The organism is Streptomyces sp. NPDC058697, assembly GCF_042715345.1.
In the GTDB taxonomy this organism is placed as follows: Bacteria; Actinomycetota; Actinomycetes; order Streptomycetales; family Streptomycetaceae; genus Streptomyces; species Streptomyces liliifuscus.
This window is the reverse complement of the sequence record NZ_JBHXSU010000042.1, coordinates 1-57671: the sequence shown is the minus strand read 5'-3', so window position 1 is coordinate 57671 and position 57671 is coordinate 1. Positions and strand designations below refer to the sequence as shown.

Below are 57671 nucleotides of genomic sequence, written 5' to 3'. Positions count from 1 at the left end.
TTCGCCGCCGCGTAGTTGCCCTGGCCGGGGCGACCGAGCAGCCCCGAAGCCGAGGAGAACAGCACGAACGCCGACAGGTCCAGATCACGGGTCAGCTCATGAAGGTGCCATGCCGCGTCCGCCTTGGGCCGCAGCACCGCCGCCATCCGCTCCGGCGTGAGCGAGTCGAGTACGCCGTCGTCGAGCACCCCCGCCGCGTGGACCACGGCACTCAACGGAGGCTCGCAGAGCCCGATCACCTCGGCCAGGGCGGAACGGTCGGCCGCGTCGCATGCGACCACGCGCACCTCGGCGCCCAACTTCTCCAATTCCGTACGCAGTTCGGCCGCGCCCGGTGCCTGCGGGCCGCGTCGCCCGGTGAGGAGCAGGTGGCGTACGCCGTGATCGGTGACCAGATGCCGGGCCAGTTCCGCACCGAGCGCGCCCGTGCCGCCGGTGATCAGCACGGTGCCGTGCGGTCCGAAGCCTCCGGTTTCGAGCGGCCCGGCGGCCGAGGCCGCGACAAGCCGTGGTGCCGTCAACTGCCCTGCTCGGATGGATAGTTGAGGTTCGCCTGTGGCCACCGCCGCGGGCAGCATCCGCAGGGACTCCGGCCGTCCGTCCACGTCGACCAGGACGACACGGCCCGGCATCTCCGACTGGGCTGTGCGCACCAGGCCCCATACCGCGGCTCCGGCCAGGTCCGGGACCGGCGCGGAGGCGTCCCGGGTGACGACGAGCAGCCGTGAACCCGCCGCCCGTGGATCGGCCTGCCAGGTCCGCAGTGCTTCCAGGACCCTGCCGGTCAGTTGGTGTGTCGCGGAGACTGGATCGGGGGCCCCGGCGGGGGTGAGGGCCGTGAGCACCGCGATGTCGGGCACGGAAGGCTTGCCGGCCGGCGGGATGTCCGTGTTGCCCGACGGCGGAAGGTACGCGCCGAGGCCCAGCTCGTCCGGACCCAGCAACGTCCAGGTCCCGCTTCCGGAGTCGGCAGGCCGGTTGACAACCGGGGCACGGGGAACGGCGACCGGAGTCCAGCCGGGGCGCAGCAACGCCCGTCGCACCACGTCGTCCGCCGAATCCAGTTGGCCGCCGGGCAGTTCTCGGGTGACCAGCGACTCGACTCCGGCCACCGGCCGCCCCGCCGTGTCGGCGAGTGTCACCGTGACCGCCCCCGTTCCCGTCGGCGTCAGCCGCACCCGGACCTCGGACGCCCCGTCCGCGTACAACTGCACACCACTCCACGCGAACGGCAGCCGCACGGAACCCGAGCCGAAACCGGAGCCGAAACCGGGACTGGAACCCGTGCCGGAGCCAGGACCGGCACCCGAGCCGGGCTCGGAGCCGAACCCAGCCGCTGAGCCGGGCCCGGCGAGCAGCATGCTGTGCACCGCCGCGTCCAGCAGAGCCGGATGGATGCCGAAGCGGGCGGCGTCCAGGGCCTGTCCCTCGGGCAGCCGGACCTCCGCGAAGAGTTCCGCTCCCCGCCGCCACACGGCACGGACGCCCTGGAAGGCGGGCCCGTAGCCGAGGTCACCGTCCGCCAACGTCTCGTACGCGTCGGCCAGTTGTACCGGTACGGCACCTTCAGGAGGCCACACCTTCAGGTCGCTCTCCGACGGGTCCGCCGTCGCCGAGGGTGCCCCGCTCAGCGCCCCTGTGACATGCCGGGTCCAGCCCTCCTTGGCGCCCTCCGGCTCATCCGGCTCACCCGGCTCCTCCGGCTCGTCCCGTCGCGAGTAGACGTCCACCGATCGCCGCCCGGAGTCGTCCACCGGACCGACCACCACCTGGACCTGTACCCCCGCACTGTCGGGCAGCACGAGCGGCGCCACGACCACGAGTTCGTCCAGGCGGGCGCAGCCGACCTCGTCGCCGGCGCGGACGGCCATCTCCACGAAGGCCGTCGCGGGGACGAGGACGCTCCCGGCGATCACGTGGTCGCCGAGCCAGGGCTGCGCGACCGTCGAGAGCCGCCCGGACAGCACCGTCCGGTCCGTGTCCGGCACCGTGAACGCCGGGCCGAGCAGCGGATGCCCCTGCGCGTCGGACCTGGCTCCAACACCCGCACCCGCACCCGCACCGGCACCGGCACCGGCACCGGCACCGGCACCGGGAGCGTCCAGCCAGTACCTCCGGCGCTGGAAGGCGTACGTCGGCAGATCCACCCGCCGCGCCCCCGAACCGGCGAACACCGCGGCCCAGTCGACGCCCGCTCCGCGCACATGCAGCCGGGCCACGGCCGACAACAGCGACTCGGGTTCCCGCAAGCCGGACCCACCCGGCAACTGCCCAACAGCAGCGGCGAATTCGGAACGGCGACCACTGCCGATACCCGGACTCGACAACACTCCCTCGGCCGCCCCCGTGAGCACGGGCCCGGGACCGACCTCCAGAAACGCCCCGACGTCCTCGTTCTCGCCGAGCCACCGCACGGCGTCCGCGAACCGCACGGGCAGACGGGCATGCCGTACCCAGTACTCCGCCGAGCAGAGCTCCCCGGCCTCGGCGTCGGCCGGGCGCCCCGAGACGGTGGAGACCACCGGAATCCGCGGGGACCGATACGTCAACTCCTCGGCCACACGCCGGAATTCGTCGAGCATCGGCTCCACCAGCGGCGAGTGGAAGGCGTGACTCACCCGCAGCCGTACGGTCCTGCACCCACGCTCCGCGAACGTGTCCGCAACAACCAGCACGGCATCACGTACACCGGATATCACCACGGATCGCGGCCCGTTCACGGAGGCGATCGCGACCCGGTCGGTGAGACCGAGGTCGGTCAGTACGGGGACGACCTCGTCCTCTGCCGCGTACAGCGCGACCATCGCCCCGCCGTCCGGCAGCGCCTGCATCAGGCGGCCACGGGCCCCGACGAGGGCGGCGGCGTCGGGCAGGTCCAGCACCCCGGCGACATGCGCCGCGGCCAGTTCCCCGACGGAGTGTCCCACCAGGAAGTCGGGCCGTACGCCCCAGGATTCCAGCAGCCGGAACAGCGCCACCTCGAAGGCGAACAGGGCGGCCTGCGTGAAGTCCGTACGGTCGAGCAGCGAGGCGTCCGCTGAATCGTCCTGCGCGAACACCACTGTGCGCAGCGGGCGTTCGAGCTGTCCGTCGAGCGCCTTGCACACCTCGTCGAAGGCGGTCGCGAACGCGGGGTAGGTCTCGGCCAACTCCCTTCCCATGCCGATGCGTTGGGCACCCTGCCCGGTGAACAGGAATGCCGTGCGGATGCCGGGGTCGGCGACACCCTGGACGGTTCCGGGGGTGCGCTCGCCCTCCGCAAGGGCCCGGAGTCCCGCCAACTCCCCTTCGCCTCCCGGGGTGATGGCTGCGCGATGCGTCAGCGCCGACCTCGACACGGCGAGCGAGAGGGCGATGTCGGCCGAGTCCGCGGGGGTGAGCGCGGGGGTGAGCGCGGCGGGTCTGGCGGTCAACTCGTCGGCCAGCCGCTGTGCTTGGCCGCGCAGGGCGTGCTCGTCGGCTCCGGAGAGCAGCCAGGGCAGCCGGGGCGGTGACGTCGTATCGGCCGTGTCCCCCACGGCGGCCGCGGCGGCCGCGTCCGCCATGCCGATCATGCCGGCCGTGTCCGCCATGTCGGCCGTCTCAGCATGCTCGGCCGTTCGAGCGGGCTGTCGTCGACCCGTGGCCGGTGCGAGCGATTCCTCCCGAACCGCCGACGCCCCTTCCCGAACCGCCGGCGCCTCTTCCAGGATCACGTGGGCGTTGGTCCCGCCGATCCCGAACGCCGACACGCCCGCCCGGCGCGGCCGGTCGGGCGACGACGGCCAGGACCGGGCAGTGGTCAACAGCTCCACCCGGCCCGAGGACCAGTCGACGTGCGGGGACGGCGTCTCCGCGTGCAGGGTCGCGGGCAGCTCCGCGTGCCGCATGGCCTGCACCATCTTGATGACTCCGGCGACCCCGGCGGCCGCCTGGGTGTGCCCGAGGTTGGACTTGACCGAGCCCAGCCAGAGCGGCGGCCGCTCCGGGGCACGCTCCTGTCCGTACGTGGCCAGCAGCGCACTCGCCTCGATCGGATCGCCGAGCTTCGTGCCAGTGCCGTGCCCTTCCACCGCGTCGACGTCGCTCCCGCGGAGCCCGGCGTCGGCGAGCGCGCGGGCGATGAGCTGCCGCTGCGCCTGGCCGTTGGGCGCGGTGAGCCCGTTGGAGGCCCCGTCGGAGTTGACGGCGGAACCCCGCAGCACGGCCAGCACCGGATGTCCGTGGCGCCTCGCGTCGGACAGCCGCTCCAGCAGGACGAGCCCGACGCCCTCGCCCCAGCCGGTGCCGTCCGCCGACGAGGAGAACGACTTGCAGCGGCCGTCGGGCGACAGCCCGCGCTGTCGGCTGAACATGGTGAACGACCTCGGTGTCGCCATCACCGTGACCCCGCCGGCCAGAGCCATCGAGCACTCGCCGGAGCGCAGCGCACGCGCCGCCCAGTGCAGCGACACCAAGGAGGCCGAGCACGCGGTGTCGAGGGTGATCGCCGGGCCGCGCAGCCCGTACGTGTAGGCGATCCGCCCGGAGGCGACGCTGCCGGCCGAGCCCAGGCCCAGGTGCGCCTCCAACTCGTGGGGCTCGGTGCCGAATCGGTCTGCGTAGTCGGCGTACATCACACCGACGAACACACCGGTGTCGCTGTCGCGCAGGGATGCCGGGTCGATTCCGGCGCGCTCCCAGACCTCCCAGGAGGTCTCGAGGAGCAGTCGCTGCTGCGGGTCCATGGCCAGCGCCTCGCGCGGCGAGATCCCGAACAGGCCCGCGTCGAACTCGGCGGCCCGGTGCAGGAATCCGCCGCTGCGCGCGTACGACGTGCCGAGGCGGTCCGGATCGGGGTCGTACAGGGCGGCCAGGTCCCAGCCACGGTCGGCAGGGAAGTCCGAGACGGCGTCCCTGCCTTCGGAGACGAGCCGCCACAGGTCCTCCGGCGACTGGACGTCACCGGGGTAGCGGCAGCCCATGGCGACGACGACCACCGGGTCGTCGGCCTCGTCCGGGCCGGCCGCGGGGCTCTCGGCATCCGCTGTCTCCGGGCTGAAGAGGGCGGTCCGCAGATGGCGCGCCACCTCGGCGGGTGTCGGGTGGTCGTAGACGAGCGTGGTCGGCAGCCGCAGCCCGGTCGCCGCGCCCAGCCCCTCGATCAACGTGACGGCGCCCAGGGAAGTGAGCCCCAGTTCGACGAAGGGGCGCTCCGCGTCCCGCCGTTCGTACGGCTGCTCGCCGCGGACCTCCGCCGTCACGGAGAGCACGGTCTCGCGCAGCACGCGCTCGCGTTCCTCCGCGGAGAGGGGGGCCAGCCGCTCACGCAGTGCCGAGACACTCAACACACCTGACTTTTCAGGTACTTCCGGTACTTCAGGTATTTCCGGTACTTCAGATACTCCGGGTGTATCCGGCTGGAAACGGAGGTCGGGTGCGGGCCGCGCCAGACCCGGTACGACCGCGCGGCGCGCGATCTTGCCGGACGCCGTACGCGGCACGGCGGCGATCTCGTGGATCTCCGCGGGCACCTTGTGGTCGGACAGCAGGGTGCGGCACGTCCTCAGCACGCGCTGCGGGTCGAGCCCACCGGGACCGGGCACGACGAAGGCCACCGGGACCTCGCCGAGGATGTCGTGCGGGGCGCCCACGACGACGGCGTCGGCCACTCCGGGGCAGCTCAGCAGGGCCTGTTCGATCTCGGTGGGGTGGATGTTCTCGCCGCCGGTGATGATCAGTTCGCTGACCCGTCCCGTGAGGACGAGATGGCCGTGCTCGACCCGGCGGGCCAGGTCCCCGGTGCGGTACCAGCCGTCCTTGAGCGCGGCCGCGGTCGCCTCGGGCTGGTTGTGGTAGCCGGCCATGAGCCCGGGTCCGCGCACCCATACCTCGCCCTCGTCGCCGTCCGCGACGTCCCGCCCGGAGCGGGGATCGACGAGCCGTACGTCCATGCCGGGCGCCGGAAGCCCGCACGAGCCGTCGACCCTGGGCCCGTCAGGCCGGTTCACGGCGATCATCCCGCATGTCTCGGTGCTGCCGTAGGCGTCCAACAGGCGTGCCCCGAGCACCTCCTCGACGGCCCGGGCGAGCGACGGCGGAGTCGGCGCGCCCGCGACGACGCAGTGCCGCAGCCCGGTGCGCGGACGCCTGTCGGTCTCCCCGGCCGCCGACACCAGCCGGTGGTAGGTCGCGGGTACACCGGCCATCAACGTGAACGGCCCTTCAGCCCCCTGGCGCGCCTCGGACCTCTCGGAGGACCCCTCGTGCGCCTCGTCGAGTACGCCCAACAGACCGCCAGGCGGCAGGAGTTCCCCCGTGATGTGCGCACTCGCGCCGGTGGCGACGACGCCCAGCACGGCGAGCGAGTGCCCGAAGCTGTGGAACAGCGGGAGCGGCCACAGCAGCCGGTCCCCGGGCGAGAGCCCGAAGATCGGCGCGTAGCAGGCCTGCACCGACCAGAGCGCGGTGCGCTGCGTGGACACAACTCCCTTGGGGCGATGGGTGGTTCCGGAGGTGTAGAGCAGCCACGCCGGTTCGTCGAGCCCGAGATCGTCCCGCGCCGGTCCGGCGCCCTCGTCCGCAACCGCCGTATCGAGGAGTACGGTCCCGTCCGGGGCCTCCGCGGGCACCGCCCCCGCCCCGGTGATCAGCACCCGCAGACGGCCGAACTCCGCTTGTAGTCGGGCCAGTTGACCAAGATGCGCCCGATCAGTGACGATCACCGAGGCTCCGCTGTCCGCCAGCAGGTGCGCGAGTTCCGCGTCGGAGGAGCGGGGGTTCAGCAGGACGCCGACCCCGCTCGCCCGCGTCACGGCGAGGCAACTCTCCACCAGCTCGACGCAGTTGCCCAGCAGAACCGCGACCCGGTCACCCCGGCGGAGCCCCGCCCCCGCAAGATGACCTGCCAACTTCCCAGTGCGCCGCTCCAGTTCCCCGTACGTCACACCACGCGCGGAGTCCGAGAACGCGACCCGGTCACCCGCCCTGTCCGCATGCCGCTTCAGCAACTCCGGCAACGGCCGGATCAGTTCGTCGTCGTGCACCATGCCCCACCCCGTACGGTCCCCGAGCCGTTCTCCCCTGCTGAGGCGAGCCTACGTCTCACCAATCACAAGATCGAAAGAATCGGAGACCGAACGGCGGGCGTGTCGCTGCTCCTCGGAGAACTTCCTCGACGAACTCCCCCGCCGTACTACCCGGAGAACTCCCCCGCCGTGGGCCGCCGCGAGGCCGCCGTCGCCGCGTCGACGTCGGTGAGCGGACGCAGCCGGTAGGTGTAGGAGTAGTCCCGGTTCGCGAAGAGCTTGTACTCGTCGTGCGTGTGCGCGCCCCAGCTGTTGTCGCCGCCCACCCCCATCTGCCGGTGGTTCAGGCGGAGTACGACCTCCTCCCGCGGAGTCAGCTGGTAGTCGTGGCGCCTGCCGACCGACAGGTCCTCCGGGGTGAAGTGCGAGGCGTTGACCTCAAGGAGCGGTTCGCCGGAGACGAGCAGCCCGGTGCCGTCGCGGTCGGTCAGGGCGGCCCAGCGGACGTCGGTCTTGTTGCCGGTCTCCTGCGGGCGGCTGTAGGAGGTCCACTGCCCGGAGACGGTCCCGGAGTACAGCCCCACGTCGGTGGCATCGTGGCGGTCCCAGTGGTTCTCCTCGGGGCCACGGCCGTAGTAGTGCAGACGCGACAGCCGGCCCGGCAGGAACAGCAGGGTGCCGACCTCCGGGATGTAGGGCAGGTTCGCCGCCCCCGGGTGCAGGGTGTTGTCGACCTTGATCTCGCCGTTGCCGAAGACCGTATAGGTGGTGGTGTACGTCGATGCCGTGGTCGTTGGCAGGGTCCCCGCGACCTTGATCACGACGGCTCGGTCGCGTAGGGCCCGCACGCTCACGTCCGTCACCTTGCGCAGGGTCCCGGCATCGCGCCAGGTCTGGTTGCGGACGTGCTGGCCGTTGCCCCTGTCGTTGTCGGTCGGTGCCCGCCAGAAGTTCGGCGCGGGCCCGGAGGTGATCAGCCGGGTGCCGCGGGCCTCGTACGACGTGATGACGCCCGTGCGCTTGTCGACGGTGACGGAGAAGCCCTTGCCCTTGACCGTGACGGACCGTTCGCCGTCCTGGTGGCTCAGCGCGGGCACGCGTTCCAGCGGGACCAGCCGTACGGCCGGGCTGTCGGCGTCGACCGGGAGTTGTTGCTTGGCCACCTCGAAGCCGGCCTTCGCCCACTTCGTGCGTTCCTTGGTGGTGAAGGACAGTTGCAGGAAGTACTCCGCGCCGGGCGCCGGATCGGCCGGCAGCCTGAAGGGCACGGTGATGTCCTTGCTGCTGAGCGGCGGGACGTCCAGCTGGGCGCGGCTCAGTCTGCCGCGCCGTACGACCTCGCCGTCGGCGACGAGGGACCAACTCCCGTCGAATTCACGGAGGTTGGTGAAGAGGTTCTCGTTGGTGAGAGTGACGGACGCCCCGGGAGCCAGCGTGCCCCCTGCGGCGGGGGCGGCGTTGATGGCCTGGTAGATCTGCTTGACCTCGGCCGTCTTGCCGGTGAGGCGGCGGTCGGGGGTGACGAGGCCGTCCGAGGTCGAGTTGCCGTCGTTGGGGTTGTCGCCCCAGTCCCCGCCGTACGGGAAGAACGTCCGCTCGGCGGGCCGCTTCTTGGCGACCTCCACGGTGGCGGAGTCGAACCAGAACCGCACGCCGTCGTCGCCGGGACCGCGGCTGTCGTCGTTCAGTTCGGCGGCGCTCAGGGCACGGCCGTACACGCGGGCCCGCCGGATGGTCCCGCTGAACTCACGGACCGGGTTGTCGATATCGGTGGCGAGCGCTAGGGGTGCCGTGTTGCTGCCCGGCCGCAGGGTGGTGGTCCTCGTGCCCTTCACCGCGCCGTCGACATGGAGGGTCAGCGTGCCGGCGTCCGCGTCGAAGACGCCCGCGATGTGGTGCTCGGTGCCGGTCCAGCCGTCCGGCAGGGCCCAGCTCGCGGTGATCCACTGGCCGCTGCCGTAGATGAAGAACTCCAGTGTCCTGTTCGACTGTTTGAGGGCGTACTGCGTGTCGCCCTTTGCGAGGATCGGCTGGTGGTAGCCGGTGAAGTGCGGGGTGACCCACGCCTCCAGTGTCAGCGAGCCGGTGATGTCGAGGCGGGTGTCGCGGGCGAAGACGGTGCCGCCGGAGACACCCTTCTTCCGGTCGAAGGTGCCGGCGCCGACGAGGATCTCACCGCGGATCCTGCCGGGCCCGGAGTCGGTGAAGAGCGTGCGCGTGGGTGTGGGCCAGGTCAGGGACTGGTCGACGAAGTCCCAGATCCAGCCGCCCTGGAGGACGTCGTGACGGCGGACGATGTCCCAGTACTGCTTGAAGTTGCCGGTCGAGTTCCCCATCGAGTGGGCGTACTCGATCATGACGTAGGGCCGGGTGTCGGCGGTGTCCTTCGCCCGCTGCTCGACGCGTGCGGGACTGTCGTACATCTCCGACCGGATGTCGCTGACCGCCGGGCGGTCGTCGCCCTCGTACTGGACGACGCGGGTGGTGTCGTACGACTTGATCCAGTCGCGCATGGCGACGAACGTGCTGCCGCGGCCCGCTTCGTTGCCGAGCGACCAGATGACGACCGAGGCGTGGTTCTTGTCGCGGTGCACCATGTTCTGGGCGCGGGCCACGCAGGCCACGGTCCAGTCGGCGTGGTCGCCCGGGTACTCGCCGCTGATGCCGTGGGTCTCCAGGTTGGTCTCGTCGACGAGATACAGGCCGTACTCGTCGGCGAGTTCGTACCACGCGGGGTTGTTGGGGTAGTGCGAGGTGCGGACCGTGTTCATGTTGAGCCGCTTGATGATCGTGATGTCCTCGATCATGTCCGCGCGGGTGATCGCGGTACCGCGGGCGGGATGCATCTCGTGCCGGTTCGTGCCGCGCAGGGAGACGGGCTTGCCGTTGATGCGCATCAGCCCGTCCTTGAGGGCGAACTCACGCAGGCCGACCCGGTGGGAGAGCGTCTCGATCACCTTTCCGGCCGGGTCGCGCAGCCGCAGTACCGCGGTGTAGAGGTACGGGTGCTCCGCCGACCAGAGCTTCGGCGCGGGTACGTCCTTGGCGGCCTGGACGGTGACGTCCTGGCCCGGATGCCGCACGTCGGCCTGTTGTTGCAGTGGGCGGGACCACACCGGGTGCCCGGCCGCGTCGTACAACTGGGTCTCGACGGTGTGGCGTCCGGCGCCCTTGCCGCCGTAGTCGCGCACGCTCGCGGTGACCGACAGCCGGGCGGCCTTGTAGTCGTCGCTCAGCGGGGTGTCCAGCTTGAAGTCGCGCAGGTGCACGCCCGGGGTGGAGTACAGGTGGACCGAGCGGAAGATTCCGCTCAGCCGGATCATGTCCTGGTCCTCCATCCAGTCACCGTCGGAGAAGCGGTAGACCTCGACCGCGATCTGGTTGGCGCCGGGCTTGAGGTGGTCCGTGATGTCGTACTCGGCGGGGGTGTACGAGTCCTCGTGGTAGCCCACGAGTTCGCCGTTGATCCATACGTAGTGGGCGGACTTGACACCCTCGAAGTGCAGGAAGGTCCGCCGCCCTGCCCAGCCGCGGGGGACCGTGAAGGTACGGCGGTACTGGCCGACCGGGTTGAAGCGGGTCGGCGCGGCGGGCGGCTGCGCCTCCTCGCCGAGGCCGTTGGGGCCCCACCAGGGGTAGGTGATGTTGACGAAGATCGGGCGGTCGTAGCCCTGCATCTGCCAGACGGAGGGGACCGGGATGGTGTCCCAGGAGCTGTCGTCGACGTCCGTGCGGTGGAAGTCGGTGTCCCGGTCGTCGGGGCGGTCGGCGTAGGCGAACCTCCACCTCCCGTCGAGACTCATCCGGTACGGCGAGCGCGTGCGGTCACCGGCCAGCGCCTGTCCGACGTCCGCGTACGGGGTGAGTGTGGTGTGGGGCGGCTCGGTCCCCACCCGGAAGACGTCGATGGCGCCGTTCCACTCGGGTGTGCCGGCTGCGGCCCCGGGCTTTTCGGCCGCGTGCGTCGGGGCGGCCGACGAGGGCAGGGCGAGCACACCGAGGACGGCGGCCCCTCCCTCGATCAGTCGACGGCGGCTGACGGGAGGCATCTGCGCGGGCGGGTGCGGCATGACTGTGGCCTTCCTCGGTACGACAGTGGGGTGCGCGAACTGAGGGAGCGTCAGCTCTGTCGAGCTGGTCGAAGCGACTGACAGACGGAGTTGATGTCAGGACAGAATGCGACCGCTGAGGACAAAGACACCTACTGAGCCACAGAAAACCCTAAGACCCCAACACAATCGGAGCAATAATCCTGTCGGACTTTGTGTGATCGTGAGGGCTGGTGGGTCGGCGGGTCCGCCGGTCAGCGAGCTTGCGCCGCGAACGCCTCGTACGCCCGCTCGTCGAAGAGGACGAACCTGGCCTCGGTGACCGCCGTCTCGGTGTCCCGTACCGTCCCGACCGCGATGCGGGCGGCGTCGTCCATCGGCCATCCGTAGATACCGGCGGAGACGGCCGGGAACGCGACGGTCCGCGCGCCCAGTTCGTCGGCGACCCGCAGCGACTCCCGGTAGCAGGAGGCCAGCAGCTCCGAGCGGTCCTCGCTCCGGCTGTAGACGGGGCCGACCGTGTGGATCACCCAGCGCGCGTCCAGCCTGCCCGCCGTGGTGGCGACGGCCTGGCCGGTCCGCAGGCCCTTGCCGTAGTGGGAGGCGCGGAGTGCGCGGCACTCGGCGAGGATCTCGGGGCCGCCGCGCCGGTGGATGGCGCCGTCCACGCCTCCGCCGCCCAGCAGGGAGGAGTTCGCGGCGTTGACGATCGCGTCCACGCTCTGCCGGGTGATGTCGCCCTGGACGAACTCGATGGCGGTCATGACTGGCGCAGTCTCCTCCACACGGCCTTGGCCGCGTTGTGCCCCGACATGCCGTGCACGCCCGCGCCCGGCGGAGTGGCCGAGGAGCAGATGAACACCGCCGGATGCGGGGTGCTGTACGGGAACAGGGACAGCTTGGGGCGCAGCATCAGCTGGAGGCCGGAGGCCGCGCCGCAGGCGATGTCACCGCCCACGTAGTTGGCGTTGCGCGCGACGAGTTCCGGCGGGCCCGCCGTGGCGCGGGCGAGGACGCGGTCCCGGAAACCGGGCGCGAACCGCTCCAGCTGGCGCTCCATCACGTCCGTGAGGTCCCCGGTCCAGCCGTTCGGCACGTGGCCGTACGCCCAGAACACATGCTTTCCGGCCGGTGCCCTGGACGGGTCGACAACGCTCGGCTGCACGGTGATCAGAAACGGCGCGTCGGGAGCACGGCCCTCCCGGGAGGCGGCGCGCAGAGCGGTGCCGATCTCCTTGCTGCTCGCGCCGACCTGCACCGTGCCGGCGGCGCGTGCTTCCTTCGCGGTCCACGGCACCGGTCCGTCGAGGGCGTAGTCGACCTTGAAGACGCCCGCCCCGTACCGGAAGCGCTCGTAGTACCGCCCGAAGCCCGCGATACGGGCTAGCGCGGTCGGCGAGGTGTCGAAGATGTACGCGCGCGCGGGCGGCAGGTCGTCGAGACGCTTGACCTCGTAGTCGGTGTGGACGGCGCCGCCGAGGTCCTTGAGGTACGCGGTCAGCGCGTCGGAGATCGACTGGGAGCCGCCGCGGGCGACGGGCCAGCCCCGGGCGTGGGCGGCCAGCGCGAAGACGAGGCCGACCGCGCCGGTGGCGAATCCGCCCAGCGGGGCCATGACGTGCGCGACCAGTCCGGCGAACAGGGCCCTGGCCCGGTCGTCGCGGAACCGGCGCATCAGCCATGTCGAGGGCGGCAGCCCGGCCAGACCGAACCGGGCGAGAGTGACCGGGTCGCGCGGCAGCGCGGTGAGCGGCAGGGACATGAAATCCCGCGCCAGGGTGTCCCAGGTGTGGGTGAACGGCTCGACGAGCCTGCGGTACGGGCCCGCGTCACGCGGTCCGAACGAGGCGGCCGTCTCCGCCACGGAACGCGACAGCACGGCCGCCGTGCCGTCCAGGAAGGGGTGCGCCATGGGCAGTTCGGGCTGCAGCCACTCCAGGCCGTACCTCGCGAGTGGCATCGCGCGGAACGCGGGTGAGTTGATGCCCAGGGGATGCGCGGCGGAGCACGGGTCGTGCCGGAAGCCGGGCAGGGTCAGCTCCTCGGTGCGGGCGCCTCCCCCGACCGTGTCGCGTGCTTCGAAGACGGCCACGGAATAGCCGCGCCGGGCCAGCTCCACGGCAGCCGTCAGTCCGTTCGGCCCCGCACCCACCACGACGGCATCGAGCATCGACGGCACCTTCGGACTCCTTTGTCAGCCGATGGCCACTGGGGATCAGGATATGCCGGACCTCCTACAGCCCCGCTTCAGCCCCGGCCCGATTCAGCCCCCGGCCCGATTCAGCCCGGCCCGCTTCAGCCCCGGCCCGCTCAGTCCCGGCCCCGCATGGGTTCAGGCGCCGCCCGACAGCAGTCCGAGGACCCGGCGGGCCGTGGCCGCGTCCCGTGCCGCGGTGAACGGGAGGGCGTTGCCGCCGGTTATGCGGAAGGGCTCCCCCGCGAGCGTCAGGTGTGCGCCGCCCGACTCCTCGACGAGCAGGAGGCCCGCCGCGTGGTCCCAGGCGGCCTCCCACGAGAAGGCCGTGGCATCCAACTCGCCCCGCGCGACGGCGAGGTACTCGAGTCCGGCCGAGCCGCACGCGCGCGGGCTGACGCCCTCCGTCCAGAGGCCGAGGAGCGCGCGCTTCTGGTCATCCGTCGTGTAGTCCGGGTGGGACGTGGCCACTTCGAGGTCACGGCCGGGGGCGGGCGAGCCGGCGCGCAGGGGTTCGCCGTCGAGGAGGGCGCCCCTGCCCCGGACGGCGACGGCAAGTTGGTCGCGGGCCGGTGCGTACGTCCAGGACGCCAGCACCACTCCGCGGTGGGCGAGCGCGACCAGGGTGCAGAAGCCCGGGTCGCCGTGGACGAACTGCCGGGTGCCGTCCACCGGGTCGACTATCCAGACCGGTGCCTCGTCCTTGATCGCCTCGTACGTCGCGGGGTTGGCGTGGACCGCCTCCTCGCCCACGACGACCGAGCCGGGCAGGAGCTTGACCAGCGCCTCGGTGAGGTACTCCTCGGCCTTCCGGTCGGCGTCCGTGACCAGGTCGTGCGGGCCGGTCTTCTCGTCTATCTCGTGCGCGGCGAGCTGCCGGAAGCGCGGCATGATCTCCGTGGCGGCCGCCGTGCGGACGGCCTCTACTACGTCGGCTGTGCGGTGCGCGAGAAACTCGTCGATGGTTTCGATGTCCTGGATCATGCCTCCATGAGAGCACGCGCCACTGACAATCCACACCCGGCCGGTGTATCCCGGGTGGAATCACCATGAATAACGAGTGCTACGAGATCAGCGCCGCATGAGCCACGCCGGCGCCGGCCTCAGCGTCCGACCGCGTACCCCTGCATCCCCCGCGGATTCGCCGCCGCCGACAGCACGCCGGTCCGCGGGTCCCTCGCCACCGCGCACAGCCGGCCCTCGGACCAGGCGTCGCCGACCTGGACGTCGTGGCCGCGTCGGCGCAGCTCCTCCACCACCTCCGGGTCGGTGCGTGACTCGACGGTGACGCTGCCGGGGCGCATTCCGCGCGGGTAGAAGGAGCCGGGGAAGCTGTCGTTGTGCCAGTTCGGGGCGTCGATGGCGCCCTGGAGGTCCAGGCCGCCGCGCACCTCCGCTCGCAGGGCGACGGCCAGGAAGAAGTGCAGCTGCCACTGGTCCTGCTGGTCGCCGCCGGGCGTACCGAAGGCCATGACCGGCACCCCGTCCCGCAGCGCGAGCGAGGGCGTGAGAGTCGTACGGGGACGGCGGCCCGGCGTGAGGGAGTTGGGCAGCCCCTCGTCCAGCCAGGCCATCTGGAGCCGGGTGCCGAGCGGGAAGCCCAGCTCGGGCACGACCGGGTTGGACTGCAGCCAGCCGCCGCTGGGCGTGGCCGCGACCATGTTGCCCCAGCGGTCGACGATGTCGAGGTGGCAGGTGTCGCCCCGAGTCGCCCCGTCCGCGGAGACGTCGGGCTCCCCGGGCGCGGACGAGGCCGACGGCTCGGCGACGGTCGGCTCTCCCGGGCCCGCCCCCGCCTGGCCGGCGCCCACGCCCGCCGCACCCGCACCCGCACGGCCGACGCCCACACCCGCCGCACCTGCACCCGCACGCGCGTGCCCAGCTCCCGCTCCCGCTCCAGCCACCGTCGGCTCCCCGGCGCCCGCCGCACCCCCCGCCCGTGCCACCGTCGGCTCACCCGCCCCCGGCACCCCCAGCGCGTCGAACCCGGCCTCCCCCGCGGCCACCACGCGCGCGTGCCCGCTGAGCCGTGGTTCCTGCCCGCCCGGGCTGCCCGGCCGCAGCTCGTGGGAGGCCTTCTCCCCGACCAGCGCCCGCCGCCCGGCGTTGTACTCCTCCGACAGCAGCTCCTCCAGGGGGACCTCGCCCGCGTCCCCGTACCACGCCTCCCGGTCGGCCATCGCGAGCTTGCAGCCCTCGATCAGCAGGTGCACGTACTCGGCGGAGCCGTACTGCGGCAGCTCGGGCGGCAGCAGGGCCAGCTGCTGGAGGAGCACCGGGCCCTGGCTCCAGGGGCCTGCCTTGCACAGGGTCCAGCCCCGCCAGTCGTACGTGGCCGGCGCCTCGTAGGACGCGGACCAGCCGGCCAGGTCGGCCGCCGTCAGCGTGCCGGAGTGCCGTTCACCGCTGGTGTCCATCGTGGGCCGGGACGCCTGCCGTATCAGGGCCTCGGCGATGAAGCCCTCGCGCCATATCCGCCGCGCCGCCTCGATCTCGGCGATCCGCTCGCCACCGCCCCGCGCCCCGGGCTCCTGACGGACACCGGCCTCGTGACCGACCCCGGGCTCCTGACCGGCATCGGCCTCCCTTCGGGCCCCGGCCTCCTGCGCGGCCTCCGCCACCAGCCGCTTCCACGTCGCGGCCAGCGCCGGATTCCGGAACAGTTCGCCCGGCCGCGGGGGCCGCCCGTCCGGCAGGTACACATCGGCCGAGGACGTCCACTCGGTCTCGAAGAGCTCCCGTACCGTCTCGACGGTCTCGCCGACGCGCTCCACGGGCGCGTGGCCGTGCTCCGCGTACCCGATGGCGTACTTCAGGACGTCCGCCAGGGACTTCGTGCCGTGGTCGCGCAGCAGCAGCATCCACGCGTCGAAGGCCCCGGGCACCGCGGCCGCGAGGGGTCCCGTACCGGGTACGAGATCCAAACCCAGTCCCCTGTAGTGGGCGATCGTGGCCCCGGCCGGTGCCACGCCCTGTCCGCACAGCACCCGTACCTCCCCGCCCGCCGGGGCGAGGATGATCGGCACCTCGCCGGCGGGCCCGTTGAGGTGCGGCTCGACGACGTGCAGCACGAATCCGGCGGCGACGGCGGCGTCGTACGCGTTGCCGCCGTCCTCCAGTACGGCCATCGCCGACTGCGAGGCGAGCCAGTGCGTGGAGGACACCATCCCGAAGGTGCCCTGAAGTGTGGGTCGGGTCGTGAACACGGGGAAACTCCTCACTGCGGCGGCGTCCGGCGATCGTATGCAGCCCGCTGTGCCCCTACACCGAGGGCTGCCAGGCCGTCGTCCCCAGGATGTTCTCGGGGCCGATGTCGAGCGGATACGGAGGCTGCACGGTCACGGTGTCGTCCCCCTTCTTCGGAGCGACGCGGAGGTAGACACCGTCCTGGTTGTGCATCCGCCAGTACAGGGCCGCGTGCGCGCTCTCACCGGGGGCGAGGGTCAGCGCCCGGGGTCCGGGGTCCTCCGGTGCCATGGACACCTTGTCCGTGCCCTCGACGGTCCGTACACCCGGGAAGGGGTCGCCCGAGGCGTCGAGGACGGTGACGGCCGGGTAGCCGTTCAACTTGTACGGGCGGTCACCGCAGTTGATGACGTCGAGGCCCATGGCGCGCAGCCCCATGGCCGCGTTGCCCTCGTCGGCCCGGAAGCGCAGGCCGGACGGCGGGCACCCCTGCCCCTCCTGCACGGGTACGGACGGAGAGTGCGTGGGGATCCCGGACTGAGGTGGGTTCGCCGCCCGGGTCGGCACGTCCACGGCCGGTGTCGGCGTCGGGGTGGGCCTGCGTTCGGGGTTGCTCTCCCGGTCCAGCTCGGCGGAGAGCCCGCAGCCGCTCACCCCCAGCACCAGCAGACAGGCGAGGGCGACGCTGCGAACCGGTCTCGGGCGTATCGCGATCACACGCCGATCATCACACGGGACCCCGACGGAACCCCTCACTCCGCCGTCCCTCGTGCCGCGACGAGCCCCGACTCGTAGGCGAACACGACCAGTTGGGCGCGGTCCCGGGCCGCGAGCTTGGTCATCGCGCGGCTCACGTGGGTCTTGACGGTGAAGGGGCTGATGACCATGTGGGCGGCGATCTCCTCGTTGGTGAGGCCGCGGGCGGCGAGCGCGGTGACCTCGCGTTCGCGGCGGGTGAGGCACTCCAGTCCGGGGGCGCTGGCCCGGTCCGGGGGCCTGGCCACGAACTCGCCGATCAGCGTGCGGGTGACGGACGGCGACAGCAGGGCCTCGCCGCGCGCGACGACCTCGATGGCCTGGAGCAGGTCGGCGGGCTCGGTGTCCTTGAGCAGGAACCCGCTGGCGCCGGCCCGCAGCGCCTCGAAGACGTACTCGTCCAGGCCGTAGTTGGTCAGCATCACCACGCGTACGCCGGACAGTGCCGGGTCCGCGGCGATGTGGCGGGTCGCCTCGATGCCCGTCATCACCGGCATCTGGACGTCGAGGAGGGCGATGTCCGGGACATGCGCGCGCACCAGCGCCAGGCCCTGTTCCCCGTCGGCGGCCTCGCCGACCACCTCGATGCCCTCCTCGGCGTCCAGGAGGGCCCGGAACCCGGCGCGCATCAGGGCCTGGTCGTCGACCAGCGCGACCCTGATCAGGCCGCTCACGGCAGGTCCAGCGGCACCCGGGCCCGTACCGAGAAGCCGCCCTCCGCGCGCGGGGCGGCGTGCAGGGTGCCGCCGAGGGCCGTGACGCGTTCACGCATACCGGTGATCCCGATGCCCTCGGCGCACGGCCGGGACGGTTCGGCGGTGCCGTCGTCGTCGACGCGGATCGTCAACTCGCGCTCTTCGTACTCCAGTTGGACGGCCACCTTGGCGGGTCCCGCATGCCTGGCGGCGTTCGTCAGGGCCTCCTGGACGATGCGGTACGCGGCGCGGTCCACGGTCGCCGTCAGCGGGCGCTCGTAGCCGGTCACGGTCAGGTCGACGGCGAGGCCCGCGGCCCGGGCGCGCTCCACGAGCAGGGCGGGGGTGCCGGTCGGCTCGTCGGTGCGCAACACCTCAAGGGTGGCGCGCAGTTCGCGCATGGCCTCGCCGCTCGCCTCCTGGATGGCGAGCAGGGCCGGGGGTATCTCCTCGCCGCGCTTGCGCGCGAGGTGGACGGCGACTCCCGCCTGGAGCTTGACGATCGAAATGCTGTGCGTGAGGGAGTCGTGCAACTCGCGGGCGATGCGCAGGCGTTCCTCGCCCGCGCGGCGCAGCGCCGCCTCCTCGCGGGTGCGTTCGGCCTCCAGCGCGCGCTGTTCGGTCTGGCGCAGATACGCCTGCCAGTTGCGGCCCGCGAGACCGGTGATCACGGCGCACAGGAACCAGCCGGCGAGCAACGCGGTCTGCTCGACGGTGTCCTGGGAGGTGACTCCCGTCGCGAGCCATGCCCCGAGGAACACCCCGCCCGCTGCCGCGGCCGCGCCCCGGCGTCCCACCTGTGCCGCCGTGTGGACCGCGGCCATCACCGGGAGGGAGGCCACCAGCCCGGGCTCTGTGTGCAGCACATAGCCGGAGAGCGCGGCCGTGGTGACGGCGAGCACCGCGCGAGGCGCCTTCCGGTACGCGGCCAGCGCGAGCGAACCGGTCACGATCAGCGCGTAGTCGACCGGCGCGGTGTCCTTGTCGAAGGCCGCCACGGACACGACGATCGCGCCGACCACGACGGCGAGCGCCACGTCGGCGAGCCGCTTGAGGGTGACCTGGTCCGCGTCCATCCCCGTACCGTAGACCGCCGTACCGACAGGGTCGTCAGCCCTGTGGACGGCCCCGCGACTACTCCCGGTGCAGTAGTCCGGCGCCCGGCGCGGTCGCGTCGGACCACCGCCAACTGCCTTCGGCCGTACGACGCCCCGAGGCGCCCTCGGGAGCGAGGGTTCTCGGCATGACCACACCCTTCAGCTACCCGTTCGTGACCACGCCCTTTCGCTACACCCAGCCTCCGCCGCCCAGGTCCGCCACCGGCCGGACCGCCGAGGTCTACCGACAGCTCTCCGAGGACTTCGGCGTCGACGGCGCGGTCACCTTCGTCGTCCTGTCCTCCGCGCCCGAACTCCTCGCCGCCGCCTGGGCCCTGATGCGTGAGTCGCTCCTCGCGGGCGACGGCAGCCGTACCGGCAAGGAGCTGGCCGCGCTCGGGGTGTCCCGCGCCAACAGGTGTCCGTTCTGCGTGGACGCGCACACCGTCCTGCTGCACGCCACCGGCAACCACGCCCTCGCGGAGCGGCTGGCCCGCGGCGGGACCCCGGACAAGGAGGTGCAGGCGCGCATGGTCGCCTGGGGCAGGGCGACCCGTGTCCCGGGCCACCCGGATCTCACCCCGCTGCCCTTCTTCGCCGGGCACACCGCCGCGTACGTGGGGACCGCCCTGACCTTCCACTTCATCAACCGGATCGTCTCGGCCCTGCTGACGGAGAACCTGCTGCCGGGCAACAGCCAGCGGTTCAGGCCGGTCCGCAGCCTCGCCGGCCGCTCCCTGGCGAAGACCCTGCGCCGGCGTCTCACCCCGGGGACGAGCCTCGCCCTCCTCGACGGCGACCCGGGCCCCGGCCCGTCCTGGGCGGCCGGCACGACGGTCGGCCCCGCCTACGCGGCGCTGCGGACGGCCGCCTCGGAGGGCGCCGGCCTGCTGACCGAGGCCGACCAGGACCTCGTACGAGACGTCGTCGCGGCGTGGGACGGTACGCATCAGCCGTTGGTGTGGGACGCCCTGCCCGACCGGCGGGACAGGCCCGGGGCGCGGCTGGCGTTACTGGCCGCGCTGGCTCCGTACCGGATCACCGACGAGGATGTGGCGGCGTGGAAGCAGCCGCCGTACACGGACCGCTGTCTGGTCCAGCTCGTCGCGTACGGTGCGTTCGCCGCCGTTGACCGCATCGAGCGGGCAATGCCCCTCGGTGCCCCGATATCGCACGGGGTGGTGGACCGTCAAGGGTGAGTCCCTGTCACCACCCGGGCACGGAGCGAGTTTGTACTACCGCCCCACAGGCAGGCATGTGACACTGGCGTCCCGTCCGCTGTGCGGACCCTCCGCACCGTCCCCCACGAAATGTGCGCCGTGCGTTCTCTCCCACTCGCTCTCACCGCGCGTCTGCTGCCGGTTGTCGTGCTCGCCCTGGCGGGCTGGTCGTTGTCGTCCGGGCCGTTCGCCGCGACCCCGGCCGCGGAGAAGAAGGCGGCCCCCGACGGCGGGGCGTCACCGTCCGCGCCGTCGACCGCTGCCGCGAGCCGCACCTACCGCGCCTCGCCCGCGCCCTGTACGGGCGTGTCGAAGAAGACGGTGACCTCGCTGGTGCCGGACGCCAAGACGGCCGGCAAGGAGATCCCGTCGACCGACGAGTCGCTGCGCCGCACCTGCTCGTGGAACGCGCTCAAGGGCTTCGACTACCGCTGGCTCGACATTTCGTACGAAATCAAGAAATCGGACCAGGCCGCCCAGGCCGCCTACAAGCAGCGCACGACGGAGAAGAGCGGCGGAGGCGTGGTTCCCGGTCTCGGGGACACGGCCTACTCGGTGGTGAACCTCACCACCGAGGACAAGCAGCAGACGCGCGAGGGCCAGGTGTTCGTCCAGGCGTCCAACGCCCTGGTGGTCATCACGTACAACGGCAGTGACTTCGAGTCGAAGAAGGCGCCGAGTACGGACGAGATCAACAAGGGCGCCATCAAGGCCGCCAAGGAGGCGATGGCCGCGCTGGAGGCCGCTCAGTAGGAGGGCTCCCAACGCGGCCCGCCGGCGTCAGGCCGGCTGGTCGGCCTTCTCCGTGCGCTCCTCCTCCCGCTCGGCCCGTGTCAGCGGCGCCATCAACGCGACGTACAGGACGAGCGACGAGGCGAGGCCGATCGCCCATCCGTAGTCCGCGAGCGGCTTGAGGAACGGGATGAGTCCGTCCGTCGGGAACGGGCCCAGCTTGGCGCCCTTGGCGTCGACGTTCGAGTACGAGCCGCCGATCGCCAGAACTCCGCCGACCGCGAAGGCCAGCACCGCGCGCCAGTTCCAGCCGTTCGTGTACCAGTAGCGTCCGCCGGGCGTGTACAGGTCGGCGAGATGCAGGACCGTACGGCGGATGATCCAGTAGTCGGCGATCAGGATGCCCGCGACCGTGCCGAGCAGGCCGCCGACCACTCCGAGCCAGGTGAAGATGTAGAACTCGGGCGTGGAGATCAGCTTCCACGGGAAGATCAGGATGCCGATGACACCCGTGATCAGCGCGCCCGTACGGAAGTTGATGAACTTCGGGGCCAGGTTGGACAAGTCGTAGGCAGGGGAGACCACGTTCGCCGCGATGTTGACGGAGATCGTGGCGATCAACACGATGAAGAGCGCGAAGAGCAGACCGAAGGCGTTGTCCGTCTTGGCCGCGAGGGCCACCGGGTCCCAGATCGCCTCTCCGTAGACGGCCTCGGAGCCGGAGGTGACCAGCACGGCGAGGATCGCGAAGAGCGTCATCGTCGTGGGCAGACCGAGGGACTGCCCCCAGGTCTGCGCCTTCTGGCTGGCGCCGAACCGCGTGAAGTCGGGGATGTTGAGGGACAGCGTCGCCCAGAAGCCGATCATGCCCATCAGGGACGGGAAGAAGACCGGCCAGAAGTCCGCGCCCCAGCCCAGCTTCGAGGGCTGGTCGAGCAGCGCGCCGAAGCCGTCGGCCTTGACCGCGATCCAGATGAGCAGCGCGAACGCGCCGACGATCACGACGGGCGCGGCCCAGTTCTCGAAGTGCCGCAGGAAGTCCATACCGCGGTAGATGATCGCGATCTGCAGGGCCCAGAACAGGATGAAGCAGAGCCACAGCGGCCACGGGTTGCCCGCGATCTTCCCCGCGTTCTCCCACTCACCGCCGGTGAGCTTGGAGCCCAGGGCGAAGATTCCGCTGCCGCCGATCCAGGTCTGGATGCCGAACCAGCCGCAGGCCACGGCGGCGCGGATCAGCGCCGGGATGTTGGCGCCGCGAAGACCGAACGAGGCTCGGGCGAGTACGGGGAACGGGATGCCGTACTTCGGCCCCGCGTGACCGGTGGCCAGCATCGGCAGCAGCACGATGATGTTGGCCAGGGCGATGGTGAAGACGGCCTGCTTCCAGTCCATGCCGAGGGCGACCAGGCCGGAGGCCAGGGTCCAGCTGGGAATGCAGTGGGCCATGGATATCCACAGCGCCGCGAAGTTGTACGTCGTCCACTTGCGCTCGGAGACGGGGACGGGACGCAGGTCCTCGTTGGCGAAGGGACTGTCGGCGGGGAAGGCCCCGGGGCTGAGTTCGATCCGGCCGTCGGCGTCGGCGGACTGGGATATCGGCGGCCCCGTGGGGACGGTTTCGGTCATGGGCAGGCCAATCAATGAGGCGGGACGGGAAAGGCCGTGCGGGTGGCGTCGTGGGGGTGGTGGTGCGGTGGTGCGGTCCCCTTCCCGGGGAGGTGGGAAGGGGACGACTTGAGCGGGTGGAACAGAGTGGAGCGGATGCCGTCAATGGTTGATGGATGGGTCGACCATCAACCACCGGGACAGGTCGTCAACCACCAGGACAGGTCGTCAACGACCGCGACCGGCCCTCAACCGTTGACGGCGGGAATGACCGTTGATCCATACGCCTCGATGACCGCCTCTTGAGCGTCATGCATGTCGTACAGAGCGAACTGGTCGACACCCAGCTCGCGCAGCGCGTTCAGCTTCTCGATGTGCTTCTCGGCCGTGCCGATCAGACAGAACCGGTCGACGATCTCGTCCGGCACGAACTGGGTGTCGGGGTTGCCGCTGCGTCCGTGGTGCGAGTAGTCGTAGCCCTCACGGGACTTGATGTACTCGGTGAGTTCGTCGGGTACGGCGGCGGAGTGCTCGCCGTACTTGGAGACGAGGTCGGCCACGTGGTTGCCGACCATCCCGCCGAACCAGCGGCACTGCTCACGCGCGTGGGCGAGCGCCTCGGGCGAGTCGTCCTCGGTGACATAGGCGGGCGCGGCCACACAGATCTTGACGTCGTCGGGGTCGCGTCCGGCCTCGGCGGCCGCGGTCTTCACGGCCTTGACCATGTACTCGGTCAGGTAGAGGTCGGCGAGCTGGAGGATGAAGCCGTCGGCCTCCTCGCCGGTCATCTTCAGCGCCTTGGGGCCGTACGCGGCCATCCAGACGGGGAGTTCGGCGCCGGGCTTGATCCACGGGAACTTGATGACCGTGCCGCCGAGGTCGGCCTCGTCACCGCGTCCGAGCGCCCGGATGACCTTCATGGCCTCGCTGATCCGGGCGAGCGTGTTGGGCTTGCGGCCTGCCACGCGCATCGCCGAGTCGCCGCGCCCGATACCGCAGACCGTGCGGTTGCCGAACATGTCGTTGAGCGTGGCGAAGGTCGAGGCGGTGACCTCCCAGGTGCGGGTGCCCGGGTTCGTCACCATCGGGCCGACCTTCAGCTTCGTGGTGTTGGAGAGGATCTGGCTGTAGATCACGAACGGCTCCTGCCAGAGCACGGCGGAGTCGAACGTCCAGCCGTACGTGAAGCCGTTGCGCTCGGCCCGCTTCATCAGGCTGATGACGCGGGAGGCAGGGGGGTCGGTCTGCAGGACGAGTCCGAAGTCCATGGCGCCACTCCTAGTCGCTCAGAGAAGGTACTGACAGGTGGAGCGGGGGGTGTAGACGCCGTGCCCGGCGCGCCCGGTGAACTCCCGCTCGGTGATGACGAGTTCGCCCCGCGAGAGGACCGTCTCAACGCGGCCGGTGGTGTGCTTTCCCTCGTACGCCGAGTAGTCGACGTTCATGTGGTGCGTCTCGGCGGACATGACCTGCTCGGCGTGCGGGTCGTAGATGACGACGTCCGCGTCGGCGCCCGGCGCGATCGTGCCCTTCTTCGGGTACAGGCCGAACATCCGGGCCGGGGTGGCGCAGGCGATCTCGATCCAGCGGCGGCGCGTGATGTGTCCGTCGACGACGGCCTGGTGGAGCAGGTCCATGCGGTTCTCGACGCCCGGCAAACCGTTGGGGATCTTCGAGAAGTCGCCGCGGCCCAGCTCCTTCTGGCCGACGAAGCAGAAGGGGCAGTGGTCGGTGGAGACGACCTGGAGGTCGTTGGTGCGCAGGCCCCGCCACAGGGCGGCCTGGTGTTCCTTGGGCCGCAGCGGCGTCGAGCACACGTACTTGGCGCCCTCGAAGTCGGGCTCCGCGAGGTTGTCGGTCGACAGGAACAGGTACTGCGGGCAGGTCTCGCCGAAGACGTTCAGGCCCTCGTCGCGTGCGCGCGTCAGCTCGGCGACCGCCTGCTGCGCCGAGACGTGCACGACGTACAGCGGGGCTCCGGCGACCTGGGCGAGCTTGATGGCGCGATGCGTGGCCTCGGCCTCCAGCAGCGCTTTGCGGACCTCGCCGTGATAGCGCGGATCGGTCTCGCCGCGTGCCAGCGCCTGCTCCACCAGCACGTCGATCGCGATGCCGTTCTCCGCGTGCATCATGATCAGGCCGCCGTTCTCGGCGGAGCGCTGCATGGCGCGCAGGATCTGGCCGTCGTCGCTGTAGAAGACGCCGGGGTAGGCCATGAACTGCTTGAAGGAGGTGACGCCCTCCCCGACCAGCAGGTCCATCTCCTTGAGCGTGTCCTGGTTCACGTCGGAGACGATCATGTGGAAGGCGTAGTCGATGGCGCACTTGCCGTCGGCCTTGGCGTTCCAGGCGTCGAGGCCCTCGCGCAGCGAGTGGCCGACGCTCTGCACCGCGAAGTCGACGATCGTGGTCGTGCCGCCCCAGGCGGCGGCGCGGGTGCCGGTCTCGAAGGAGTCGGAGGCGAAGGTGCCGCCGAACGGCAGCTCCATGTGGGTGTGGGCGTCGACGCCGCCCGGGATCACGTACTTCCCGGTGGCGTCGATGGTCCGCTCGGCCGTCCAGGCCTCGGCGGCGGGGGTGCCGCTCGCGGCGAGGGCGGCGATTCGGCCGTCCTCTACCAGGACGTCCGCGTGGAGTTCGTCCGACGCGGTGATCACTAGGCCACCGCGGATGACTGTACGGGTGCTCATGGTTTCCTCTCCTGTCGTGGGTTCCCCGGTGGGATGCGGTCGTTGGGTACGTGCGGGTGCTTCGTGGCTGGTCGCGCAGTTCCCCGCGCCCCTTAAAGACCCAGGGCGCGGGGGGCCTCCGACGTGATCCGCGGTCAGAGCACCCACCAGGGAGCCGATCAGGGAGACGTCAGGGGCTCGTACGCCTCCGGGCGGCGGTCGCGGTAGAACTGCCAGCGGTCGCGTACCGCGCGGAGCTTGGCCATGTCCAGGTCGCGGACGACGAGTTCGGTCTCCTTGTCGCTCGCCACCTCCCCGACGAACTGGGCCTCCGGGTCCACGAAGTACGAGGTGCCGTAGAAGTCGTTGGAGCCCAGCTCCTCCACGCCCACACGGTTGATGGCGCCCACGAAGTACTCGTTGGCGACGGCCGCGGCCGGCTGCTCCAACTGCCAGAGGTAGGCGGACAGTCCGCGCGAGGTGGCCGACGGGTTGAAGACGATCTCGGCCCCGGCGAGACCCAGCGCGCGCCAGCCCTCCGGGAAGTGCCGGTCGTAGCAGATATAGACGCCGATCTTGCCGACCGCGGTGTCGAAGATCGGCCAACCGGCGTTGCCGGGGCGGAAGTAGAACTTCTCCCAGAAGCCCTCGACCTGCGGGATGTGGTGCTTTCGGTACTTGCCGAGGTACGAGCCGTCGGCGTCGATCACCGCCGCGGTGTTGTAGAGGACGCCGGGCTGCTCCTCCTCGTACATCGGCAGCACGAGGACGATGCCCAGTTCCCTGGCGAGCGCCTGGAAGCGCTGGACGATCGGGCCCTCGGGGATCTGTTCGGCGTACTCGTAGAACGCCTTGTCCTGGACCTGGCAGAAATAGGGCCCGTAGAACAGCTCCTGGAAGCACAGGACCTGAGCACCCTGTGCGGCCGCGTCGCGGGCCGCCTGCTCGTGGACCTGGATCATCGATTCCTTGTCGCCCGTCCACGCGGTCTGGAAGACGGCGGCGCGAATCACTCTGCTCATCGGGACCTCCGGTCGCTCGGTGTGCTGGGGCGGGCGTCGGAAGTGCCGTCGTCCGCCCGGAGGGCGGGCCCTGCGGCGTCCGGTGCGTGCTCTCGGCGTGCCGGGCGCAAGTCCTCGTACTGGACGTACTTGGGCTTGTGCCCGGTGCGGCGAGAGTGCGTGCCGGGCGTCGTAGGGCAGACGGAACTTCCGACGCCCGCCCCAGGAGCCTAGGAAGTCCTGAAGTCCTCTTTGAGTTGCAGCGTGTCACGTCTGAGGGCGTGTGGCGTTCCACGGTGTCACCCTTGCCAAGGCCCATGTTTCACCACCGTTTTCCCAGGTCTTCCCATGTTTCGGAGCTGTTGCGCGTCGAGAGTCTCAGCCCTGTTGCGCGTCGTGCGCGAGGAGGGCGATGTGCACGGAGGCGGCCTGTTCGAAGTCGTCGAGGTCGACGCCAAGCCGCGTCTCTATCGCTTCCAGCCGCCGGTACAGCGCGGGTCGCGAGACATGGTGGAGCTGCGCGGTACGCGACTTGTTGCGGCCGGTGGCGAGATACGTCCGCAGCACCGGCAGCAGCTCCGACTCGGCGTCGGCCCCGCACAGCAGCCCGTCCAGCTCCCGCTCGGCGAAGGACTGGACGTGCGGATCGTCCCGCAGCAGCCGGACCAGCCCGCGCAGATGCACGTCCCGCAGCCGCACCACGACCGGCAGGTCGAGGCCTGCGGGGCTCTCGGCGACGGCGTCGGCCACGTGCTGGGCCTCGCGCAGCCCGGCGGGCACGTCGTCCCACCCGGTCCGCGCGTCCGCCGCCGCGACGACGGCCGCCTTGCAGTCGCCCGCCGCACCACCGCCCGCCTCCGTACGCAGCCGGGTGGCGAAGTGGGCGGCCAGCGCCTCGGCGTCCTGGTCCCTGGCCAGGCTCAGCAGTACGGCGACGACCCCGTCGGCCAGCTCGGCGACGAGCCCGGGAAGACCCAACAGGCGCAGCACGCGGTCGAGTTGGGCCGCCTCTCCGTTCCGTACGACCAGGGGCACGAACGTCCGGCGGTTGACCGGCAGTCCGGCCGCCCGGGCCCGGGGCAGCAGTTGGCGGGCCGGTACGACTCCGGAGACGAGGTCGGTGAGCAGGCTCTCGGCGGACTGCTCCTCCCAGGAGTGCACGGTGCCGCCGAGCATGCGGTGCAGGACCAGGGCCTCGGCCCCGCGGTCGGCGAGCAGCCGTCCGGTGGCGGCGTCGCCGCGGTAGCCGCACAGCACGATGCGGCCCCAGCGCTCGCCGCGTCCGCCCAGTTCGGCACGGACCCAGCCGTCGCCCTCGCTGCCGCCGGCCTGCCGCGCGATGCGCTCCCAGTCGCGCAGCACGTCGTCGACCGCGGACCGCTCCCCCGCCGTGGCGAGGACGCGGTGAGCGAGGTTGGTGACGACGACGGGGCACGCGCTGTGCGAGGCGATCTCGTCGAGCATCCGCTGCAGCGGGGCACCCGCCGTGATGAGCCCGGTCAGCGCCGTCCGGACGGACTCGGACAGGCTGACGGCCGCGAACTTCCTTCGTACGAGCCTGGATTGGACCTCTTCGGTCAACTCCGCGAAGGGGAAAGGCCGGTGCAGGACCACCATCGGCAGCCCGCACCGCTCGGCAGCCCGGCGCATCACCTCGGGCGGGGTCGGGAAGGCCCGGCCGAGTCCGAGGACGACGGCCGAGGCCTCCGCGCGGTGCAGTGAGCGGATGTACTCGGCCTGGGCCTCCGGGTCGCCCGCGAGCAGCACCCCGGTGGTGAGGACCATCTCGCCGCCGCTGAGCATCACGCCGACGTCGGCGGCCTCGGCGACGTGCACCCAGCGCACGGGCCGGTCGAGCTGGCTCGCGCCGGCCACCACCTCGGGTTCCCCGGCGAGCACCCGCTCCAGGGCGAGGACCTGACGGACCGACAGGGCGGGTTCCAAGGCGGTGGTCATGCGGCGAACCTTCAATCTTGCGTTGCTGAACGCTCCGGAACTGACCGCTCCTCAGATCTGACTATTCGTCAGAACCGAGTGCCTCTCAGAACCGAGTGCTGCTCAGACCTGAGTGCTCCGCAGAGCGCGCTCCAGGATCGCGGCGCCCTCCTCGGCCTCCGCGACGGTGAGCGACAGCGGTGGGGCGATGCGCAGGACGCTGGTGTTGTGGCCACCGCCCTTGCCGATCAACAGCCCTCCCTCGCGGGCCGCTTCGAGCACGGCGGCGGCCGCGTCCGGGTCTGCCTGGTCGGTGCCGGGCTTCACCAGCTCGATGCCGATCATGAGCCCGCGGCCCCGGACCTCGCGTACGCCCGGCAGTTGCGCGGCGACGGCCCGCAGCCGCTCGATGAGCAGACCGCCGACGCGGCGGGCGTTGCCCTGGAGATCGTGTTCCAGGAGGTACGTGAGGTTGGCGAGGCCCGCGGCCATGGTGATCTGGGTGCCGCCGAACGTCGAGATGGAGTTGGAGTCCAGGCAGTTCATGATCTCGGCGCGGGCGACGACGCCGCCGATGGACATGCCGTTGCCGATGCCCTTGGCGAAGGTCAGCATGTCCGGCGGACCGTTCTGGCCGTGTGCCTGCCAGCCCCAGAAGTTGTCGCCGGTCCTGCCCCAGCCGGTCTGTACCTCGTCGGCGATCCAGAGGATGCCGCGCTCCTGGAGGACCTCGCGGAACGCCGCGTACAGGCCGTCCGGCGGTGCGGTGAATCCGCCGACTCCCTGGATGGGCTCGGCGATCAGGGCGGCGGGCGCACGGACGTGGCCGAGCAGGTCCTCCAGGTCGGCGACGCAGGCCGCGATGAAGCCGGCGTCGTCGAGATCGGCGTACGGGCCGCGGGTGCGGACACCGCCATGCACGTAGAGCGTCTGGAGGGGCGAGAGGCTGGTCGGCGACCAGCCCTTGTTGCCGGTGATGCCGACCGCGGTGAACGAGCGGCCGTGGTAGCTGTTGCGCATCGCCAGGATCTGGTTGCTGCGGCGGTACGCGGTGGCAAGCAGCAGGGCCGTGTCGTTGGCCTCCGTGCCGGAGGTCGTGAAGAACACGCGCGCGTCCGGGATGCCCGACAGCTTGGCGATCCGCTCGGCGAGGTCGACCATCGGCCGGTTGAGGTACAGCGTGGAGGAGTGGATGATCCGGCCTGCCTGCTCGCTGACGGCCTTCGTCACCTCGGGCAGGGCGTGCGCGGTCATCGTGGTGAGGATGCCGCCGAAGAAGTCGAGGTACTTGTTGCCCTCGGCGTCCCAGACGTGGCGGCCCTCGCCGTGGCTGAGCTCGATGGGGTCGGCGTAGTAGAGGGCCAGCCAGTCGGGGAGGACGGACCGGTGGCGCTGGTACAGGTGCTTGGCCGAGCCGTGGGCCGGGCTCGGGGATGCGTCTGTTGTCACGGCTGCACCAGCCCTTCGTAGGCGTCGGGGCGGCGGTCCCGGTAGAAGGCCCACTGCTGGCGGACCTCCTCGATCAGGTCGAAGTCGAGGTCGCGGACGACGAGTTCCTCGCTCTTGTCGCTCGCGGTCTCACCGACGAACTGGCCGCGCGGGTCGACGAAGTACGACGTCCCGTAGAAGTCGTTGTCCCCGTACTCCTCCTCGCCCACACGGTTGATCGCGGCGATGTAGTACTCGTTGGCGACGGCCGCGGCGGGCTGCTCCAGCTGCCAGAGGTAGGAGGACAGACCGCGGGAGGTCGCCGACGGGTTGTAGACGAGCTGCGCGCCGTTCAGGCCGAGCTGGCGCCAGCCCTCGGGGAAGTGCCGGTCGTAGCAGATGTAGACGCCGACCTTGCCGACCGCGGTGTCGAAGACGGGCCAGCCGAGGTTGCCCGGTTTGAAGTAGTACTTCTCCCAGAAGCCCTTGACCTGGGGGATGTGGTGCTTGCGGTACTTGCCGAGGTAGGTGCCGTCGGCGTCGATCACCGCGGCCGTGTTGAAGTAGAACCCGGACTGTTCGACCTCGAAGACCGGGACCACGATCACCATGCCGGTCTCGCGGGCGAGCTCCTGCATACGGGTGACGGTGGGGCCGTCCGGTACCGGTTCCGCCCAGCGGTAGTGCTCCGGCTCCTGGACCTGGCAGAAGTAGGGGGCGTTGAAGACTTCCTGGAATCCGATGATCTTCGCACCCTGACGGGCCGCCTCGCGGGCGTGCTCCTCATGCTTGGCGACCATGGATGCGGTGTCGCCGGTCCAGGTGGCCTGGACCAGAGCGGCGCGTACGACGTTGGCCATGAGCTGCTCCTTCGACGGGACGTCAGAGAGCTTCTACGCCCGTAGATGGTGGGCGTAGAGCCCCGAAAGTAGGCGGAGGCGCTGCGCTGGGCAAGACCATCGTCGTTAACCGGCTGAGTCGATCTTGTTTCCTACCCCTGTGGGTTAGCCTCCGGCGGTTCGGGGCGCCTTCCGGGGTGGGTGGTGCGGTCGCCTCCGGCGGTTTGGAACGCCTTCCGGGGTGGGTGGTGCGGATCGTGGGCGGGTGCGGGTCGTCGTGGGCCGGTCGCGCAGTTCCCCGCGCCCCTGATGAGTGGGCCGGAGCCTGGAATGTGAACTTCCCGGAGCGCACCGCAGGCACACATCCCGCCGGCCGCGACCCAGGGTCAAGCCGTGTAGCCCGCCACCCTCAGCGCGTGGATCAGGTCCCAGTGGCGTTGTTGGGAGACGTGGCGGGCCGCTTCGAGGAGGAGGGGGATGAGGCGGGGCGGGTCGGTCTCGACGCTGCGGGCGGCCTCTTCGGGGGTGCGGATGCGGACGTACGCGTCGAGGAGGGCCCGGACCTCGCGGTGGCGGTCCTCCCCGACCAGGCCGAGTACGGCCTCGCCTATCTCCGGGGCGGGGCGCACGACGCCCTGGCGGAGCATCTGGTCGCCGTCCGTGGTGCGGCCCGCCACCGCGAGCGCGTCGGCGGCGGCGACCAGGCGGTCGGCGGGCAGGGAGGCGGCCTCCCAGAGGAGGGTGGCCCAGTCGGCGCCCAGGCCCGCTCGGTGGAGCTCGGCGGCGAGGAGCGGGAAACGGGCGGCCGGCCAGTACGCGGCCTCGACCAAGACGGCGTGCGCCTCGCCGCTGTGGCCCTCGCGCCGCAGCCGGACGAGCCGCTCGACGGTCTGGACGGTGGTCCGGCGCGCCTCGTCGTCCAGCGGCTCACGCCGCGCCTTCGGCCGCGCGGGCTCATCGGCGGCTCTGGCGAAGCGGGCCCCGCGCAGCGTGGGCTCCGCGGTGGACGGTACGGGCATGGCCGGTTCGGCGGCCGCGGCGGCGTCCTCGTCCATCATCCCGGCGAACCGGGCACTCCCGCGCGCACGGCGCTTCGAGCGCTGCTTGGGGGCGCGGGTCTTGGCGGGCTCGGGAGGCTCGGGGGCCTCCTCCTGGGCGGCGGCGGGGTGCGGGTCGGCCTCGGGAGCCGGTGCCGGTGCCGCGGCCCGCCAGGCGCTCTGTTCGGCCGCCTGCCGGGCGGCCTGTCCTGCGGCCCGGTCCGCGGACGCGTCGCGCCACAGGTCCGGCCAGTCGTCCTCGTCCGGCGCGGGGCACTGCGGGCCTCCGCGTCCCGTGGACGGACCGCCGCCGGTCCCGCCGTCGCTGCGGTCGTTCCTGGGCTCCTCGTCCCAGAAGACGTCGGTGCCGATCTCGCCGGGTGGGATGGTCAGTGTTCCCTGCGCCCTGCCGCTGACCGCGCGTCGGTCCAACTCGTCCATGCGGGAGCGGAGTTCGGCGCAGCGGGCCGTCGCGCGGTCGTGGTCGTCGCGGGCCCAGGCCAGGTCGACGCGGTAGGACTCGGCCTCGTCCCGGTCGGTGGCCGTACGGAGTGAGCGGCCGAGTTCCGAGAGCCGTTCGGCGGCGTAGCGCTGTTCGCGGAGCATGACGTCGAGGCGGTCGCCGAGGGCGTCACGGCCACCGGGCCGTGCGTCGTACGCGGCGAGGGACGCGCCGTGCAGCGCCCGCGCCCGGTCGGACTCCTGGGCGGCGGCGCGGTCGCCGAACTCCGCGGCGACGTCCTGGAGGAGCGCCTGCACGACGTCCCAGGGCGGCACCTCGGTGCCGTCGAGACAGGCCCGCATCCCCTCGGGATCGCGCTGCCAGAACACGCCGCACCAGCCGCCGCCCTGGTCGAGCCGGGACAGCAGGCCATTGAGATATTGCGCGAACTCCCGCACCTGGCCCGGGAGTTGTTCCACCGCCATTACCTTCACCCCACGCCAGACTGGAGTACTCCGGTTCGATAGAAAACACCGCTCGTGTTACGGAATGGCTACAACGAGTTTTCGACCCGGACGCAGAGTGCGGTTACTGACCCGGAACGTGACGTGAGGCACCCCGGACATGACGGGGTGTCACCTGTACGTCACGCCGGGGCGAGTGCACAACTGCCCGCGATCTCGTCCATCGAGAGGCCCAGCACGCGCGCCAGCGCCGCCACCGTGAAGAAGGCGGGGGTCGGTGCGCGGCCGGTCTCGATCTTGCGGAGGGTCTCGGCGGAGATGCCCGCACTCGCGGCGATCTCCACCATGCTGCGGCCGCCGCGGGCCTCACGCAGCAGCTTGCCGAGCCGCTCGCCGCGTTCGTGCTCTTCGGGGGTCAGCGGGGTTCGCACCATGCGCCCACCCTAGTACCGGCGACCGTTATTCGAATAGGCGGGCGGAGGCCATCGCACACACCTCGACCGGTATAGTAATTGGAATGGTGGAACTGAAGACGGACGCGTCCATCGACGCGATGTACGAAGCGGGCCAGGTCGTGGCCCGTGCCCTCACGGCGGTGCGGGAGGCCGCCGGCGTGGGCGTCTCGCTCCTGGAGCTGGACGAGGTCGCGCACCAGGTCCTGCGGGACGCGGGCGCGGGCTCCCCCTTCCTCGGCTATCGCCCCTCCTTCGCTCCCGTGCCCTTCCCGGCCGTCATCTGCGCCTCCGTGAACGACGCGATCGTGCACGGCATCCCGACCGGCCACCGGCTGCGGGACGGCGACCTGGTCTCGATCGACTTCGGCGCCGAACTCGGCGGCTGGGTGGGCGACTCGGCGATCAGCTTCGTGGTCGGCACACCGCGCCCCGCCGACCTGCGCCTCGTCGAGACCGCCGAGCGGGCCCTCGCGGCGGGCATCAAGGCGGCCGTCGTCGGCAACCGCATCGGCGACATCGCGCACGCGATCGGCACGGTGTGCCGCTCGGCGGGGTACGGCATCCCGAACGGCTTCGGCGGCCACGGCATAGGCCGCCGCATGCACGAGGACCCGCCCGTCCCGAACGAGGGGCGGCCCGGCCGCGGCCTGCCGCTGCGGCACGGCATGGCCCTCGCCATCGAGCCGATGCTCATCGCCGGCGGCACGGACGAGTACCACGCCGCCGCCGACGGCTGGACCCTCCGCACGAACGACGGCACCCGGGCGGCCCACGCGGAGCACACGGTGGCCATCACGGACGCGGGCCCGCGCATCCTGACGGCCCGCTGACCGCCCGCAGCCCTCCAACGGTCCGAGGGCCGCCGGCCTACGGCGCCGGCCGCACCACCATCGCCGAGCCGCCGCCCCGGCGTACGGTCTCGGCTGCAGCCAGCCACCTGCCGTCCGGGAGGCGTTGGACGCCGGTCGCCGCGCCGATCTCCGGGTTCTGCCGGAAGCCGTGGCCCAGCGACTCCAACCGGGTCCTCAACTGGCTGTTCCACAGGCCCGGTTCGAGCTCGGTGGTCGTCTGGTTGCGCTGGCTGGCGCGCGGGGCGGCGATCGCGTCGACGAGCGGGAGGCCCCGGTCGACGAACCCGGTCAGCGTCTGCAGGACCGTCGTGACGATGGTCGCGCCACCGGGCGAGCCCAGCGCCACCACCGGCTTGGCGTGCGCGTCGAGGACGATCGTCGGCGAGATCGACGAACGCGGGCGCTTGCCCGGACCGGGCAGGTTCGGGTCGTGCACGGCCGGGCTCGCCGGAGCGAAGGAGAAGTCCGTCAGCTCGTTGTTGAGGATGAACCCACGGTCGGGGACGGTGATCCCGCTTCCGCCGGTCTGCTCGATGGTGAGGGTGTACGCGACGACGTTGCCCCACTTGTCGGCCGCAGTGAGATGGGTCGTGTTCTCACCCTCGTACGTCGTCGGCGCGGCCGTGCCACCGGCCGCGCACGCCGCCGGATCGCGTGGATCGCCGGGCGCCAGCGGGCTCGTCAGCACCGCGTCGTCCTTGATGAGGCACTCGCGCGAGTCGGCGTACTTCTGCGAGAGGAGTTCCTTCGTCGGTACGTCCTCGAAGGCCGGGTCGCCCACCCAGCGCCCCCGGTCCGCGAAGGCGATCCGGCTCGCCTCGATGAAGCGGTGCAGGTACTGGACGTCCGTGGCCTTCGAAAGGTCGGTGTTCTCAAGGATGTTGAGGGCCTCACCGACCGTGGTGCCACCGGAGGACGAGGGCGCGATCGAGTAGACGCCCAGTCCGCGGTACGAGGTCTTCGTGGGCGCCTGCCGCTTCGCCTCGTACTTCGCCAGGTCCTTCAGGGACAGCTCGCCGGGGCGCGCGTTGTAGCCCGAACCCGGGTCCACCGGCGGCTTGTTCACCGTGGCGACGATGTCCTTGGCCAGCTGTCCGCGATAGAGCGCGCCGACGCCCTTGCGGCCCAACTCCTCGTACGTACGGGCCAGATCGGGGTTCTTGAACGTCGAGCCGACCACCGGCAGCGCACCGCCCGGCAGGAACAGCTCGGCCGTGTCGGGGAAGTTCCGGAACCGCGCCTCGTTGGACTCGGTCTGCGAGCGGAACGTGGCGTCGACGGTGAACCCGTCGCGCGCGAGCCGCTCCGCGGGCTTCAGCAGCGATCCGAGCCGCTTGCTGCCCCAGCTGTCCAGCGCCTTCTGCCAGGTGGCGGGCGTCCCGGGCGTGCCCACGCCCAGCCCGCTGGTCACGGCGTCGGCGAACGGGATCGGCCGGCCGTTCTCCAGGAAGAGCCCCGAATCGGCCGTCAGGGGCGCCGTCTCACGGCCGTCGATCGTGCGCACCGTACGGGACTTGGCGTCGTAGTAGACGAAGTAGCCGCCCCCGCCGATGCCCGAGGAATACGGCTCGGTGACGCCGAGCGCGGCCGCCGTGGCGACGGCCGCGTCCACCGCGTTGCCGCCCTTGCGGAGGATCTCGATCCCGGCGGCCGACGCGTCCGCGTCCACGCTCGAAACGGCCCCGCCGTACCCGACGGCGACCGGCACCTTCTCGACCGGACCCGAGCCCCCGGAAGACCCTGAGGAGGGCGGTGCGGCCCCCACCGACATCACCGCGGCCGAAACCGCCACCACAGCCAGACTCCGCGCGACCGAGCGCCCCATCCGTACCTCCAGTAAACGACCGTCTGCGCAGCGTAACTTCCTCGGCATGGCCGCGTCAGGTCCCTCTCGAACACCGGTACAGGTGCCCGCTAGCATGCGCGCCCATGAATGACGACGTGCGCAACATCGTCCTCGGCGTGCTCGCGGCCGGCCTCAGCGCCGCGCTGGGCTGGCTCGCCCGTACGTATCTGTGGAAGCGCAAGCTGCGCCGCAAGCAGGCCTTCTTCGGTCTGCCCGACAACTCCGAGTCGCTCCTGGTGGTCAACCGCGAGGCCGGCGGCCCGGAACTCTCGGTGATGCGCCATGACGTCTTCGCGCTGCTCGAACTCTCCGCCCTGATCAAGGACTGCGGCGCCCATGCCCAGGTGATCGCGCACGACGCGGCGCAGCAGGGCTTCGGGGAGCGCACGGAGTTCTGCGTGGGCGGGCCGTCGTCGAACCGGCGCATGGCCGCGCATCTGCACTCCCTGCTGCCCGGGATCCGCGTCAACGTCGACCCCGAACCGGGCCCGGACCGCGGCGCGTTCCAGATAGGCAGCGAGCGCTACCGGCTGGAGCCCGGCAAGGGCGAGTACGTGATTCTCGCCCGGCTCACGGCGGGCAACACGGCACGGCCCGTCTTCCTGTTCTGCGGCCAGCGCGCGATCACCAACCAGGCCGCGACCCGCTATGTCGCCCGCAACCACGAACGACTGGCGCGCAAACACGGCAACAACTCCTTCGTGATCCTCCTGAAGGTCGTGAACTCCCAGGCGTACGGGCCGGATGTCGTCGAGCTCGTCGCGGACGTCACTCGCGCCTCACAGACCGCACTGCCTGCGGTTCCCGCACGGAGCACCCACCGGGCCTCCTAGGTTCCAGCACATTTCAACAATCGTTACTCGTGCGTAACTTACCGACGGGTTACTTGCGGTAAGCCAACGAGGTTACCGTCGGGTCACTTTGGCACTTACACGTGTGAGGAGTGATCTGTGGGACACCCGCGCAAGGCCCTGCGTACCACCGCCGTAGGTGTCGTCTCGGCGACCCTGATCGCCGGCACGGCTCTCGGGATCGCCCCGGCCGCACAGGCGGCGCCCGCCGCTGTCCGGTTCGTCGACATCACCGGGGACGGCGGGACCGTCCTCAAGGCCAACGTCGTCATGCCCGCGAACGCCGACGCCACCCGCGCCTACCCGCTCATCGTGCTGCCCACGAGCTGGGGCCTGCCCCAGATCGAGTATCTCGCCCAGGCCCAGAAACTCGCCGACTCCGGCTATGTCGTGGTGAGTTACAACGTCCGCGGCTTCTGGCAGTCGGGCGGAGAGATAGAAGTAGCGGGTCCACCCGACATGGCCGACGCCTCCAAGGTCATCGACTGGGCCCTCGCCAACACCCCCTCCGACGCCCGGAACATCGGCATGGCGGGCGTCTCGTACGGCGCCGGCATCAGCCTGCTCGCCGCCGCGCACGACAAGCGCGTCAAGGCCGTCGCGTCCCTCAGCGGCTGGGCCGACCTCATCGACTCGATCTACTCGGGCCGCACCCAGCACTCCCAGGCCGCCGCCCTGCTCAACGGGGCGGGCCAGATCACCGGCCGCCCCAGCGCCGAACTCCAGCAGATCTTCAAGGACTTCTTCGCATCCAATCTCGACAAGGAGCAGGAGCTGATCGCCTGGGGGAAGAAACGTTCACCCTCGACCTACGTCGACCAGCTCAACAAGAACGGCGCGGCGATCCTGCTCGCCAACGGCTGGGGCGACACGATCTTCCCGCCCAACCAATACGCCAAGTTCTACGAGCAGTTGACCGGCCCGAAGCGGCTGGAGTACCGGCCGGGCGACCACGCCACCGCAGAGGTGACCGGTCTCTTCGGGCTCCCGAACGACGTGTGGACGGACACGGGCCGCTGGTTCGACCACTACCTCAAGGGCGTGGACAACGGCATCGACCGCGAACAGCCGGTCCAGCTCAAGTCCCGTTCCACCGGCGGCTACGAGGGCTATCCGGACTGGAAGTCGGTCGGCGCGACGCGCAAGAAGATCGCCCTCGCCGGCTCCACCACGATCCGCGCGAACGTCAACTCGGGCGCGGACGGCGGGATCATCTTCCTCTCCAGCATCCTCGACCAGCTCGCCCAGCTGCCGCCGGTGGCGTCGATCCCGCTGCTGCCGCGCCGGTACGCGGCGGTCTGGCAGTCGGAGAAGTCCACGAGTGCCCAACGGGTGCGCGGCACCACGAAATTGCACACAACCCTCACGAGTACCAAGGAGAGCGGCACCCTCGTCGCGTACCTCTACGACGTGGGCCCGCTCGGCCTCGGCAAGCTGGTCAGCAACGCGCCGTACACCTTCCACGGGCAGACGCCCGGCAAGCCGTTCGGCGTCGACCTGGAGCTGTTCTCCACGGCCTACGACGTACCGGCAGGGCATCGACTCGCCCTGGTGGTCGACACGGTCGACCCGCTCTACATCGAGCACAACCCGACCGGCGCGCAGCTGACCTTCTCCTCGCCCGCGGCCGACCCGTCGTACGTGTCGGTACCGCTGCGCGAGCAGTGATCTCCGGCTGCTGCCGGGCGGGCCATTGCCCCTCGCTACCGCGTGCCCGGCAGCAGCGTCCCTGGTTCGGCCGGGGTGGTGTCCACGGCCTCTGTCCCCATCACCACGGCAGTGAACGGCATATCGTAGTCGAGGTTCGGCGCGGTCGGCCCGTCGGCCCGGAGGGACTCCGCGGCGGATCCGGGCACCGGAATCAACTCCGCTCCATGGGCGCGGAGTTGGGACGGGAACGGAAGTTGCGGCGGGAGTGACGGCGGGAGTGTGATCATGATCTCGCTCCCCCGCTCAGTGCTTGAGGATCTTCGAGAGGAAGTCCTTGGCGCGGTCGCTGCGCGGGTTGGTGAAGAACTCCTCGGGGGTGCGGTCCTCGACGATGCGGCCGTCGGACATGAAGACGACACGGTTCGCGGCCGAGCGGGCGAAGCCCATCTCGTGGGTGACGACCACCATGGTCATGCCCTCGCGCGCGAGCTGCTGCATGACCTCAAGGACCTCGTTGATCATCTCCGGGTCGAGGGCCGAGGTCGGCTCGTCGAAGAGGAGCGCCTTGGGGTCCATGGCGAGGGCGCGGGCGATGGCCACGCGCTGCTGCTGACCGCCGGAGAGCTGGGCCGGATACTTCGGAGCCTGCGAGACGAGGCCCACACGGTCCAGGAGTTCGAGCGAGCGCTTGTCGGCGTCGGCCTTCTTGCGGCCGCGCACCTTGATCTGACCGAGCGAGACGTTCTGCAGGACCGTCTTGTGCGCGAAGAGGTTGAACGCCTGGAAGACCATCCCTACCTCGGCGCGGAGCATGGCGAGGTCCTTGCCCTCCTCCGGCAGCAGTTTCCCGTCGAGCTTGATCTCTCCGGAACGGATCGTCTCCAGCCTGTTGATGGCCCGGCACAGAGTCGATTTCCCCGACCCCGAAGGGCCGATGACCACGACCACCTCCCCCTTGCCGACGGTGAGGTTGATGTCCTGGAGGACATGCAGCTCCCCGAAGTACTTGTTGACGTCACGCAGCTCGATCAACGGATCGACGGCCATCCTCAGCCCTACCCACTCTCAGCTGTGTCGCGATTCCCGCAAGCTATCCACACAAGAGTGGAGTTAGTACCCGACACGCACTTTTCGGGCATTAGCCGTATTTAAGGCGGGAGCCAGGGCCAGAACCCTACGCCTCAGCGACCTCGGCGTACAGCTGAGAGAGTTCGGGAGCACCGCTGGCCGCCCACTCGTGGCCGACGGAGACCACGTCGAACTCACGGCCGGAGGCCAGTCGCACGACCGGCTGACCGCCCGGCCAGATCTCCCAGACGGCGCCGGGGACCGTGCGCACGATGACCGTGCCGAGATAGAGGCCGGCGTCGTTGCCCAGCCAGGGCAGGCTCTCCTCGTCGTCCCGCCAGCGCGGCACCAACTGGTCCAGCGCCTCCAACGAGGCCGCGGAGTCGTCGAGTTCGACCCCCGCCTGATGTGCCTGGGAGCGCAGCAGTTCGCACTCGGAGAGCAGTTCGGCCACCCCCTCGCGGTCACTCTCACTGTCGGAGAAGACCGCAACTCCTCCGGCAGGGTCCCGCTTCTTGCGCCAGTTGCCCAGGAAAGGGATGTTCATACACCCAGCCTGTCATCCCTATCGCCCGGTGCACCACAGGGCACGCGGAACGCCTGTTCCCAGGGAGTTCGTGCCGAGTTCGCGCCCGGATCATTGACGAGCCCCTGCCGCCTCCTTAGCTTCACGGTGCACCTGTCACCTCGTCCGTGAACCGTGCCCGCGCGGTTCGTGAGCCGTTGGTCCGTGAGTCGTCATTGGGAGGAGTCGGTGTGCGCCGACGTGTCTGGGGTACGGCCGTCGTTCTCGTAATGTTCTCGGCGGCGGTGACGGTTCCCGCGACGACCGTGACGATCGCGACAGCCGCAACGGCCGAGTCGCCCGCGGTGTCCGAGGCGTCCGAGGCGCCTGCCAAGAAGCAGCCGCTGCCGCTGGAGCGGTACTTCGACAACACCGCCGTCAGCGACGACGCGCGGCCCGGCGAGGCGGACTTCGACGGCTCGGGCGGCTCCCTGTCCGCGCAGGACCTGACCGCCGCGGGCTGGACGCCCGGGCGCTCACTAACGGTCCAGGGCGCCCAGCTGGCCTGGCCCCGCCGGGCCGCGGGCGAGCCCGACAACGTACGCGCCGACGGCCAGTCCGTACGGGTCGGCGGCCGCGGTGACGCGCTCGCCTTCCTGGTGGCGGGCACCGGCGGCGGCGAGCAGAGCGGCACGGGGGTGGTGCGGTACGCGAACGGCTCGCGCTTCTCCTACCGGCTGACCGCGTCCGACTGGCGCGGCGGCCCGCTCGCCACCAAGGCCGTGGCACTGCCGCACATCAACACGCCCGGCGGCCAACTGGCCGAGAAGGCACGGCTGTACGTCGTGACCGTGCCGCTCGTCCAGGGGCGCGAGGTGGCGTCGGTGGAGCTGCCCCGCAACCCCGACCTCCATGTGTTCGCGCTCTCGGTGCGCGCCGATTCCCGTGGCTGGACCGGGAGTTGGGCCGCTTCGGCCTCCGGCTACACGGCGGTCGGACCGTGGACGGACCGGACGCTGCGGCTCGTGGTGCACACCTCGGCGGGCGGGCCGCAGGTACGGATCCGGCTCGACAACACCTTCGCCGCCGCGCCCGTACGGATCGGTGGCGCGACGGTGGCGGTGCAGGCGTCCGGCGCGAGTCCGCGGAGCGCGCCCGTGCCACTGTCGTTCCGGGGTGCGGCGGGCACCGAGATCCCGGCGGGAGCACAGGCGTTCAGCGATCCGCTGGCCTTCGACGTGCCCGCGAACGCCAACCTCCTCGTGAGCTTCCATCTGCCCGGGACGGTGACGGCTGCGCCCGTACACAGCCTGGCCGTCCAGACGTCGTACGTCAGCACGCCGGGCGACCATGCCGGTGACGGCGCCGCCGATGCGTACACCTCGACAATCACCAACTGGCCGCTGCTGACCGGTGTCGACGTGGGCGGCGGGCCCGGATCCGTCGTGCTGCTCGGCGACTCGATCACGGACGGCGAGAAGTCGACGCGGGACGCGAACCGGCGCTGGCCCAATGTGCTCGCCGCGCGGCTGCTGAACCAGAGTGCGGTCCCGCGCTATGGGGTCCTCAACCAAGGGATCTCGGCGAACCGTGTGGTGAGCGACCGCTACACCGGTGACGGCGTCTCCACGGACACGGGTGGGGTGAGCGCGCTGCACCGCCTGGACCGGGATGTCCTGGCCCAGACGTCGGCGCGTACCGTCGTCGTCTTCCAGGGGGTCAACGACGTCCGCTGGGGAGCGAGTGCGGAGCAGGTCGTGGCTGGGTTGCGGGAGATCGCCGAGCGGGCGCGTGGGCGGGGGTTGCGCGTGCTGGTCGCGACGATCGCGCCCTGTGAGGGGGAGGCTCGGTGTACGGCTGCGGTTGATGCCGAGCGGGTCGGCGTGAACCAGTGGATTCGGTCGGGGGACGGGTTCGACGGCGTGCTCGACTTCGATGTGGTGTTGCGGGATCCTTCGCATCCCGCGCGGATGCTTCCCGCTTATGACAGCGGGGATCATCTGCATCCGGGGGATGTGGGGTTGGCTGCGCTGGCCGAGTCTGTGGACCTGAGGCTGTTGTAGGCGCGGGCTCTTCCTGGGGAGGTTGAGGTCGTACCTCGGGTGCGGGGCGTCTGTGGCTGGTCGCGCAGTTCCCCGCGCCCCTAAGGGGCGCTCGACTGCGGGTCCGTCGAGGAGTTCCCTGCGCCCCCCTGAAGGCTAGACGTCCAGGTCGACCACCACCGGGGCGTGGTCCGAGGCGCCCTTGCCCTTGCGTTCTTCTCGGTCCACGTAGGAGTCGGTTACGGCCTTGGCGAAGGGCTCGTTGCCGTAGACGAGGTCGATGCGCATGCCGCGGTTCTTGGGGAAGGCGAGCTGGCGGTAGTCCCAGTACGTGTACGGGTGGTCGTACTTGAGGGGGCGCGGGACGACGTCCGAGAGGCCGGCCTCGCGCAGGGAGGAGAGGGCGGCGCGCTCGGCCGGGGTGACGTGGGTGAGGCCCTCGAAGGCGGCCACGTCGTAGACGTCGTCGTCCGTCGGGGCCACGTTGTAGTCGCCCAGCACCGCGAACGGGCGGCTGCCGGTCGCGTCGCCCGCGACCGCCGCCTTCAGGGCCTCGAACCACTGGAGCTTGTACGCGTAGTGGGCGTGGTCCACCTCGCGGCCGTTCGGCACGTAGACCGACCAGACGCGGACCGGGCCGCAGGTCGCGGAGACCGCTCGGGGCTCCTCGGCGCCGTCGTAGCCGGGGTCGCCCGGCAGGCCCTTGACGATGTCTTCGAGGCCTACGCGGGAGATCACCGCCACGCCGTTCCACCGGCCGGTCGCGTGGACCGCCGCCTCGTAGCCCAGCTCGCGCAGTTCGCTGACCGGGAACTTCTCGGCGGCGACCTTGGCCTCCTGGAGGCACAGCACGTCCGTGCCGCTGCTCTCCAGCCAGGCCAGCAGCCTCGGGAGACGGGCGGTGATCGAGTTCACGTTCCAGGTGGCGATACGCATGCCAGACAACCTACCGGGCGCCTCTGACACTCAGAGGTCGGCGGTCTCCCCCGGTGCCAGCCGCAGGTGCTCGGAGCCGCCCAGGGCGCCGATCTGACGGTCGTAGATGGGACGCGCGAGGTCGGTCAGCAGGGCGTCGTGGATGTCGTACGCGCGCTGCGGTTCGACCTCGCGGACGTAGTCGATGACCTCGGAGATCTTGCTCCAGGGAGCCATGACGGGGAGCATCAGCGTCTCGACCGGGTGCTCGGGGACGGTGAGGGCGTCGCCGGGGTGGAAGACTCGGCCGCCGTCGACGAGGTAGCCGACGTTCGTGATGCGCGGGATGTCCGGGTGGATCACGGCGTGCAGTTCGCCGTGGACCTGTACGTCGAAGCCCGCGGCGGTGAAGGTGTCGCCGTGTCCGACCGTGTGCACCCGGCCGGGGAACGCGGCCGAGAGCTGGTCGGCGACGGACTTCAGGGTCCAGATCTCCGCGTCCGGGTTGGCCTCCAGACCTGCGCGCAGATGCCCCTCGCTGAAGTGGTCGGGGTGCTCGTGCGTGATGAGGATCGCGTCCACCCCGACCGCGGCGTCCTCCTCGCTGAAGACGCCGGGATCGATGACGAGCGTGCGGCCGTCCTTCTCCAGGCGGACGCAGGCGTGCGACTTCTTGGTCAGCTTCATGGTTCCCATCCTGCCTCCCACATTGCCCTGCGGGTGGCGCGGCCCGGTGGTGGCGCCACCCGGCCGGAGGTCATTCCTGCGGTGTGGTCTCCTCGCGGATGACCTGCTGGGCCACCTTGAAGGCGCTGTTCGCGGCCGGTACGCCGCAGTAGACGGCCGCCTGGAGAAGCACCTCCTTGATCTCGACGGGGGTGAGGCCGTTGCGGAGGGCGGCCCGGGTGTGGAAGGCGAGCTCGTCGAGGTGCCCGCCCGCGACCAGGGCGGTGAGTGTGACGCAGCTGCGCGAGCGCCGGTCGAGCCCGGGCCGGTCCCAGATCTCGCCCCAGGCATAGCGGGTGATGAACTCCTGGAAGTCCCCGGAGAACTCGTCGGCCTGGGCCATCGCGCGGTCCACGTGCGCGTCCCCGAGCACCTCCCGGCGGACCTTGATGCCCGCGTCGTACGGGTCGGGTCTGCCCAGGACCGCCTCGGGCTGCGCGGCCGGGGCGATCTCGGCGACGGGCGACATCTGCTGCGGCGCGGCCAAGACCGGGCTCGCCTGCGGCACCACGACCGCCATCTGTCCGGTTGACGAGTCGTAGGCGGGCTGCTGCCAGGCGGTCGAGAAGTGCCGTACGAGAAGGTCCGTGACCGCGGCGGGCTGCTCCACGGGGACCAGGTGCGAGGCGCCGGGTACGACGGCGAGGCGGGCGTCCGGTATTCCGGCGACCAGGGTGCGGGCCTCGGCGGGGCCGGTGACCTGGTCGTCGGAGCCGACCAGGACGAGCGTCGGCACCCCGATCCGGCCCAGCTCGCCATGGATGTCGAACGAGGCGAGCGCCTCGCAGGCGGCGATGTAGCAGCCCGGGTCCGTGGTGCGCACCATCTGCACGGCCCACTCGGTGATCGCGGGCTGCGCCGCGGCGAAGCCCTGCGTGAACCAGCGCTCCGGAGACGTCCGCGCGATCGGGTCCAGGCCGTTCGACCGTACGATCACGCCGCGCTGCCGGAACTCGTCGGCCGTGCCGAAGCGCGGTGAGGCCGCGATCAGCGTGAGCGAGGCGAGGCGCTCCGGGTGGCGCAGCGCCAGTTCGGCTCCGATGGCACCGCCGAGCGCGCAGCCCGCGTACCCGAACCGCTGGACGCCGAGCCCGTCGAGCGTGACGAGCAGCCGCTCGGCGAGCTCGGTGACGGAACCGGCAGGGTAGGCGGGCGCACCGCCGTGGCCCGGCAGGTCGAAGCGGAAGACCCGCCATTGCTTGGCCAGCTCCGGGACCTGCCGGTCCCACATGTGCCAGGTCGTACCGAGCGAGGGACCGAGGATGAGCACGGGGGCGTCTTCCGGGCCGTCGAAGCGGTACTGGAGGGCTGGGGACTTCATTTCACTCACCGCTCCACGCTAACTTCCACACCTGTGGTCACGGAAACGAGCCCGATTTGTCCACGCGGCCTGCACGGAGCCGCCACATGTCGCACGGCGGGCCGGAGGGCAGGTCAGCGGAGCCGTTTCCGCCCTCCGGAGCCTCCGAAAAAAAGTTGGAGGCCGGCGCACGGGGGGGGCGCGCGCTCACAGGTCGGTCGGGGAGCCCAAACCCGTGAGGGCGCCGACCGGGTCGAGGTCGGGGGTGCCCCTGGGCCACCAGTCGTCGTGGCCCGGTTCCGACTCGTAGGCGTACCAGAGGCCGTCGTGGCCCAGCCGGAGCTGTATGTGGCCGCGGGGGTGGGTGAGGTGGTTGTGCCAGGGGCGGAAGGCGGGGAAGTCGGCGGCCAGGAGGAGCGGGCGGGCCCGGTCGAAACGGCCCGCCGGCGGGTCCCAGGGCTCTTCGAGGACGGCGAGCCCTTCCAGTCCGCCCTGACGCCAGGCGGCGACCGCCCGCGCCAGGTCCGCCGGGGTGCGGCCGGCGGCGGTCGCCAGGGACGCGTACAGGGCGCGGGTGGTGGCGGTGAGGCCGGATCCGGGACGGGTGGCCGCGAGGCGGACGGCGTCCTGCCAGAGGGTCAGCTCCGCCACGGGGTCCCGGCCCGTCGTGAGCAACGCGTGCGCGCGGGCCGCCGCGTCGGTGGCCAGCTGGTCCAGTGCGAACGGGTCCGGGCCGCCCGGCGACGCCGGATAGGCCGGAGGCTGCTCGGGGTGCGCGGGCGGCAGCAGCGGGGCCGGGAGCGGCGGCGGTGTGCGGGGCGCGAGGGCGTCGGTGGCCCGTACGCCCGGGAGTGCCGGTTCCCGCTCTGCGCGGGCCGAGCGGGCCGCCAGGGTGGCGCTGCGGCGGGACAGCGCGTCCAGCAGCTCGCGTTCGCCCCGGCCGCGCGACAGGAGGAGGACGAAGGGGTCCTCGTCCAGCAGCCGCGCCGTCTGGTAGCAGAGCGCCGCCGCGTGTTTGCAGGGGTGGCCGGAGTCGGGGCAACTGCACTGCGGTACCAGGTCGCCGGGGCCCGGGAGCAGGCCCACTCCGCTGTCGGCGAGCGACTGGGGCAGGTCCTTGTCCAGCAACGCCGCGATGTGCCCCGGCCGTTCGGCCGCGGCGTCCAGGAACCGCTCCCAGTCGTCGTCCGAGAGCGTACGCATCCGGATCTGCACGCGGTACGGCCGCGGGCGGCTGCCGTGCACGTAGGCGAGCACCAGCCCGGGCGTGACGGTGATGGCGTCCACGTGTCCCGCCCGCGCGTACGCCTTCCCCCGCCCGAGCCTCGCCGCGTCCAGCGCCATCTCCTCCAACGCGGCCACCCACGCGTTCCCCCACCACGTCTCGGCGAACCCGTCCGTGCCCTGTGGCCGTGCGGGCAGCGCGGGGAAGGTCCGCCGCAACTCGCCGTCACGGCCCGGAGCGGCCATGGAGCGCGCGGGCGCCGCGATGGGGAGTTGGGCGGGCGTGGGGTGAGGGGCGGCGGGGTCGGGGGTGGGATCGGAGTGGGGTGGCGGGGTGGCGCTGGGGTCGGGTTCGGCGGGGTGAGAGCCGCGGGCCGCCTTGGCCATGGCGGCTCGCACGGTTTCGGCGATCGAACCGCCGGCGGGTGCTGCTGCCGCGTCGGAGGAGGGGGCGGATGCGGGTGCTGGCGCGGGCCCGCGCTTTGGCTCCCGCCTCGGCGCCAGCCCGAGCGCCGACTCCGGCTCTGGCTCTGACTCCCGCTCGGTGGACGGCGGCTGTTCGTCGGCAGACGCCTGGGAGGTGTCGGGTGCCGCGGTGGCGGTGTCCGTCTCCGTGGGACCTGTGGCGGGCGGGGTCGGCAGACCGGCGGGCCGACCAGCAGGCTGGTCCTCGGGGGCGGGAACCGCCGCTGGAGTCGCGCCTCCCGGCACGGCGTCGGGTCGCGCCGGTCGGTCTTCGGACTCTTCCCTCTCCAGCCGGGCCGTCAGGTCGAAGGCGTCGCCCAGCCGGTCGGCAAGCTCCCGGACCTGTGCCGCGGCACGGCGGTTCGCCATGGTCGGCCGGGGCGCCGGAGCGCTGGACTCGGCACCTCCGCGCCGCCTCCGGCCCTCGACTGCCTTGTCCCGGGCGGCAGTTCGCTCCCGCTCCGCCTGAATCCTCGCGGCACGCAACGCCTCGCGGGCCACGTCACCGGGGCGCGCAGTTCCGGAAGCCACGTCGGGTCGCCCGGGCGCCGACGACTCGATGTCCGACTCGGAACCCTCGCCGTCACCGGTGTCCGGCGCCCCATGCGCGTCCGGCGTCCCTTGCACCTTCGAGGGCCAGGGCCATGGAGTGTCCGGCGCCCCCTGCCCGCCTGGCGCCGCAGGCACGCCTGACGTCCCCTGCGCGCCTGGCGCATCCTGCCTTCCCTGCGTCCCCTGTACACCTGGCGCACCCTGCGTCCCCGGCCTCCCCTGCGCGCCTGGCACATCCTGCCTGACCTGCGTCCCCTGTGCGCCTGGCGCATCCTGCCTGTCCGGCCTCCCCTGCGCGCCCGGCACACCCTGCCTGTCCGGCCTCCCCTGCACGCCTGGCGCACCCTGCCTTCCCTGCGCCCCCGGCCTCCCCTGCACGCCTGACGCATCCTGCGTCCCCTGTACGCCTGGCGCACCCTGCCTTCCCTGCGTCCCCGGCGCACCTGGCGCATCCTGCTTGCCCTGTGCCCCCTCCGCCCCCTCCGCCCGCCGGGCAGTAGCGCCACCCGTGCGGCCGGCCACAGCCGCGCGCCTCAGCGCCTCGCGTGCCTTGTCACCCGGTCGGGGCCCCGGCGATGTGGTCCCCTCAGCTGCTCCCATTGCCCTTCTGGGCTCCGCCGGGCGCGCGTCCGCCTTTGTGGGGTGCCCCTCTCCCGCACCGGCCTCCGCCCCTCCGTCATCCCCCCGTCGCGCCGCCCGCAGGGCACGCCGAGCGGCGTCGGCGGGCCGCGCCTCACCAACCGGTGCTTCACCGGCCGAGGAGGCCCCGCCGACCGGAGGCGCCTCGGTGCCAGGCGAACCCTCCTGCTCCGGCCGATCCAGCTGCACCCGCTGATCCAGCTCTTCCCGATCGTCCGGCCGATCCCTCTGTTCCGGCCGATCCGGCTGGTTCCGCCGACCCAGCCCATCCAGCCCATCCGGCCGACCCGTCGGAGACATCACGTCGACCTCCTCAGCGAGACCAGGTCGGACAGCTCGCGGTCGGTCAGTTCTGTCAGGGATGCCTCGCCGGAGCCGAGGATCGCGTCGGCCAGGGCCCGCTTGGAGGCGAGCATCTCGGCGATGCGGTCCTCCACCGTGCCCTCGGTGATGAGGCGGTGGACCTGGACGGGCTGGGTCTGGCCGATGCGGTAGGCGCGGTCGGTGGCCTGCTCCTCCACGGCGGGGTTCCACCAGCGGTCGAAGTGGACGACATGCCCCGCGCGCGTGAGGTTGAGGCCCGTGCCGGCGGCCCTGAGGGAGAGGACGAGGATCGGTGTCGCCCCACTCTGGAATCGGTCGACCATGTGCTCGCGCTCGGCCACCGGCGTACCCCCGTGAAGCAGTTCGACGGGGACCGCGCGCGCCGCAAGGTGGTGGGTGATCAGCTTGGCCATGCCCACGTACTGCGTGAAGACGAGCGCCGAGCCGTCCTCGGCGAGCAGCGTGTCCAACAGCTCGTCCAGGAGGGCGAGTTTGCCGGAGCGGGCGGCCTGGCGGGAGGCCCCTCCGCCGCCGGGATGCCCTCCGGAGTCCTCCTTCAGGTACAGCGCGGGGTGGTCGCAGATCTGCTTGAGCGCGGTGAGGAGCTTGAGGACCAGGCCGCGCCGGGCGATGCCGTCGACACTCTCGATCGCCAGCATCGACTCGCGGACCACGGCTTCGTACAGGGAGGCCTGTTCGCGGGTGAGGGGGACGGGGTGGTCCGTCTCCGTCTTGGGAGGCAGTTCGGGGACGATGCCGGGGTCGGACTTCTTGCGGCGGAGGAGGAAGGGCCGGATCAGCCGGGCGAGGCGGGTCACGGCCTCCTCGTCCTCGCCGTTCTCCACCGCGCGCGCGTGCCGGGCGCGGAAGGACTTCAGCGGGCCGAGCAGTCCCGGAGTCGTCCAGTCGAGCAGGGCCCACAGTTCGGAGAGGTTGTTCTCCACGGGCGTGCCGCTCAGGGCGACCCTGGCCGGTGCGCCGATCGTCCGCAGGGCCTTGGCCGTCGCCGAGTACGGGTTCTTGACGTGCTGGGCCTCGTCCGCGACGACCATGCCCCACTTCTGCCGGGAGAGCTGCGGTGCCGTGGACCGCATCGTCCCGTAGGTGGTGAGGACGAACCCGCCGTCCGTGTTCTCCAGGGCTTCCAGGGAGCGGCCGGCACCGTGGTAGCGGCGCACGGGCACGCCCGGGGCGAACCGCTCGATCTCCCGCTGCCAGTTGCCGAGCAGCGAGGCGGGGCAGACGACGAGGGTCGGTTCGGGGCGCGCCCGCTTCAGGTGGAGGGCGATGAGGGTGACGGTCTTGCCGAGGCCCATGTCGTCGGCGAGGCAGCCGCCGAGGCCGAGCGAGGTCATGAGGTCGAGCCAGGCCAGTCCGCGGAGTTGGTAGTCCCGGAGGGTGGCCTTCAGGGCGGGCGGTGGTTCGGCGGGGCGCAATCCTGCCGTGAGGCGGTCTCGCAGTACGGCCAGCGCGCCGACCGGCACCGCCTCGACCGTCTCGCCGTCGACCTCCGCGGTGCCGGTGAGGGCCACGGAGAGGGCGTCGACCGGGTCGAGCAGTCCCAGTTCGCGCTTGCGCGCCTTGCGGACGAGGGCCGGGTCGACGAGCACCCACTGGTCCCGCAGCCGCACCACGGGGCGGTGTGCCTCGGCGAGCTGGTCCATCTCGGCCTCGGAGAGCGGGTCGCCGCCCAGCGCCAACTGCCAGCGGAACTGGAGCAGTTCCTCGCTCTCGAAGAAGCCCGTGCCGTCCGTGGCCGAGCCCGGCGCGGAGCGGACGACCGCCGCCGCGCTCAGGTCCTGGGCGAGGTCGCGGGGCCAGTGAACGGCGACCCCGGCCGCGCCGAGGCGGGTCGCGGCGACGCCGAGCAGGTCCGACAACTCGTCCTCGGACAGCGCCAGTACGTCCGGCACGTCCCGTGCGGACAGCCGGTCCAGGGGCGGCCAGACGCGGGCCGCGCGGCGCACCGCCAGAGCGGCGTCGACTCGGGCACGCGGTCCGAACGCCGTGTCGGCGGCGCCCGCCCACAGGGTCGCGGCGTCGACCACGAGGGTGGGGTCGGCGAGGCTGTGCACCTGGACGACGGCCGCGCCCGCGCGCCGCGCGCCCTCGCTGTCGTCGAAGAGCTCGTACGCGGACAGGTCCAGGCGCAGCGAGATCCGCACCCCCGCGTCCATGCCGGCGGCGACCTCCGCCGCCCAGTCCTGGGCGCCCGGCAGCCGCTGGGGTCCGGCGGCCGCGAAGGGTTTCCCCGTGGCGTACGGCGCGGCCGCGGTGCGGGGCAGTGCGTCGGCGACCGCGTCCACGAAGGCGCGCATCAGCGCTTCCGGGGCGGGCAACTGGAGGGGGCCCCGGCCCGGCAGGGGTAGGGCGTGTCCCTCGTACGGAAGGGACGCGGCGACCGCCCTCAGGTGGGCGATGTCGTCCGGGTCCAGCGGGCCCGCGCGCCACGCGTCGTATCCGTCGGGCGTGAGCCCGGGCAGCAGCCGGCCGCGCGCGACGAGGCGCAGGGCGTGCAGTGCGGCGGCGCCCCAGCAGGCCGTGGCGGGATGTGCGGCGGGGTCCCGTCGGGCCCGCACGAGCAGCGGCAGCGCCTCGACGACCGGCAGTGTCAGCGCGGGCACCGATCCCCTTCGTGCGCCCGCGCCATGCCTCCGTACGACCGTGAGTTCGGTGTCCGGGCCCAGCAGCGGTACGTCCCCCTCCGGGGCCCAGAAGGCGATCCGGCCGTCGCGCGGCAGGGCTGCGGGCAGGAAGACGGCGGCCAGCCGCACGGACACCTCGGGCTCGGTGCCGACAGCGGCACGCGTCTGCGCCACGCTCATGCTCCCGGCCACCTCCCTCACCCCGGTCCGACTCGACGACCCGCCCTGGTCGGATCACCCGTCTTCGACTCTACGGGCCGGGTCTGACAACGCGGCTCGGCGGCGGAGCGGGGCGGGTCAGGGTGTCGTTCTGGAGACCACGTAGACCATGGGGTGACCGGGCTTCGACCAGTCCACGACGATGTCCTGGGTGGGCGTCGGGTTCTTCTGCGCGTGGGTGAGACCCGACCAGGGGCCGGGGCCGGTGAACTCCCAGCCGACGACCCGCCGGTCGCGGGCGCCGATGGCGACATCGTTCTTCTTCAGGGCGCCACGGCTGGTGCCGATGGTCTTGAGGAACTTGTCGAGGCCCTTGTCGCTGGTGAGGAACTGGACGTAGAGACGGCTGGTCTTCCAGTTGTTCGTCTCGTAGTACGCGACCTCGGCCGAGGACCCCGGGATGGGGATCCGGTAGAGGCGGCGCTGGACGCGTGAGGGCCAGCCCGGGGTGAGGCCGGTCGCCGAGTACTTCTCCTCCTTGTCCTTGCCGCTGTCGCGGCTCTGGTTGGCGGAGATCACCAGGTAGCCGGCCGGGACACCGATGAGCAGCACGATGATCAGCAGGGTCAGGGAGCGGCGGCGGATCATGTGGCCGCGGCCCTCGGGCGGGCGCGGTGGCTCGTCCGGGGGCGAGGCCTGGCGCGGCAGCGAGGCCGTCACAGCGAGTCCTGTGCGGAGCGGCGCGACTCGGCGTAGCGCTCGTACCGCTCGTAGCGCTCCACCCGGCGCCGGTTGGCGCGCCGGAAGCGGCGCGCGACGAGCCGGGCGAGGTCCGCGGCGCCGACCATGCCGGCCTCGGGGCCGAGCTGGGCGCGGGCGATCCGGGCCTCGGGGCGGTAGCCGCGGCCGGTCAGATGCCGTCGGAAGGCGTCGCGGGCGGGGCCGATCAGCAGGTCGTCGGCCGCGCTGACGCCGCCGCCGATGACGAAGCAGGAGGGGTCCAGGGCCGCCGCGAGGTTCGCGATGCCGACGCCGAGCCACTGGCCGATGTCCTGGAGGAGCTCGATGCACATGGCGTCGCCCTCGCGGGCCAGCTCGGTGATCATCGGGCCGGTGATCTCGGAGATGTCGCCCTTGACGTGCTCGATGATCCCGTACGCCACCGGGGAGTCGGCGGCGGCGAGCTCGCGGGCCTCGCGGACCAGTGCGTTGCCGGAGCTGTACTGCTCCCAGCAGCCGCGGTTGCCGCACGGGCAGCGGTGGCCGCCGGGCACGACCTGCATATGGCCGAACTCGCCGGCGACGCCGAACTTGCCGCGCTTGACCTGGCCGTCCTCCAGGATCGCGCCGCCGATTCCGGTGCCCAGCGTGATCATGACGAGGTGGTCCTCGCCGCGGCCGGCGCCGAAGCGCCACTCGGCCCAGGCGGCGGTGTTGGCGTCGTTGTCCACCAGGACGGGCACGGCGAGGCGGCCCGAGATACGGTCCCGGAGGGGCTCGTTGCGCCACGACAGGTGGGGGGCGAACAGGACGCGGTTGCGGTCCGCGTCGACCCAGCCGGCCGCGCCGATGCCGACCGCGTGCACGTCGTGCCGGTCGGAGAGGTCCAGCACCAGCTCGACGATGGTGTCCTCGACGACCCTGGGGCTCTTGGACTTGTCGGGGGTCTCGGTGCGGACCTTCTCCAGGATGTTGCCGTCCGCGTCGACGACTCCCGCCATCACCTTCGTACCGCCGATGTCGATGCCGACGGTGGGAACGCGCGGCGCCGTCAGGTGTGAACGGCGCTCGCGTGTGCCCACGGTGCGCAGGACGGTGGCCCGGCGGGAGCCGATGGGGGCGCCCGCGGCTCTGGCGGAGCCGAGCGCCCTGGGGAGTGCGAGGTCGCGGTAGGTGCTCATCGCGCCGATTCTGCCGCACGTGGGGGTTTGGCCGCACGGCGGCGTCCCTCGCCTCGCTCGGAACCGCCCTGGATTGCTGCGGAACGCTGCCGGTCGTTCGCTGTCCGCGGGACCTCCGCGGCTGGTCTCGCCCACGCGACGGAGCCGCACATCGATACAGGCCCGCGCCCCTGGAGGTGCGCCCTAGGGCGCGGAATTCTCCAGCTCGTGGCGCAGGTCGTCCAGCTCCGAGCCTCCCGCCATCTGGCGGGTCAGTTCGTCCAGGGTGATCTCTTCGCGTGTGTGGCTGCCGGTCATCGTGCCGCGCTTGAGGAGGACGAAACGGTTACCCACCAGGTAGGCGTGATGCGGATTGTGGGTGATCAAGACAACACCCAGGCCCGCGTCGCGTGCGGCGGCCACATATTTGAGGACCATGCCGGACTGCTTCACCCCGAGCGCGGCGGTGGGCTCGTCGAGGACGAGGACCTTGGCGCCGAAGTGGACCGCGCGGGCGATGGCCACGCACTGCCGCTCGCCGCCCGAGAGGGTGCCGATGGGCTGGTCGACGTCGCGCAAGTCGATGCCCATGCGCAGGAGTTCCGCGTGGGTCGTCCTGCGCATGAGGTCGACGTCCAGGCGCTTGAAGGGGCCCCTGCCCTTCCGCGGCTCGGAGCCGAGGAAGAAGTTGCGCCAGACCGGCATCAGGGGCACGACGGCGAGGTCCTGGTAGACCGTGGCGATCCCGCGGTCGAGGGCCTCGCGCGGGGACTCCGGGCGGACGTCCTCGCCCTCGATGCGGAAGCTGCCGGCGTCGTGCTGGTGCAACCCCGCGACGATCTTGATCAGGGTCGACTTGCCGGCGCCGTTGTCACCCAGCACACAGGTGATCTCGCCCGCGTGGACCTCCAGCGAGACACCCTCCAGGGCGCGGACGTTGCCGTAGTACTTACTGACGTCGTCGAGCTCGACGAGGGCTGCCCGCCGGGTGGCCGACGGCGTCTCGGTCGTTTCCGTCGCGTGCGTCATTTCGTGGCCTCCGCGCGCTTGCGGACCCAGGCGTTCAGCAGGGTCGCGAGGAGCAGCATCGCTCCGAGGAAGAACTTGAACCAGTCGGGGTTCCACTCGGCGAACACGATGCCCTTGTCGGTCATGCCGAAGATCAGTGCGCCGACCGCCGAGCCGATGGCGGAGCCGTAGCCGCCGGTGATCAGACAGCCGCCGATGACGGCCGCGATGATGTACGTCAGCTCCTTGCCGACGCCCTCTCCGGACTGGACGACGTCGAAGGAGAAAAGCAGGTGCTGCCCGGCGATCCAGGCGGCGAGGGAGACGCCCATATAGAGGCCGATTCTGGTCCTGTCGACCGGGACGCCGACCGCGCGGGCCGCCTCTTTTCCGCCACCGACCGCGAAGATCCAGTTGCCGACGCGGGTCCGCAGCAGGATCCAGGAGGCGAGGGCCACCAGACCGAGCCACCACAGGATGGTGATCTTGAAGTCGACGCCGCCGACCGTGAGGACGGAGGCGAAGACGGCCCTGACGGACGCGAAGCCCTCCATGTCGGCGATCGTCTTCGTGGAGACCGTGCCGCTGATGAGCTTGGTGAAGCCGAGGTTCATCCCGGTCAGCATCAGGAAGGTGCCGAGCGTGATGATGAAACTGGGCAGCCCGGTGCGGGTCAGCATGAAGCCGTTGAAGAAGCCGATGGCGAGGGTGACCAGGAGCGAGACACCGACGCCGACCCAGACGTTCGCGGTCAGCTGGTAGCTGAACATCGAGGAGATCAGCGCGGACGACGTCACCATGACGCCCGCGGACAGGTCGAACTCGCCGCCGATCATCAGCAGCGCCACGGGCACCGCCATGATGCCGATCGTGGAGGCCGCGTACAGGACGGTGCTCAGCCCGGCCGCCCGTACGAAACCATCGGCGACCAGCGCGAAGAACAGGAAGACGGCGAGCGCGCCGACCACCGAGCCGAGTTCGGGGCGGCCCAGCAGTCTGCGCAGCGGCGAGGTCCGCAGGAGCCGTTCGTCGGTCGTGAGGGCTGTCGCGGTCATCGGGTCCCCCGCTCCGCGTACTGCTCCAGTGCGGCGGCCTGGTCCTTGGTGATGATCTGCGGGCCGGTGAGGACGGGCCTGCCGCCGCCGAGGGTGTCGGCGTTGTACTTGTGCAGCCAGAGCAGGTCGACGGCCTCGTAGCCCTGGAGGTACGGCTGCTGGTCGACGGCGAAGCCGAGGGTGCCGTCCTTGAGCGAGGCCGCCACCTTGGCGTTGAGGTCGAAGGTGTCGATCTCCGCCTCGCTGCCCGCGTCCTGCCTGGCCTTCACCGCGGTGTCGGCATAGGGGGCGCCGAGGGTGACGACCGCGTCCACGGACCGGTCGGCCTGGAGCTTGGCGCCTATGGAGGCCTGTACGGCGGACATGTCGGTGCCCTCGACGTACAGGTTCCGTACGGTGCCGTCGAAGGTCTTGGCGACTCCCGCGCAGCGCTGTTCGTGGCCGACGTTGCCCTGTTCGTGGAGGACGCAGAGGGTCTTTTTCCGGCCACGGCGGTTCAGCTCTTCACCGACGGCCTCGCCGGCGATCGTCTCGTCCTGGCCGATGTGGGTGAGCGCGCCGAACGTCTTGGACTCCGCGGAGCCGGAGTTCACCGTGATCACGGGTATGCCGGCCTTCGCGGCGCGCGCGAGGGCGCCCTTCATGGCGGCGGGCTTGGCGAGCGTGACGATGATGCCGTCGACGCCCTTGTCCACGGCGGCGTCCACGAGCTGCGCCTGCTGCTGGGCCTCGTCGTCGTGGGAGTACAGGAACTTGATGTTGTCCTTGACCGCGGCCTGCTCGGCGCCGTTCTGGACGATGTCCCAGAACGTGTCGCCATCACCCGAGTGGGTGATCATCGCGAAGGTCCAGCGGGGTGTGTCCACCGCGGCCCTGCCCTGGGCGGACGCCGCCTTGCGGGCATCCTCGGCGCGTTTGCCGCCGGTACTGCTGCACCCGGCCAGAGACGCGCCGAGCGCCCCTGCCACCGCGATGCTCACCCAGGTCCGAAACCGTGCCACGAGGCCGTGCCCTTCTTGCTGCCGATACATGGAGCTACCAAGTATCGGACACTGCGATCACCCATTCGGACGGCGGGTACCGCGCGGGCACATCCCGGCGACCCGGGGCACGTCTGCGACGCCCGCCGAGTCGTACGAGGTCAGGGGCGTATGCGGTCGAGAGAGTACGCAGCCGGGGACTGCGAGATCAGGGGCGTACGAGCAGCTGGAACTCGAAGGAGTAGCGCGAGGCGCGGTACGTGTGGGTGCCGAACTCCACGGCTCGGCCCGTGTCGTCGAAGGTGGTGCGTTGCATGGTGAGCAGCGGGGCTCCCGCGGGTTCGCCGAGGCGCTCGGCCTCCACGAGCGTGGCCGCGCGGGCGCCGACGGACTGGCGGGCGCTGTGCAGGGTGATGCCCGCGGCGCGCATCAGCCGGTACAGACCGGTGGCCTCCAGCTGAGAGCTGTCCAGGGCGAGGAGACCGGGCGGCAGGTAGTTGCAGAGGTATGCCATCGGCTCGCCGTGGGCCAGGCGCAGCCGCTCCACCCTGTGTACGTCGCTGTCCTCGGCCACGGAGAGGGCGGCGGCGATCTCGGCCGACGCCGGGACGACGGTGTTGACGAGGACCCGGGTCGCCGGGCGCTGACCGGCGGCCTCCAGGTCGTCGTAGAGGCTGCTCAGCTCCAGCGGTCGCTTGACCTGGCTGTGCACGACCTGGGTGCCGACGCCTCGACGGCGTACGAGAAGGCCTTTGTCCACCAGTGACTGGATGGCCTGGCGGACCGTGGGCCGGGACAGGCCGAGGCGTCCGGCGAGCTCGATCTCGTTGCCCAGCAGGCTGCCCGGGGTCAGGGCGCCGTGCTCGATCGCCGCTTCGAGCTGCTGGGCCAGCTGGAAGTACAACGGCACCGGGCTGTTCCGGTCGACGCTGAGCTGAAGCGGCACGGTCGGGTCCACGTCTGGTTTGGGCACGGGGCCGAGCGTAGCTCCGGGGGGTGATGACGGGAAGTTGCGAGGTTCGATTGTCCGGACAAAGCGTTGACAGGGTGTAGGGTCCGCCCTCAGTTTGGTCCCATGCGCATCGGACTCATCGGGACGGGTCGAATTGGTACATTTCACGCGACCGCCCTCAGCCGGCACCGCGAGGTCGGCGGCTCTCTCATCGTCACGGACGCGGACACCGCACGCGCCCGTCGGCTCGCGGACCGCTTGGGCGCCACGGCGGCGCCCGGCGTGGACGAGATCTTCACCTGGGGTGTGGACGCCGTGGTCATCACGGCTGCCACCTCAGCACACGGCGAACTGATCGGCCGGGCAGCGCGGGCCGGGCTTCCGGTGTTCTGCGAGAAGCCGATCGCCCTCGACCTGCGGGACACGTTAACGGCGATCGCGGAGGTCGAGACTGCCGGAACGATCCTGCAGATGGGGTTCCAGCGGCGTTTCGACTCCGGGTACACGGCCGCGCGGGAGGCGGTGCGGTCCGGCTCGCTCGGGCGGCTGCACACCGTGCGCGCCATGACCTCGGACCAGTCGCCGCCGTCGGCCGCCTACCTGCCGCAGTCCGGCGGGCTGTACCGGGACACGCTCGTGCACGACTTCGACATGCTGCGCTGGGTGACGGGCCGCGAGGTCACCGAGGTGTGCGCGATGGGCTCGGACGCCGGGCCCGCGATGTTCCGCGACGCGGGCGACATCGACACGGCCGCGGCCGTCCTCACCCTGGACGACGGCACGCTCGCCTCCGCCACGGCGACCCGGCTCAACGGCGCCGGATACGACGTGCGCATGGAGCTGGCCGGTGAGCTGGACCAGATCGGGGTCGGGCTCGACGACCGTACGCCGATCGCCTCGACCGAGCCGGCCGGGCCGCCTGCCGCGACCAAGCCGTGGACCGGGTTCCTTGAGCGGTTCGGGCCCGCGTACGAGGCGGAGCTGCATGCGTTCGTCGAGGTCGTGCGGGGGGAGCGGGCCAATCCGTGTGACGGGCGGGAGGCGTTGCAGGCGTTGCGGATTGCCGAGGCGTGCGAGTTGTCTCGGCGCGAGCGCCGAGTGGTGCGGCTCGGGGAGATCGCGGGCGGGCGGGACTGAGGGATTTTCTCGCCCCCGCCGCCCCTACCCATTCCCGTCACTTACTCAGGGGCTCCGCCCCCGAACCCCCAAAGACTGCGCAGTTCCCCGCGCCCCTAAAAACC

Annotated in this window: 40 protein-coding genes (1 of these 40 running past the window's edge); 7 read left to right on the top strand and 33 right to left on the bottom strand. The window is 71.4% G+C overall.

The genetic code is table 11. The annotated features are described in order from the left end of the window. From ACFWXQ_RS45070 to ACFWXQ_RS45030, 9 genes are all read right to left on the bottom strand, one after another. Positions 1-7007 carry the 5' portion of a type I polyketide synthase gene (locus tag ACFWXQ_RS45070; RefSeq protein WP_383942761.1) on the bottom strand. 1750 nt of this gene lie to the left of the window's left edge, so only the first 7007 of its 8757 coding nucleotides appear in the window; its start codon is at positions 7005-7007; its stop codon lies beyond the left edge, outside the window. A 146-nt stretch (positions 7008-7153) separates the two neighbouring features. After that, the gene (locus ACFWXQ_RS45065; protein WP_383942758.1) at positions 7154-11056 is read right to left on the bottom strand and encodes a glycoside hydrolase family 2 TIM barrel-domain containing protein; all 3903 of its coding nucleotides are present in this window, start codon (positions 11054-11056) and stop codon (positions 7154-7156) included. Positions 11057-11289: 233 nt separating this feature from the next. Continuing rightward, on the bottom strand, positions 11290-11799 hold the full coding sequence (locus tag ACFWXQ_RS45060; RefSeq protein ID WP_383942755.1) for an O-acetyl-ADP-ribose deacetylase: 510 nt from the start codon (positions 11797-11799) through the stop codon (positions 11290-11292). Beyond that, positions 11796-13205 (bottom strand): phytoene desaturase family protein, encoded by a 1410-nt coding sequence (locus ACFWXQ_RS45055; protein ID WP_383942784.1) that lies wholly within the window; start codon positions 13203-13205, stop codon positions 11796-11798. Before ACFWXQ_RS45055 ends, ACFWXQ_RS45060 begins: the two co-directional genes overlap by 4 nt. A 162-nt stretch (positions 13206-13367) precedes the next feature. Further along, complete coding sequence (locus ACFWXQ_RS45050; RefSeq protein WP_383942752.1) at positions 13368-14213, bottom strand: inositol monophosphatase family protein; 846 nt, start codon at positions 14211-14213, stop codon at positions 13368-13370. 119 nt (positions 14214-14332) lie between these two features. Further along, the gene (locus ACFWXQ_RS45045) at positions 14333-16435 is read right to left on the bottom strand and encodes a gamma-glutamyltransferase family protein (RefSeq protein ID WP_383942749.1); all 2103 of its coding nucleotides are present in this window, start codon (positions 16433-16435) and stop codon (positions 14333-14335) included. Positions 16436-16490: 55 nt separating this feature from the next. After that, on the bottom strand, positions 16491-17132 hold the full coding sequence (locus ACFWXQ_RS45040) for a DUF4232 domain-containing protein (RefSeq protein WP_383942746.1): 642 nt from the start codon (positions 17130-17132) through the stop codon (positions 16491-16493). A 35-nt stretch (positions 17133-17167) separates the two neighbouring features. Further along, positions 17168-17836: a response regulator gene (locus ACFWXQ_RS45035; RefSeq protein ID WP_383942782.1), complete on the bottom strand. Its 669-nt coding sequence runs from the start codon at positions 17834-17836 to the stop codon at positions 17168-17170. 5 nt (positions 17837-17841) lie between these two features. Beyond that, complete coding sequence (locus ACFWXQ_RS45030; protein ID WP_383942743.1) at positions 17842-18942, bottom strand: sensor histidine kinase; 1101 nt, start codon at positions 18940-18942, stop codon at positions 17842-17844. A 194-nt stretch (positions 18943-19136) separates the two neighbouring features. Between ACFWXQ_RS45030 and ACFWXQ_RS45025 the strand changes: the two genes are divergently transcribed. Both ACFWXQ_RS45025 and ACFWXQ_RS45020 read left to right on the top strand, forming a co-directional pair. Next, a complete protein-coding gene (locus ACFWXQ_RS45025) occupies positions 19137-20162 on the top strand; it encodes a carboxymuconolactone decarboxylase family protein (RefSeq protein ID WP_383942779.1) in 1026 nt (341 codons plus the stop codon). Between the two features lie 111 nt (positions 20163-20273). Further along, a complete protein-coding gene (locus ACFWXQ_RS45020; RefSeq protein ID WP_383942740.1) occupies positions 20274-20936 on the top strand; it encodes a hypothetical protein in 663 nt (220 codons plus the stop codon). Positions 20937-20963: 27 nt separating this feature from the next. Here ACFWXQ_RS45020 and ACFWXQ_RS45015 read toward each other — a convergent pair whose 3' ends face one another. The 9 genes from ACFWXQ_RS45015 to ACFWXQ_RS44975 all read right to left on the bottom strand — a co-directional run bounded on the left by ACFWXQ_RS45015 (position 20964) and on the right by ACFWXQ_RS44975 (position 32772). Further along, positions 20964-22544, bottom strand: a complete 1581-nt coding sequence (locus ACFWXQ_RS45015; RefSeq protein WP_383942737.1) for an NCS1 family nucleobase:cation symporter-1 — start codon at positions 22542-22544, stop codon at positions 20964-20966. Between the two features lie 227 nt (positions 22545-22771). After that, positions 22772-23791, bottom strand: coding sequence for a TIGR03842 family LLM class F420-dependent oxidoreductase (locus ACFWXQ_RS45010; RefSeq protein WP_383942734.1), 1020 nt, complete (start codon positions 23789-23791; stop codon positions 22772-22774). 18 nt (positions 23792-23809) lie between these two features. Then, positions 23810-25213, bottom strand: a complete 1404-nt coding sequence (gene hydA / locus ACFWXQ_RS45005) for a dihydropyrimidinase (protein WP_383942731.1) — start codon at positions 25211-25213, stop codon at positions 23810-23812. A gap of 158 nt (positions 25214-25371) precedes the next feature. Then, a complete protein-coding gene (locus ACFWXQ_RS45000; RefSeq protein ID WP_328690645.1) occupies positions 25372-26214 on the bottom strand; it encodes a nitrilase-related carbon-nitrogen hydrolase in 843 nt (280 codons plus the stop codon). A 357-nt stretch (positions 26215-26571) separates the two neighbouring features. Further along, entirely contained in the window at positions 26572-28149 is a 1578-nt protein-coding gene (locus ACFWXQ_RS44995) for a PucR family transcriptional regulator (protein WP_383942728.1), read from the bottom strand. A 102-nt stretch (positions 28150-28251) separates the two neighbouring features. Beyond that, positions 28252-29577: an aspartate aminotransferase family protein gene (locus tag ACFWXQ_RS44990; RefSeq protein WP_383942726.1), complete on the bottom strand. Its 1326-nt coding sequence runs from the start codon at positions 29575-29577 to the stop codon at positions 28252-28254. Continuing rightward, positions 29574-30416 (bottom strand): nitrilase-related carbon-nitrogen hydrolase, encoded by an 843-nt coding sequence (locus ACFWXQ_RS44985; RefSeq protein WP_383942723.1) that lies wholly within the window; start codon positions 30414-30416, stop codon positions 29574-29576. The genes ACFWXQ_RS44990 and ACFWXQ_RS44985 overlap by 4 nt, the downstream gene beginning before the upstream one ends. 365 nt (positions 30417-30781) lie before the next feature. Then, entirely contained in the window at positions 30782-32359 is a 1578-nt protein-coding gene (locus ACFWXQ_RS44980) for a hypothetical protein (RefSeq protein WP_383942720.1), read from the bottom strand. 161 nt (positions 32360-32520) lie between these two features. After that, positions 32521-32772: a helix-turn-helix domain-containing protein gene (locus tag ACFWXQ_RS44975; protein ID WP_143641016.1), complete on the bottom strand. Its 252-nt coding sequence runs from the start codon at positions 32770-32772 to the stop codon at positions 32521-32523. A gap of 83 nt (positions 32773-32855) precedes the next feature. Between ACFWXQ_RS44975 and map the strand changes: the two genes are divergently transcribed. Beyond that, on the top strand, positions 32856-33623 hold the full coding sequence (gene map, locus ACFWXQ_RS44970; RefSeq protein WP_386270349.1) for a type I methionyl aminopeptidase: 768 nt from the start codon (positions 32856-32858) through the stop codon (positions 33621-33623). 37 nt (positions 33624-33660) lie between these two features. Here the strand turns inward: map and ggt are convergent, their stop codons facing one another. After that, complete coding sequence (ggt, locus tag ACFWXQ_RS44965) at positions 33661-35469, bottom strand: gamma-glutamyltransferase (protein WP_383948578.1); 1809 nt, start codon at positions 35467-35469, stop codon at positions 33661-33663. Positions 35470-35573: 104 nt separating this feature from the next. Here ggt and ACFWXQ_RS44960 point away from each other — a divergent pair, with 104 nt between their 5' ends. Then, positions 35574-36323 carry a hypothetical protein gene (locus ACFWXQ_RS44960; RefSeq protein WP_383948581.1) on the top strand — a complete coding sequence of 250 codons (750 nt, stop codon included), beginning with the start codon at positions 35574-35576 and terminating at the stop codon, positions 36321-36323. Positions 36324-36440: 117 nt separating this feature from the next. Further along, entirely contained in the window at positions 36441-38009 is a 1569-nt protein-coding gene (locus ACFWXQ_RS44955; protein WP_383948584.1) for an alpha/beta fold hydrolase, read from the top strand. A 35-nt stretch (positions 38010-38044) separates the two neighbouring features. Here ACFWXQ_RS44955 and ACFWXQ_RS44950 read toward each other — a convergent pair whose 3' ends face one another. From ACFWXQ_RS44950 to ACFWXQ_RS44940, 3 genes are all read right to left on the bottom strand, one after another. Further along, entirely contained in the window at positions 38045-38278 is a 234-nt protein-coding gene (locus ACFWXQ_RS44950; RefSeq protein WP_383948587.1) for a hypothetical protein, read from the bottom strand. 16 nt (positions 38279-38294) lie between these two features. Then, entirely contained in the window at positions 38295-39038 is a 744-nt protein-coding gene (locus ACFWXQ_RS44945) for an amino acid ABC transporter ATP-binding protein (protein ID WP_307520311.1), read from the bottom strand. 127 nt (positions 39039-39165) lie between these two features. After that, positions 39166-39606, bottom strand: a complete 441-nt coding sequence (locus ACFWXQ_RS44940; protein WP_383948590.1) for a DUF6278 family protein — start codon at positions 39604-39606, stop codon at positions 39166-39168. A 248-nt stretch (positions 39607-39854) separates the two neighbouring features. Between ACFWXQ_RS44940 and ACFWXQ_RS44935 the strand changes: the two genes are divergently transcribed. Next, a complete protein-coding gene (locus ACFWXQ_RS44935) occupies positions 39855-41627 on the top strand; it encodes an SGNH/GDSL hydrolase family protein (RefSeq protein WP_383948593.1) in 1773 nt (590 codons plus the stop codon). Positions 41628-41762: 135 nt separating this feature from the next. Here ACFWXQ_RS44935 and ACFWXQ_RS44930 read toward each other — a convergent pair whose 3' ends face one another. The 11 genes from ACFWXQ_RS44930 to ACFWXQ_RS44880 form a co-directional block, all read right to left on the bottom strand. After that, complete coding sequence (locus tag ACFWXQ_RS44930; protein WP_383948596.1) at positions 41763-42542, bottom strand: exodeoxyribonuclease III; 780 nt, start codon at positions 42540-42542, stop codon at positions 41763-41765. Between the two features lie 30 nt (positions 42543-42572). Further along, positions 42573-43208, bottom strand: a complete 636-nt coding sequence (locus ACFWXQ_RS44925; RefSeq protein WP_383948598.1) for an MBL fold metallo-hydrolase — start codon at positions 43206-43208, stop codon at positions 42573-42575. Positions 43209-43278: 70 nt separating this feature from the next. Beyond that, positions 43279-44568: a 4-carboxymuconolactone decarboxylase gene (gene pcaC / locus ACFWXQ_RS44920; RefSeq protein WP_383948621.1), complete on the bottom strand. Its 1290-nt coding sequence runs from the start codon at positions 44566-44568 to the stop codon at positions 43279-43281. A gap of 186 nt (positions 44569-44754) precedes the next feature. After that, a complete protein-coding gene (locus ACFWXQ_RS44915; RefSeq protein ID WP_383948601.1) occupies positions 44755-46767 on the bottom strand; it encodes an SWIM zinc finger family protein in 2013 nt (670 codons plus the stop codon). A gap of 959 nt (positions 46768-47726) precedes the next feature. After that, complete coding sequence (locus tag ACFWXQ_RS44910) at positions 47727-50576, bottom strand: SNF2-related protein (protein ID WP_383948603.1); 2850 nt, start codon at positions 50574-50576, stop codon at positions 47727-47729. Between the two features lie 117 nt (positions 50577-50693). Next, positions 50694-51275: a sugar kinase gene (locus tag ACFWXQ_RS44905; protein WP_383948606.1), complete on the bottom strand. Its 582-nt coding sequence runs from the start codon at positions 51273-51275 to the stop codon at positions 50694-50696. Continuing rightward, positions 51272-52456: an ROK family glucokinase gene (locus ACFWXQ_RS44900; protein ID WP_143641028.1), complete on the bottom strand. Its 1185-nt coding sequence runs from the start codon at positions 52454-52456 to the stop codon at positions 51272-51274. The genes ACFWXQ_RS44905 and ACFWXQ_RS44900 overlap by 4 nt, the downstream gene beginning before the upstream one ends. A 183-nt stretch (positions 52457-52639) precedes the next feature. After that, positions 52640-53464, bottom strand: a complete 825-nt coding sequence (locus tag ACFWXQ_RS44895) for an ATP-binding cassette domain-containing protein (protein WP_383948609.1) — start codon at positions 53462-53464, stop codon at positions 52640-52642. Next, positions 53461-54498, bottom strand: a complete 1038-nt coding sequence (locus ACFWXQ_RS44890) for an ABC transporter permease (protein WP_383948612.1) — start codon at positions 54496-54498, stop codon at positions 53461-53463. The genes ACFWXQ_RS44895 and ACFWXQ_RS44890 overlap by 4 nt, the downstream gene beginning before the upstream one ends. Further along, on the bottom strand, positions 54495-55499 hold the full coding sequence (locus tag ACFWXQ_RS44885) for a sugar ABC transporter substrate-binding protein (RefSeq protein ID WP_383948615.1): 1005 nt from the start codon (positions 55497-55499) through the stop codon (positions 54495-54497). Before ACFWXQ_RS44885 ends, ACFWXQ_RS44890 begins: the two co-directional genes overlap by 4 nt. 187 nt (positions 55500-55686) lie before the next feature. Continuing rightward, the gene (locus tag ACFWXQ_RS44880; protein ID WP_383948624.1) at positions 55687-56424 is read right to left on the bottom strand and encodes a GntR family transcriptional regulator; all 738 of its coding nucleotides are present in this window, start codon (positions 56422-56424) and stop codon (positions 55687-55689) included. A gap of 129 nt (positions 56425-56553) precedes the next feature. On the opposite strand from ACFWXQ_RS44880, the gene ACFWXQ_RS44875 reads away from it, so the two are divergent. After that, positions 56554-57567, top strand: a complete 1014-nt coding sequence (locus tag ACFWXQ_RS44875; protein WP_383948618.1) for a Gfo/Idh/MocA family oxidoreductase — start codon at positions 56554-56556, stop codon at positions 57565-57567. Positions 57568-57671 lie beyond the last annotated feature (104 nt).

What these genes read in the sequence shown, in the direction of transcription:
- ACFWXQ_RS45065 (WP_383942758.1), bottom strand. Translation starts at nt 11,056, where the DNA reads ATGCCGCACCCGCCCGCGCAGATGCCTCCCGTCAGCCGCCGTCGACTG.
- ACFWXQ_RS45060 (WP_383942755.1), bottom strand. Translation starts at nt 11,799, where the DNA reads ATGACCGCCATCGAGTTCGTCCAGGGCGACATCACCCGGCAGAGCGTG.
- ACFWXQ_RS45055 (WP_383942784.1), bottom strand. Translation starts at nt 13,205, where the DNA reads ATGCTCGATGCCGTCGTGGTGGGTGCGGGGCCGAACGGACTGACGGCT.
- ACFWXQ_RS45050 (WP_383942752.1), bottom strand. Translation starts at nt 14,213, where the DNA reads ATGATCCAGGACATCGAAACCATCGACGAGTTTCTCGCGCACCGCACA.
- ACFWXQ_RS45030 (WP_383942743.1), bottom strand. Translation starts at nt 18,942, where the DNA reads ATGGACGCGGACCAGGTCACCCTCAAGCGGCTCGCCGACGTGGCGCTC.
- ACFWXQ_RS45020 (WP_383942740.1), top strand. Translation starts at nt 20,274, where the DNA reads ATGTGCGCCGTGCGTTCTCTCCCACTCGCTCTCACCGCGCGTCTGCTG.
- ACFWXQ_RS45015 (WP_383942737.1), bottom strand. Translation starts at nt 22,544, where the DNA reads ATGACCGAAACCGTCCCCACGGGGCCGCCGATATCCCAGTCCGCCGAC.
- ACFWXQ_RS45010 (WP_383942734.1), bottom strand. Translation starts at nt 23,791, where the DNA reads ATGGACTTCGGACTCGTCCTGCAGACCGACCCCCCTGCCTCCCGCGTC.
- hydA (WP_383942731.1), bottom strand. Translation starts at nt 25,213, where the DNA reads ATGAGCACCCGTACAGTCATCCGCGGTGGCCTAGTGATCACCGCGTCG.
- ACFWXQ_RS45000 (WP_328690645.1), bottom strand. Translation starts at nt 26,214, where the DNA reads ATGAGCAGAGTGATTCGCGCCGCCGTCTTCCAGACCGCGTGGACGGGC.
- ACFWXQ_RS44995 (WP_383942728.1), bottom strand. Translation starts at nt 28,149, where the DNA reads ATGACCACCGCCTTGGAACCCGCCCTGTCGGTCCGTCAGGTCCTCGCC.
- ACFWXQ_RS44985 (WP_383942723.1), bottom strand. Translation starts at nt 30,416, where the DNA reads ATGGCCAACGTCGTACGCGCCGCTCTGGTCCAGGCCACCTGGACCGGC.
- ACFWXQ_RS44980 (WP_383942720.1), bottom strand. Translation starts at nt 32,359, where the DNA reads ATGGCGGTGGAACAACTCCCGGGCCAGGTGCGGGAGTTCGCGCAATAT.
- ACFWXQ_RS44975 (WP_143641016.1), bottom strand. Translation starts at nt 32,772, where the DNA reads ATGGTGCGAACCCCGCTGACCCCCGAAGAGCACGAACGCGGCGAGCGG.
- map (WP_386270349.1), top strand. Translation starts at nt 32,856, where the DNA reads ATGGTGGAACTGAAGACGGACGCGTCCATCGACGCGATGTACGAAGCG.
- ggt (WP_383948578.1), bottom strand. Translation starts at nt 35,469, where the DNA reads ATGGGGCGCTCGGTCGCGCGGAGTCTGGCTGTGGTGGCGGTTTCGGCC.
- ACFWXQ_RS44960 (WP_383948581.1), top strand. Translation starts at nt 35,574, where the DNA reads ATGAATGACGACGTGCGCAACATCGTCCTCGGCGTGCTCGCGGCCGGC.
- ACFWXQ_RS44950 (WP_383948587.1), bottom strand. Translation starts at nt 38,278, where the DNA reads ATGATCACACTCCCGCCGTCACTCCCGCCGCAACTTCCGTTCCCGTCC.
- ACFWXQ_RS44945 (WP_307520311.1), bottom strand. Translation starts at nt 39,038, where the DNA reads ATGGCCGTCGATCCGTTGATCGAGCTGCGTGACGTCAACAAGTACTTC.
- ACFWXQ_RS44940 (WP_383948590.1), bottom strand. Translation starts at nt 39,606, where the DNA reads ATGAACATCCCTTTCCTGGGCAACTGGCGCAAGAAGCGGGACCCTGCC.
- ACFWXQ_RS44935 (WP_383948593.1), top strand. Translation starts at nt 39,855, where the DNA reads ATGTTCTCGGCGGCGGTGACGGTTCCCGCGACGACCGTGACGATCGCG.
- ACFWXQ_RS44930 (WP_383948596.1), bottom strand. Translation starts at nt 42,542, where the DNA reads ATGCGTATCGCCACCTGGAACGTGAACTCGATCACCGCCCGTCTCCCG.
- ACFWXQ_RS44925 (WP_383948598.1), bottom strand. Translation starts at nt 43,208, where the DNA reads ATGAAGCTGACCAAGAAGTCGCACGCCTGCGTCCGCCTGGAGAAGGAC.
- pcaC (WP_383948621.1), bottom strand. Translation starts at nt 44,568, where the DNA reads ATGAAGTCCCCAGCCCTCCAGTACCGCTTCGACGGCCCGGAAGACGCC.
- ACFWXQ_RS44910 (WP_383948603.1), bottom strand. Translation starts at nt 50,576, where the DNA reads ATGAGCGTGGCGCAGACGCGTGCCGCTGTCGGCACCGAGCCCGAGGTG.
- ACFWXQ_RS44900 (WP_143641028.1), bottom strand. Translation starts at nt 52,456, where the DNA reads ATGAGCACCTACCGCGACCTCGCACTCCCCAGGGCGCTCGGCTCCGCC.
- ACFWXQ_RS44895 (WP_383948609.1), bottom strand. Translation starts at nt 53,464, where the DNA reads ATGACGCACGCGACGGAAACGACCGAGACGCCGTCGGCCACCCGGCGG.
- ACFWXQ_RS44890 (WP_383948612.1), bottom strand. Translation starts at nt 54,498, where the DNA reads ATGACCGCGACAGCCCTCACGACCGACGAACGGCTCCTGCGGACCTCG.
- ACFWXQ_RS44875 (WP_383948618.1), top strand. Translation starts at nt 56,554, where the DNA reads ATGCGCATCGGACTCATCGGGACGGGTCGAATTGGTACATTTCACGCG.